Here is a 52320-nt window from a genome sequence, read left to right as displayed (position 1 = left end):
GCGGTGGTGGTGGTAACGCCATCAACAATATGTGTGGAGCGGGTTTGGAAGGGGTGGAATTCATCACCGCCAATACGGATGCCCAGGCTTTACGTCATTCACTGGCCAGCCGCACCATTCAGTTGGGTGCACAAATTACCCGTGGTCTGGGTGCCGGGGCTGATCCGGAAGTCGGCCGCAAGGCAGCAGAAGAAGGCCGCGATGATATTCGTGCGGCCCTCGAAAAAGCGGATATGGTATTCATCACTACCGGCATGGGCGGCGGAACAGGTACAGGTGCTGCTCCTGTTGTTGCTGCCATTGCCCGGGACATGGGTATTCTGACGGTTGGGGTGGTAACCAAGCCTTTCAATTTTGAAGGCAAAAAACGCCAACAGCATGCACTTTCCGGTATCGACGAACTTTCCCAGCATGTTGACTCCCTGGTCATTATTCCCAATGAGAAGCTGCTGGCCGTTCTGGGCACGGCCATCAGTCTCAAGGATGCCTATCAGGCAGCGGACAACATTTTGTTGGGTGCGGTACAGGGTATCTCCGAGTTGGTCACCCGTCCCGGCCTGATGAACCTGGATTTTGCCGATGTGCGTACGGTCATGTCGGGCATGGGTCTGGCAATGATGGGCGCCGCCAGTGGCAAGGGGGAAAACCGCGCCAGAGATGCAGCGACCCGTGCCGCATCCAGCCCGTTACTGGACGACATCAACCTCTCCGGGGCACGCGGCATTCTCGTCAACATCACGGCAGGTATGGACCTGACCCTGGGAGAATTCCAGGAAGTCGGCGAGCTGATTCGCGGTTATGCAGCAGATGACGCCAATGTGAAGGTCGGTACGGTGCTGGATCCTGACCTGGATGGGGAGTTGCGCGTCACTGTAGTGGCTACAGGTTTGCAGCGCGAACCCGTGCGCTTGGCCGTGGAGAACATCCGGGGTCGTGGGGCCGCCAGTGCCGGCAATCCGAGCACACCTTCTGACTGGCGCAATCTCGACATACCCGTGGGTATGCGTCATAACGAACGTCCGGCACCGGCTTCAGCCTCTAACCGCAGTAATGGCAGCTCTGGGGTTCAGGATTTTGCCAACCTGGATATACCGGCCTTTCTGCGCCGCCAGGCTGACTAAGATCGGCATCACCGGGTCAGCGCAATAATGGCGCCTGACCCGGCCGACAACGCTCCTGACTAGGCCGTGGCCCTTTGGCTGCGGCTGTTCTTACCAATTCATCTTCATCGGCAAGCAACTCGGCACGCTGAATGTCTGTCAGCAGGGGATTGCGGGCAATGGCATAGCGCACATTGGGATCCCGATCCGCACAAAAATCCGCCACCTGTTCCGCTGACAAATCCGGCCTTTTCGCAATGCACAAGCGGATCACATAGTCGTCATCCCGAGCCAATGCAGCCACTTCTTCAGGCAACAAATCCGCCCGTCTGGCAAAATAACAGCGCGTTTGCACCCACTGTTCCCTCAGCAAGAAGGGACGATAGTGACTGGGCAGTTCAGGACTCAGCGCCCATTTCAATCTTTCCTCCAGGCTCATACTCCGCCAAGACGCATCAGACATGCTTAAACGTACCTGAAGTCAGCCAGCGGCCATATGCCCGGATGCTTCGCGGTCTGCACTGGACATGGCCTTACGATAACGACTCAGATCCTTGGCACTCTGGATGGGAATTTCAAGCAGAGTAGAAAGATTGCGCAAAATGCCGTTGATGACCTTGCCTTCCCAGATGGCATCAAAATGAATCTGGGTATCCAGCCATTGCTCCAGCCAACCAGGATCCGGCAAGTGACTCTGGACACTATCTTCAGGGTACATCTCTTTATTCACATGCAAATTGGTCGGATGCAAAGCTTTTGCCGTCTTGGTATTGGCCATCAATACACCGATTTTGGCGAAAGCCAGGCGCGCCGAGTCTCCCAGTCGCTCAATAGCCCGGCGCATATATTTCAGATAAATGCCCGCGTGCCGCGCTTCATCTTTGGACAGCACTTCGTAAATGGAACGAATGACCGGCTCGCTATGCCACTGCGCCGCGCATTTGTACCAATGCGTCAAACGAATTTCCCCACAAAAATGGAGCATCAGGGTTTCCATGGCGGGCGCAGGATCAAATTCAAATCGCACTTTGTGCAGCTCTTCTTCTGTGGGGAGATACTCGGGTGCAAAGCGGCGCAGGTATTCCATCAAAACCAGCGCGTGCTTCTGTTCTTCATAAAACCAGATGGACATGAATGCTGAAAAATCCGAATCATCGCGATTATCACGCAAAAACATTTCCGTCGCCGGAAGCGCCGACCACTCGGTCACAGCATTCATCTTGATGGTGCGCAGCTGCTCATCACTCACCAGACTCCGATCAAACTGATCCCAGGGAATATCTGTCGCCATATTCCAACGCGCGGCCTCCAGGGATTTAAATAATTCAGGGTATAACATGGCAAAGCCACCTCTCTCCGGCGTCGTCAATCACAATAGGTCGCAGCGACCTGTCTGGGCTGCACCATCCTGCCAGCAACCCGTATGAACCATATATTGAGTGTATTCTACGTCAAATCAACGCGTGGGGCGATGCCTGCGAAAAATTATGGGGCTCTCCTGTAACGCTTCGACCTAGATTTATGCGCGCATTTGCGGCAGACTTCAGTTTATTCTTGATGTTACGCGGAAGCCATGGCTGTATCTATTCCTCACATATTGGTACTGCACGGACCGAACCTGAACCTTTTGGGTCAGCGCGAACCGGCGCACTACGGCCAAAGCACTCTGGCCGACATAGACGCCAAACTGGCAGCCATGGCCAAGGCTTGGGGTTGGGCCTTGAGCAGTTTGCAAAGTAATGCCGAGCATCAGCTGATAGATGCCGTGCAGCTTGCACCTCACCAGGGGATCACCAACATCATCATCAATCCCGCTGCGTTTACCCACACCAGCGTGGCGCTGCGGGATGCCCTGAGCGCCGTGGCGATTCCGTTCATTGAGGTACATTTATCCAACATTCATGCGCGGGAATCCTTCCGTCAGCATTCTTACTTTTCCGACATTGCCCAAGGGGTCATCGCCGGATTGGGTGCTGATGGCTACTTCCTCGCTCTGGAAGCCATTTACCGGCGTTTTTCACGCCCTGACTAAACGCATAATAAGGAAAAGCATGGATATCCAATTCATTCGTCGCCTTGCCGAATTACTTGAAAAAAGTGCCATTGACGAAATTGAAGTTGTGGAAGGTGAAAGTAAGGTTCGTATTACCCGACATGCGGCGCCCGTCGCCCCACAAAATGTGACCTATCACACGCAGCCAGCCCCGCTTCCAGCACCGGCAGCAGAGGTAATACGGCCTCCTGAACCCGCTGCAGCATCTGAAGCCGTCCCCCAGGGCTACATGATCAAGTCCCCCATGGTAGGCACCTTCTATCGGGCTTCTTCGCCGGAAGCTGCGCCTTTTGTTGAAGAAGGCAACACCGTCAAGGCCGGACAAACACTCTGCATTATTGAAGCCATGAAACTGCTGAATGAAATTGAGGCGGATGTCTCCGGCAAAATCATCAAGGTACTGGCCAGTAATGGGCAGCCTGTAGAATACGGCGAACCACTCTTTATTATTGCACCAGAGGATTGATATGTTCGAAAAAATCCTCATCGCCAACCGGGGCGAAATTGCCCTGCGCATTCAGCGTGCCTGCCGTGAGCTGGGAATCCGCACGGTGGCCGTACATTCCGAACCCGACCGTGATCTGATGCACGTCAAGCTGGCCGACGAGTCCGTCTGTATTGGCCCCGCTCCCAGTGATCAAAGCTATTTGAATGTCCCGGCGGTCATTGCTGCTGCAGAAGTCACCGACGCAGAAGCCATTCATCCCGGCTACGGATTTTTGTCGGAAAATGCCGATTTTGCCGAAAGGGTGGAAAACAGTGGTTTTGCTTTTATTGGTCCCCGTGCCGAAACCATTCGCCTGATGGGAGATAAAATCGCGGCCAAGGCGGCCATGATCAAAGCCGGGGTCCCCTGCGTTCCCGGGTCTGATGGCCCTTTACCGGATGACAGTGATGCCCTCAAAAAACTGGCGAAGGATATTGGTTATCCAGTCATTCTCAAGGCTGCCGGGGGCGGTGGCGGACGCGGCATGCGGGTTGTCCACACCGAAGCACATTTGATCAACGCCGCCAACCTGACCCGGGCAGAAGCAGGCAAGGCTTTTGGCAACCCGACCCTGTACATGGAAAAGTTTCTGGAAACACCCCGCCATATTGAATTCCAGGTGCTCTGCGATGCTCACGGCCATTGCGTACACCTCGGCGAACGGGACTGCTCCGTGCAACGTCGCCACCAAAAAGTCATCGAGGAAGCACCTGCTCCAGGCATTACCGATCAACAACGCGCCGAAATTGGTGCAGCCGTTGTCAAAGCCTGTTCAGACATGGGCTATCGCGGTGCCGGAACCATTGAGTTTCTTTACGATCCCGGCAGTAAAACCTTTTACTTTATCGAGATGAATACCCGCGTTCAGGTAGAGCACCCAGTGACTGAAATGATTACTGGTGTGGATATTGTTAAAGCGCAGATTTTGATTGCGGCAGGCAAGCCCCTAGCTATTCGCCAGGAAGATGTTCGCTTACAGGGGCACGCCATAGAATGCCGTATCAACGCTGAAGATTCTGAAAAATTCATGCCCTCACCCGGGCAAATCACGGCCTGGCACCCGCCGGGCGGTCCGGGGATTCGGGTAGACAGTCATATATATGCCGGTTATCGGGTACCCCCTTTCTATGACTCCATGATCGGCAAAATCATCGCCTATGGAAATGATCGGGAAGAAGCCCAGGTGCGCATGCGTAGCGCCCTGCGGGAAACCAGCATTGAAGGCATCCAGACCAATATTCTTTTACATCGCCGTATTCTTGAAGAAGCCCAATATGCAGCTGGTGAAGTGAATATCCATTATTTGGAAGCACTGCTCGCTCTATGAATATTGCATGGTGGCAACTGAGCCTTCAGGTTCCGGCCGACTCTGCCGCAAAGGTGGAGACACAATTGCTGGAGGCAGGTGCTGACGCCATCACTTTTATGGAGCTGGATACCAGCGAAGCGCTTTTTATTGAAGGAGAGCTCTGGCAGAAAAGTCAGTGTCAGGCGCTTTTTGCTGCCCAAAACCACAACGAAGCCAGCATTCATGCGTTAATAAACATGGCTGGTTGGCAAAACCATGGGGCCTCTGTCCAGGCTTTAGAAGATCAGGATTGGGTATCCAGTACCCAGGCACAATTTCCGGCCCGTCAGTTTGGAAAGCTCTGGGTGGTTCCCAGCTGGGATCACGCGCCACAAGATGCCCGCTATGAACTGCACCTCGACCCCGGTCAGGCCTTTGGTACCGGGGCGCATCCTACCACTTCGCGCTGCCTGCACTTTCTGGAAAGCCACATTCAAGGAAACGAGTACATTGTGGATTATGGCTGCGGCTCGGGTATTCTCGCTATTGCTGCTTTGCTTTTGGGTGCAAAAGAAGCTTATGGGATCGACACCGACCCTAATGCGCTGCAAGTGGCCATGGACAACGCCCAACGCAATGGTGTCGCGGAGCGACTGCGACTGTCCCTGCCTGAAGCAACACCAACGCCCCTGGCAGATATTCTGGTTGCGAATATTCTGGCCGGCCCCCTGCTCAGTCTTGCCCCCACATTGGCTGCATTGACCAGGCCGGGAGGATGGATTGCCCTCTCCGGCATTCTCCACAGCCAGGAAACCGACATTCAAAATGCCTACGCACCCTATTTTAATTTAGCCGCCCCGCAACATGAAGAAGACTGGTCCTTGCTGTATGGCCAGCGAAAATCCGGAGACTGAACCATGGAAATAACCTGCCCGCGTTGCGAGTCTACTTTTAGCGTTGATCATAACGCCCTGCAAAAACATCATTATCAGGTCAAGTGTGGCGTCTGCCAGCAGGTGTTCCAGGTGGACCTGGACAACGAAACCGGCACTGCAGGTGCTCATCTGGGGCAACGTCTGGGCCGCTATTTACTCCTGTTGATTATTTTCCTGTTGGTCTTGGCGCTGATTGGTCAAATCCTCTGGTCAACCGGCATTTATAGTTACGCAGCTAATAGTGCGCCCATCCGCCGTGCCATGATCCAGAGTGCCAACACATTAGGTACACAGATTGCCTGGCCCGGACCCAATAAGGCAATGCGTATTGTCGATAGCCATGTCACTGCGCTGGATAATCACTTGGCTGAAATTACCGGAAAAATAGAGAATCTGGCGGGGCACGTGCAGGCATACCCGGTCATCCAGGTCACGCTGAGTAATGTTTACGGCGCACCCATTGCCCATCTGCAATTCACGCCCAAAGAATATCTGGCAAAGCCAGAAGAGACCATCTCCGGATTTTTATCCCATACACCCGTTCAGTTCTCCATCAAGAGTCCCAAACTGATTGCCGCTGCAGGCTATCAGGTCACTCTTCTCAGTCAACCCTGAGGAGCAAAATCATGGCAACAGAATGGATGACTCTCAGTGACTGCGTGGTCATGATCGTCGATCGTTATCTGGACGACCTGCAAGGCGAAACGCCAAACAATCTGCATACTCAGGTGATTGAACAAGTGGAATGTGCCCTGCTCAAACACACGCTAAAGAAATGTGATGGTCAACGGGGTACGGCTGCCCAATGGCTGGGTATCAATCGCAACACCTTGCGAAAAAAACTCCAAAACTACGGACTGGACACCTGAATAAGCTGCGGAGAAGCTGAAACCGGAGTGGGAACATGACCTATGGCACCCAGGCTTGGGCCTGAACTGCTGCCATTGAGATAGCGCTGGTAATAAGCCAACACCCGAGGTACATAGGCCTGGGTTTCAGCAAAAGGTGGAATCTGATAACCCGCATGAATAACCGCACTGGAACCGGCATTATAGGCGGCTACCGCCAGTTTCAGATCGCCGCTGAACTTTCGCAGCAGGTGAGCCAGATAAGCCGTACCACCATTGATGTTTTCTGCCGGACTGAAGGAGTTGGAAACCCCAAAACGCGCCGCTGTAGCCGGAATTAATTGCATCAGACCAATGGCTCCCTTGGGCGAAACCGCACCGGCGTTATAACCGGATTCAGCAGAAATCACGGCATTTACCAAAGCAGGACTCACTCCGTAATGACTGGCTGCCGCTTGAATCAGCGACTGATATTGCTGTTTGGCTACCAGGTTAAAGTCGGCGCGAGCAGTAGCTACCGGCATTTTCGGTGTACGCATGACCATGTGATACGCGCTGTTTCCAGCCGGAACATTGGTCAGATGCACGACGCCATGGCTATCTGTATAGGCGTATATATTTGCCTCGGCAGCCCCTCCACACAGGAGCAACAGCAGGCCACAGAAACCCGCCTGAATTTTCATTTGATGACCCGCAATGAAGGCTTCTCCGGTTTTTCCTGAGCATCAGCAGCACGCGCTACACGATCTTCGGGCTCGGCTCCTGGCGGCGGAGCATCAGGAAGCTCTGGCTCCGCAAAACCCATACCCTCTTGGGTTTCTGCAGCATAAATAGCCGCCACGGCCGCCATAGGCACATCTACCGTCCGCGCCACACCACCAAAGCGGGCGTTGAAGCTGATCCAACCATCGGCCATATTGAGGTTGTGGCACGCATTCGGGGAAATATCCAGAATCATGCGCCCGTCCTTTTCATAACCGCTGGGAACCGCCACCCCCGGATAGGCAACCACCACCAGAATATAGGGCGTATAACCCTGGTCAACACACCATTGATAAACACTATTCAGCAGATAAGGCTTGGCACTTTCAGGCAACAAGTTGCATTCTCCATTCACTCCGGGTCTGGATGACCATCTTCCAGATGAGACTCTAGAGAATTTATAGCCGAATTTCTAGAATCTTCAAGCTATTTCAAGCATCAATTTTTTCGAGGCTAAATATTTTCCATCTATCAAAATTTTTTAATTCTAAATTTATATGCCTTCTTACCCGTAAAAAGACATCAGTTTAAAATATGAATGGTAAATACTTCTTGCCTCCTTTACAGTAATCTCTAAAATAGAAACCATAATATGCGCTTTACGATCATCCCCATGTTGGGGTTTATAACTCACGTTCGGAGGAACTCATGCAGTTAGCCGCGCGTCAACAACTTCGGCTTGTTACTTACACCATCGCCGCTGCCAGTGCCATCGCGCTTTCCGGTTGTGCCGCTACCCAGGTTGCGCTGGAACATAAAGATCTGAGTGTTCAGACCAAAATGTCTAACACCATTTTCCTGAACCCGGTTCCGCCTTCCGAACAGACCGTTTATGTACAATTTAAGAACACCTCAGATAAAACCCTGAACGTTGCTGCTTTGGAACAGGAAATTGATGCCAACCTGACTAACCAGGGATACCGCATCGTTCCTTACAATCAGGCACATTATATGCTGCAGATTAACGTGTTATCTGTTGGCAAAATGTCCGAAGCCGCCGCTCAAAAATCATTAACCAACGGTTTTGGTGGTGCTGCTTTTGGGGCCGCCGCCGGAGCAGTCATTGGCCAAAGCTGGACTGGCGCAGGTGCGGGAGCACTGGTTGGTGAAGGAATTGGGCTCATTGCCAACTCCCTCGTCAAGGATGTGACCTACGCGATGATCACTGACGTTCAGGTGGCAGAACGCAGCAAGCAGGCCGTCAACCAGCAGACCAATTCGAGCTTGCAGCAGGGTACCAGCAGCACGACCACCCAGCAGATCAGTGGTACCAACCATTGGATGTATTACCGGACCCGTGTTGTTTCCACAGCCAACAAGGTCAATCTGGATTTCAAAGACGCCGTTCCCGCATTGCAGGGTCAATTAGTGCACAGCCTGTCCGGCATTCTTTAAGCCGTCAGTTTAAGTCCGGAATTCTCCAGACTACTTGCAGAAAAGCTCCCGACCAAAATCGGGAGCTTTTTCAGTTCTACTGAAAAAATCAGTGCTGATGGTAACCGAGCACCCGTTCTACTTCATTTTTCGCGCCCAGGATGACGGGAACGCGCTGATGTAGCCCCTCCGGCTGTATTTCCAGAATCCGTGCAGTCCCGGTACTTGCTGCACCACCCGCCTGCTCCACCAGATAAGACATGGGATTGGCTTCATACAACAACCTGAGTTTGCCGGGCTTTTTGGGGTCTTTCTGATCAAAGGGATACAGAAAAATTCCGCCCCGGCAAAGAATGCGGTGAACATCCGCCACCATGGAACCCACCCAGCGCATATTGAAATTCCGCCCACGCGGACCTTCTGTACCCTGGTTCAGCTCATCAATATAGCGTTGTACCGGTTTCTGCCAGTGCCGATGATTACTCATGTTGATGGCATATTCACTGGTGTCTTCCGGAATGGTCATTTGCTTGTGGGTAAGCATGTATTCGCCGATGGACGGGTCCAGAGTGAAGCCATTGACACCATGCCCCGTACTGTAAACCAGCATGTTACTGGACCCATACAGGGCATAACCGGCACACACCTGCTCCACACCCGGCTGCAGGAAATCTTTCATACTGGCATCCCGTCCCGCAACGGGCGCTTTGAGAATGCTGAAAATCGTTCCGACGCTGATCCCAACGTCCGTGTTGCTGGAACCATCCAGAGGATCAAAAAGAAGCAGGTATTTACCTCTGGGAACACTATTGGGGATGGAATAAGGATCATCCATTTCCTCGGAAGCCATACCGGCGAGATGTCCGGTCCAGTCCATGGCGTGCAAAATGGCATCGTTGGAAATAATATCGAGCTTTTTCTGTACTTCGCCCTGGACATTGTCAGTCCCGGCACTTCCCAGGGCACCTACCAGGGCACCCCGATAAACCTGTGCACCGATAAACTTGCAGGAAACTGCCAGATCATTCAAAAGTGCAGCAAAGTCTCCTGAGGCCTGTGGATGCCGTCGTGTTTCTTCCGTAATGAATTGTGTCAGGGTAGTCCCAATATGCATGCGCCGATCCTTTAATTAAGCAATGAAAATTTGTCTACAGGGCACTCAGACCCAGCCTGAAGGTGATGGTGGATTCTATCGCGCGGCCCGCGCCCTGGTCCAACCATTGCAACCACTGAATGTGAAAACGATGAATACCTCCACTGATTTTGGGGTAACAATCCATATCATCAGCAATTTCCAGACGGATCAACGAGGGCGGTCGACGCGGATCAAGGGCAGAACCATAGCGCCCTTCCTGAGCATCCACGAGTGACCATGCGCAGGAATCCCGCAGCAAAGCCAGAATCAAATCCACACTATGCTGCAATAATTCCAACCCTTTCTCCCAGCCACCAAGCAGCATTTTCGCGCGTTCCGGGGCCTGCTGACTCCAAAAAGCCAACAAGGGTAAGTCGCAGTCTGCCAAACCACCAGCAACACCCATACGACCCCGCGCCAGCTGAATGATTTCCTGATGTCGTAATAACTCTCCAAAAGCTTCCCGATGTTCGCGCAGTAATTTGAGTTGCTGATTGATGCGAAACTGCCAGACCTGTAGGGGCCGCTCATCCACCTCGGGACTTTGGGACCAGATGCTGAGGCTTTGCCCAAGTCGCTCCAGTTCCAGAATCAAATCCAGGCGCAACTCAGGTCGACTGCAAAAATCCAGCAGTTCATTATATGGACGCAATGCCTGACGCAAATCTCCCTCATGAATGCGCTGCACCTGCGCAAAAACGCTCTCCATGCGCAACAACAATCGGGCGCGCTCATGGAGGGGATGCTCATAAACTGCCATGCCTGTCCTTTTTTATCCGTAAAAACTGTTCATAGTGACAGCAATTAATGCACCATTTTCGGGCATTGCCTGACAGGTTGCCACAGGCAATTTTTCTAGGCAAATCCAAGGGCTTTATGAACTGCTTCCCAGTAAACCAAAACGGCTTCATGCAAAGCCTGCACGTCTTTTTCATTGTTAATAACGTAATCTGCAGCGGCATTCCGCTCGGCACGCGGAAGTTGCGCCGCCAGAACAGCCTCAATTTGCGTATTAGACCAGCCGGGACGCAACTGTAATCGTTCAATTTGCAAAGAACTTGGGCAATCAATAACCAGAACCTGATCCAGCAGCGCCTGATAATGGTTTTCGACAAGAAGCGGCACTACCCAAACGATGGCCGCTTCGGGCTGGTCCTTTTGCAGACTTTGACTGCGGTCCAGAAAAAGTTGGCGAATCTGGGGGTGCAACAGGGACTCCAGCCATTTTTTGGCGGCCGGATCACTGAAAATCCGCTCCCGCAACAAAGACCGATCCAAACAACCATCCGCCAGCAAATATTGCGGCCCCCAGTGCCGGACAATCGCCGCGTGGGCCGGCTGGCCCGGCTCAACCAGCTCACGGGCCATGAGATCCGCATCCAGAATATGCGCACCCAAGGCCCGCAGCATCTCCGCCACGGTACTTTTACCGCTGGCAACTCCGCCGGTCAGTCCTAAGCGCATAATGGATCAGGCCCCCAGCAACTGCAGATACGCATGGATAATATCACCGGGCCAGAGGAGCATAAGCCAGCCCCCCAGAGCCAGATAGGGTCCGAAGGGGATGGCGTAATCCCGGCCTTTTCCGCGCAGCAAAAAGACCGTGGCAACCAGCCCCCCGCTTATGGCGGCTATAAACAGGGTGAGGAAAACTGCCTGCCAACCCAGCCACGCACCAATCAAGCCGAGCAGCTTGAGATCACCGCCACCCATGCCATGCCGCCCGGTCATTTTCAAGTACACGGTCGCCAGCAACCACAGACTGCCATATCCCAGAACAATGCCAAGCAGAGCATTCAATGGCGTGGTCAGGGCCAGTCCCGATCCCAAAAAAGCGGAAGCATTAATGAGCAGTCCGAGGAGCATACCCGGTTTGGTAATGCGATCCGGGAGTAATTGCGTTTCCAGATCAATCAGGGTAAGCGCCAATAAAGTCCAGGTGAAAAACAGTGCAGGAATTAATGACCAACGAAATCCCCATTGCCAGGCAACCACTACGCTGAATATTCCCGTCAACAACTCCAAAGCAGGATAGCGCCAGGAGATGGAACTACCACAAGAATGACAGCGACCGCGTAGCAATAGCCAGCTCAGCACCGGAATATTCTCCCAGGCACGGAGCACATGCCCACACTGAGGGCAATGGGAAGAAGGCCGAATGATCGATTCCCGGCGGGGAACGCGGTGCACGACCACATTGAGAAAACTGCCAATCAGCAATCCGAACAGCCCCACAAATACGTAACCGGCGAAGGGAAAGAGTGACGTCACCCCCCCCTCCCGGTCACGACACGGGTAAACCTGAGCGCAAAAGATTGTGGACAAATACCCAGTCGCGTCGCCGCTACCACCGGGTCTCCGGAAACCTCTGCAAGTACCGATCGAAGCAGATCGGCTTCGGCTCTATCCAGAGTACAGGCAACTCCAGATTCTGTTTTCGGGACAACCGTAGAAAAGCTTTGATTTGCATTCTGGTTCGGAGCAACGTGATTTCCATTTTCAAGAATATTCTTGTCTGGAAATACTAGACTACGCTCCAGCAAATTCTCCAGTTCGCGCACATTGCCCGGAAAATCATATTCCTGCAGCTTTTCCAGTACCTCTTCAACCAAAATGGTCGGGCTCTGGTCTACTTGCCTACTGATGCGCTGAAGAATCACCTCAACCAGTTGGGGGACATCTTCCAGTCGTTGCCGCAATGGCGGCATGTGCAACTGCACTACATTCAGCCGATAAAGAAGGTCTTGACGAAAGGTCCCAGCCTCCACCATTGCACCAAGATCGCGATGCGTCGCCGAAATAAACCGCAGATCCAAAGAAATTTCTCGCGCACCACCCAGCGGCCTAATCACTCGCTCCTGAATAGCGCGCAGCAACTTAACCTGCATCAGCATGGGTAACTCAGCAATTTCGTCCAGAAAAAGCGTACCCCCGTTAGCCGCCTGGAAAAGCCCCTGGCGGGACTGGGTTGCGCCAGAATAAGCGCCTTTTTCAGCACCAAATAATTCGCTTTCAATCAACCCTTCGGGAATCGCACCACAATTCACAGCCACAAAAGGCTTGTCCTGCCGCAGGCTGGAATCATGAATAGCCCGGGCAGCCAACTCCTTGCCGGTTCCTGACTCACCCGTAATATGAACAGGCGCATTACTACGAGCCAGTTTGCGAATATCTGCTCTTAATTGTTGCATTACGAGAGACTGACCAATCAGCCGGTTCGTCGCATCCTGCTCCACGTCCAGGGGATGATTTAGCTTGAGCGCCTGGGCCACCAACTGGCGCAGACGCGCCAACTCAATGGGCTTGGACATATAGTCAAAAGCCCCTGCCTGCATGGCTTCTACAGCACCATCTGCCGATGAATAAGCCGTAATGACGGCCACTGGAATATGTGGATAGGCATTGTGCAAATGTCGCACGAGATCAATGCCTGAACCATCTGGCAAACGTAAATCACTCAACACCAGCGAGGGGAGACCATGAGAAAGATGGGCGTGCGCTTCTGCCAGAGAACCTGCACCTGACACCTGCAGACCCATACCTTGCAAAGTAATCTGTAACAATTCAACAATACTCGGCTCGTCATCTACTACCAATGCCGAGGGGCCAGGTCGATTTGTCATCATGCCGCCTCCTCATGCGGGTCCCAGCAAGGCAGGAATATTCTGAATACGGCACCCCGATCAGGGTGATTCTCACACAGCACATTTCCACCATTCATTTGGATTAACTCGCGCACCATCGGTAAACCCAGTCCGGTACCCCGAGAGTTGGTCGTAAAAAAAGGCTCAAAAATGCGTTCCATGACTTCCGGTCGGATACCGGAGCCGAAATCTCTTAACGTCAGCATAATTTGTTCTTTTCCATAGCGTTCAGCACTGATTTCTACCCGCACCAGTCCGTCTTCGTCAACTGCATACTGGGCTGTGTTATGCAGCAAATTCCAGAAAACCTGACGCACTTGTGCAGGATCCGCGTAAATCAACAAGCTCGCCGAGATATCCTGAACCAGCACATGCATGTCCGCCAACTGCGGATCGGTCTGCAGTTGGGCAAGCAATTTCGGCAACCAGCTGGATAAGGCGATAGGCTCCAGATGGGCGGGTCCTGGTCGTGCCATTTCCAGCACCGACTCGACAATAGCATTGATACGAACCGTTTCTCTCTCCAGTATTTCGAACAAATGGCGAGAACTGGCATTTTCCATGCTTTCATCCAGAAGATTGGCTGCGTGACGGATGACACTGAGCGGATTACGGATTTCGTGGGCAATATTCGCGGCCAGACGCCCCAATGCGGCGAGTTGCGCTTCGCGCTCCATTGCCCGCAAAACAGAAGCATCTCTTAACAGCAGCAGACGGAAGGGACTTCCCGGAAGCGCAATTTTTCGCACCATCAGCGACTGCGTCTGGTCCCTTGCAGCCGGATCACCTGAACCCAAAGGAACCAGGACTTCATTATCGTCACCCTGATTTTTAATCAACATCGCCGCCAGGCGCGCCTGTACCAGATCTATGGCAACAGGTACATTTCCCCAAAACCGATAACCAGACAGTTTGCGTGCAATCGGATTACTCAGGATAACCCGGTTATACTGGTCCAGGACCAACACGCCTACATCCATCTGCTGAACGATTTCCTGATTAAGCACATTCAGGTTGAACAGCTCCTGGTCACATTGTATGGCTAAACGATTACCGCGATCCAGACTCCGCACCAGGCTGTCCGCCAGAACGGCTACCGCAATCAGTGCCAGAATATAAATAAATAATTGACCAAAAAGTGGGTGAACGCTCGCCATTCCACCCTGCAAAGATTCAATCACCAGAAGCAGCAATAATATCCAGACAAATAAAAATGCGCCCTTCCCCCGCAACAAACTGGCCACTGACACCAACAGCAGAAAAGGGAGAATACTGAAGGGTCCATTTATTCCACCGCCATAATGCAGCAGCAGCAACACCAGGACTGTATCCACTAACACTTGCGACCAAAGATGCCAGCGCGCTTGGCCGGGGAATCTCATCAGCAGGAGCAAGAGATAAAGCATGCTCATCCCGGCAGCGACGAGAGTTACCACACTCAGCGGATGATTGCGCGCACCTATATCCAGGAAATTTTTACTGACTGGTAACTGCACCAATATGGCAATTGCAGCGGCAATCAACAGGCGATAAGCCGAAACGCCCCACAGACGCCGCCAGGATCCGTCCTGCTGGATAGACTCAGATACCATAAACTTGAATCTTGTGGCGCTGCATCAGTTATTCATTGCAGATTGGTGACCCTCAATACTTCTTCCAGACTGGTTATGCCTTCCTTGATTCTTCTTAGACCATTCTGGCGCATGGTGAGCACCCCCTCACTGGCTGCCTGCCGCGCCAGATCTATAGCGGTGCCACCCCGCATGATGATTTCGCGCATGGCTTCACTGACTGGCATGACCTGATAGAGCCCCATACGCCCTTTATAGCCTGTTTTATTACATTCGTCACAACCCGTCGGACCCATAGGACGCCAGCCTTGCAGATCTTCCGCCGCAAACCCGGCTTCCACAAGCGCCTGATCAGGAATACGCACCGGCTTTTTGCAATGCGTACACAGCTTGCGGGCCAGTCGCTGAGCCATGACCAGATGCACCCCACCGGCAATATTGTAGGTAGGAATACCCATGTTCTCGAGGCGGGTCAGGCTCTGAGGTGCATCATTGGTATGCAGCGTGGCCAGCACCAAATGTCCGGTCTGGGCTGCCTTGATCGCAGTTTCTGCGGTTTCCAGATCACGCACCTCACCGACCATGATAATATCGGGATCCTGACGTAAAAATGAACGCAGGGCAGCGGCAAAATTCAAGCCGATCCGCTCATTGATATTCACCTGATTGATACCATACACCGGAATTTCTACGGGATCTTCCGCCGTACTGATATTGCAGTCACCCGTATTGAGAATGTTCAATGCGGTGTATAACGTCGTGGTTTTACCAGAGCCAGTAGGTCCTGTTACCAGAATCATGCCATAGGGGCGGTGAATAGCCTCCTCAAAAGCTTTGCGTTGTTCAGGTAAAAAACCCAGTTGTTCGATGGGTACCCTGGAACTGGCAGGATCCAGAAGACGCAAGACAATGGTTTCCCCGAAACTGGTCGGCAAAAAAGACACACGAAAATCAATGACCCGAGCCGGAGGCACGCGTACCCGTAAGCGTCCATCCTGAGGCAAACGCCGCTCCGAAATATCCAGACGACAAAGAATTTTCAGTCGCGACGTAACCCCATCCCGCAAAGCCAATGGTGGATGCAGAGCGTCCTGCAACACCCCATCCAGGCGGTAACGCACCCGGAAATCTTTTTCATAGGGTTCCAGATGAATATCCGATACGCTACGCTGAATCGCGTCCAAAAGCAGTTGCTGCACAAAACGCACCACCGGTGCATCCTCCACAGTGCCATCGCTATCCCTGGATAAATCAAATTCCTCCTGGGCACCATCCGCATCTACATCTGGTGCTTTTTCAAGAAATACATCATCAATTCCGGTTCCGGCATTATTGGCCAGGTGTACCGCACGCATCAGCTTATTGGCTTCCACGAGTATCGGCACAACCTGCAAACCGGTATTGAACTTAATGTCTTCAACAGCTTTGAAGTCGGTAGGATCAGCCATCGCCAGATAAAGTGTCTCGCCGCGTTTGGATAAGGGCAAGACGAGATAACGGCTCATCAGGTTTTTATCAATCCGGCGTACCAACAGGTCATCAATCATGACCGCATCCAGATCAAGCATCGGCATATTGTAGCGCTGGGACAGATGCGCCATCAGCGCAGGCGCAGAAACAGCACCTTTTTCTACCGCATAAAACAGCAATGGTTTTTTCCCCCGCCCAGGATCACTGGCAAGAGAGACCAATTGCGCTTCATTACCCAGCCCATTACTGACCAGTGCCCGCAATACGGGCGTTAAAGCGATTTGTTCCGGGTTTGCAGCCATCGACGTAATGTATCCTCCACAGCCTGGGTTTGCGGCAAAACACCCGTCCAGATCCGGAAGCTTTCAGCTCCCTGTTCCACCAGCATACCCAGTCCGTCAATTGCACATCGCCCATATTGTCGAGCTACGCGTAACAATGGGGTTTCCAAGGGGTTATAGACGACATCGTACACATTGCCATGATTTGGCAACAATTCCAGATTCAGTTCCGGATGACCTTCCCCACGCAAACCCAAGGCGCTGGTATTCACCAGCAACAGTGTCTGCGGCAAAATCCGGGCAATGCGTTGCCGTTCCAGTGGAAGAGGATGCAAGGGGAATTGGGGAAATTCAGCCGCCAGTTTTTCGGCGCGTTCGACATGGCGGTTGGCCACATAAATAGCGGGGCAGCCAGCCGTTCCCAAGGCATAAATAATGGCCCGGGCTGCCCCACCCGCACCAATTACCATAACGGGGGCAGAGCGCCAACTGCCCCCCGCATGACGCTCCAAAGCCCGCAGAAAACCAACGGCATCGGTGTTGTCCCCCTTAAAACGGCCCGCTGTATAATGTACAGTATTGACTGCACCAATCTGCTCTGCGGCTGGACTGAGTTCGTCCATCAGGATCTTTGTGGATTCTTTATGCGGCACCGTGACATTGAATCCCAATACACCGGCTGCCGCCAATCCTTTGAGCGCTTTTGGCAAGTCAGCAGCCATCACCGGAAACGGCACATACACCATGTCGATCCCCAGTTGTTGCGCAAACAGCCGATGCATCCAGGGCGATAGACTGTGTTTCACCGGATCGCCGATGATTCCGTAGACGGCAGTTTCTCCACCGGGATGCCATGTTTCCACTGTTGTTACCAAAACCTGCTCCTCATGAACCCAATATCGCAGCACTTTATTGATCATAAAACTAAAAACGGCAGAGGGTCGGGAGGCTTTTTGCGCCAACGTCCCTTGCCTGTTGTTCTAAGGCTCATCCTGCTGTCAGGAGAGAACTCGCCCTGCGGGCTCAGACAGCTCTCCTGACGGGCGCCGGATTTCACCAAGAACAACAACGGCGCGGGTCAAAGTCGCGGCAAAGCCTTCCGACCCTCTGCCGTTTTTAAAATTACAGAACCAGATACTTAGGCGTCGGTCAGTCGAGATAATAATTCCGGCCAGTTCCTGCCTGGCAGAATATTGCCCAAGATTACCGGCTCACGAACTCCCGTCACCTGTTGATACGGGAGAGTTTTCCCTCGCAAGCATTGTTCACCCAACCAGGCAAAGGCCAAAGCCTCAAGTGCCTGGCTGGGAATACCGCTGAGCTCCGCCCCCGAATGTACCTGCAGCTCCGGCAAAGCCGCCTGGATGGCCCGCATCAGCGTTGGATTTTCAGCGCCGCCGCCAAACACCAGCAACTCTTTGGCACTAGGTGTCCATTTTCGCAGGGCATCTGCCACCGTTATGGCCGTCAATGCCGTTAACGTAGCCACAAAATCCGCCCCCGAATATTTCCAGACATGCCACCATTGACCGACCAACCGGTCATCAAAACTTTCACGACCGGTACTTTTTGGTGGAGATTGCAGGAAATAGGGGTGTTTCAACCACTGAGCGAGGGGCAACGCCTGAACCTTACCGGCCGCTCCCAATTTGCCGTCCAGATCGCAACAGGCTTCGCCTTTAGTCAAAATCCGGACCGCTGCATCAACCAACACATTCCCAGGCCCGGTATCGAAGGCCTGCAAAGTTTGGGAGTCATCAGCGCCGGGAATCCAGGTCAAATTTGCCATACCGCCCAGATTCAGAACCAGACGCGGCTGATCTGCCTGAAACAGGCGCTGATGAAACGGAGGAACCAATGGTGCACCCTCACCACCGGCAGCCACATCGGCTCGCCGAAAATCGTGGACCACCGTCAGACCCGTAGCTATAGCTACATCGGCGGCTGAGCCAATCTGCAGGGTAAAACCGGGAACAGCGCGCGGCTGATGCCGAATGGTCTGGCCATGCAGGGCAATAAAATCCACCGGACCCAATTTACGAATGGCAGCCTCTGCCACCTCCGCATAACAGGCCCCCAGTTGACGATCCAGTACGGCCATTTGCTCAACATTCAGGGGGCCATTGGCGGCAAGCACCATTTCCCGCAAGGGTGCAGCAAAAGCCTGGCTGAACAAACCGGCATATCCCTGTGCGGGAGCAACACCGAAATCCAGCACTGCTGCATCAACACCATCCGCACTGGTTCCGGACATCAAACCTAAACCGCGCAAGCCGTTACCGCTTCGCAACAAGATTCAGAAATTGTTGCTGCTGCAAACAGCCTCGCTCAATGTTCGTGACCGTGCTCACCATGGACGTGGCCGTGAGCCAATTCTTCTGCGGTCGCATCACGCACATCCAGTACCGTGACATCAAAATTCAGCGTCATTCCGGCCAGTGGATGATTCAAATCCACGGTCACATCTTCGCCTTCAATATCAATCACTGTGGCCAGACGGGCACCTTCATCCGTTTCGGTTTCAAACTGCGTCCCGATTTCGAGATCCTCAGGATCATCAAAATCTTCCTTGGCAACCACTTCCACCAAATCTTCATCCCAGTCGCCATAACCTTCTTCGGGTGGAATGGATACTTCCACCTTATCGCCCGTGCGATGCCCGGCCAGAGCCTGCTCCAATCCGGGAATGATTCCGTGGTGTCCATGCAGATAAATAAGCGGTTCTTCACCTACAGAGCTGTCAATCAGCTCTCCCTCTTCATCGGTGAGGGAATAGTCGATGGTGACTACTTTGTCGTTGCTGATGATCATATTGAGCGTCCTATAGATGAGGGCTGGAGGATAACGGCTGATTTCAGTGGGAATTCTAGCTTGACTGGGCAGAAACGGCAAAATTTTCCGGGGTCTCCCAAAACTGCCAGGAAGGCGCCAGAATCTCGCTGAATGCCTTGATCCACAAAGGACTATCATTAAGTGCCGGAATATATCGCAAAGTTTTTCCGCCGGCATTCAAAAAAGTTTCTTTGCCCTCCAGCGCAATTTCCTGGAGGGTCTCCACACAATCCGCCGAAAATCCGGGGCAGAGGACATCTATTTCCCGAATCCCCTGCCGGGCCAGACTCATCAGGGTTTTATCCGTATAAGGCTCAAGCCATTTAGCCGCGCCAAAACGACTCTGGAAGGTCTGAATCCATTCGCCCTGATTCATGCCCAACTCCTGCACCAAAAGTGCCGTGGTGGTTTCGCACTGTTGACGATAAGGATCACCCAACTGAATAGACCGCTGGGGCAGGCCATGAAAGGAAATGAGTAACTTTTCAGCGCGACCGTTTTCCTGCCACCAGTGACGGACACTTTCTGCCAGCGCATGAACATAGGCAGGATGGGCATGCCAGTCCCGGAGCATGCGTAATTCGGGAATATCCCGCATACCTCGCAACACATCGGCGACCTTGTCGAATATGGAGGCCGTAGTAGCAGCGGCATATTGGGGATACAGCGGCACCACCAGTATTTTTTCGCAACCCGATTGGCGCAGTTCTGCTATTTTTTCCTGTAATGACGGCTTTCCGTAGCGCATGGCTAACACCACGCGCAACTGCCCGGAAAAATGGGCATCACCATACTGCTGTAAGCCATCCGCAAGGCGCTGACTATAGACCATTAATGGTGATCCTTCGGGCATCCAGATACTGGCATAATTGCGCGCCGAACGCGCCGGGCGGAAAGTCAGAATCGGACCATTTAATATGGGCCACCAGATAATCCGGGGCAATTCCACCACCCGCCGATCACTGAGGAACTCGCGCAGATAACGGCGTACGGCTGCAGCTGTAGGAGCCTCGGGCGTACCCAAATTGACTAGTAGAACACCAATCATCATTCCTCCTGCAGTTGAATCAAAACAGGTGCGTGATCTGAAGGTCGTTCAGCAGCCCGTGCATTACGATCGATGACTACATCCTGAACCTCCGCCATCAAGGCATTGGAAGCCAGAATCAAATCAATGCGCAAGCCGCGATTACGGCGAAATCCTGCCGCCCGATAATCCCACCAACTCCATTCCTGAAGATCACCATGCTGGTGACGCCAGCTATCTTGCAGCCCGAGATTCAGCAGGGCCGACAGGGCTGCCCGTTCTGGAGGAGAGCACAGGACATCTTCACCCCAGGCCACCGGGTCATAAACATCCCGGTCATCGGGAGCAATATTAAAATCTCCGACGAGCAGCAGCCGGGGCCATTGCTGCAATTCCTTTGCGATCAAGGCCCGCAGGCGCTCCAGCCACTGCAGCTTGTAGGGATATTTGTCACTCTCCAACGACTGGCCGTTGGGCACATACACATTCACCACCCGGGTGCCCGCGAAAGTGCCAGCGCAAAGCCGCGCCTGACCGTCGCTACCCTCGGGCCAATCGCAGCGCCCATCTTCCGGCACACTGCGACTGAGTATCGCCACGCCGTTATAGGTAGGCTGCCCATGATAAAGTGCGTGATAACCCGCTTCAGCCAGTTCGGCAACAGGAAATTTTTCATCGGTGAGTTTGGTTTCCTGCAAACACAGCACATCCGGAGATTTTTCCTGCAACCACTCCAGCACTTGCGGAAGCCGCACCTTCAGTGAATTGACATTCCAACTGGCCACTCTCATGGACATTACTGCGGTAATGTCGCACTAACACTGGGCCGCAAACGCATACTGTGCATCCAGGCCAACAAATCGGGAAACTGGACCAGGAAGTCCGGAGCCCGCAGATCCACATAACCCACCGCACATACCGTCGCAATTTGTGACAGATTCAATACCGGCACCGACGCCACGTCTTTCCACACCCTGGTTTCTTCCTGAAGCATGGCCAGTGCCGTAGTCACCTTGCCGCGCGCGCGCTGCAACATGTTCAGATCCTGACAGTCAGCCGCATGACGTTGCTCCAGAACCCAGGCAATAGTTGTATCCATAATGCCGCTAGCCAGTGCTTCCACTCGCAGGGTTTCAATACGCGCTTCCGGATCTTTGGGAAAAATCGCCGGATCCGGACGCAAGATCTCCAGATACTGAACAATCACCGCAGAATCATAAACCGACGAACCATCATTGCGCAGCAGTACCGGGATTTTGCCCAGCGGATTATGGGTGAGGGCAGCATGGTCCTGAGTCCGCAAATTGACCCATTCCACTTCGCAGGGGATGTTTTTTTCCAATAGCGCCATACGGACCTTGCGGGCGTAGGGGCTGGTTTCGGTAGCGAACAGGCGCATCTTTTTCTCCTTATGGGTAGGCCAGCGTTGACTCTGTTATCATGACTTAAATTATCATCCCTAGCCAAGCCCAGGAATCATGAACTACCAACATCATTTTCATGCCGGCAATGCGGCAGATTGCATCAAACATCTGGCGCTTTATCTTGTTTTGGAAGCCTTGACCCGCAAGGACACCCCCCTGGCCTACATCGACACACATGCCGGGGCGGGTAGTTACCCGTTGGGCAACAGCGGAGAACATCTCGGCGGTATTACACGCCTATGGGCGGATCGACGCAGTTTGCCCCAATCCGGCGAATGGCTCAAACGTATTCAGCAGATCAATCACGACAAACAACTGCTGCATTACCCCGGATCGGCCCGACTCGCCGCCGAAATGCTCAGACCGGAAGATCGGATGATTTTATGTGAAACAGAGGCGGAAATTGCCGTACAATTACGCGCGAACCTGGGCAAAAGACCACATACCAGCATTTTGAACGATGACGGATATCGCGCTCTTTTTGCCCATATCCCCCCGCAGGAAAAGCGCGGTCTGGTGTTGATTGATCCGCCCTTTGAGCGCCGGGACGAGTGGGAAATTCTCGCCAATGCCGTACTGCGCACCTATCAACGCTGGCCTCAGGGAACCTATCTCATCTGGTATCCCATAAAAATACGGGGTACGATCACGCGATTCTGGCAAGCCATACGCGGCAAAATTGCGGCGCAGGTGTTTGAACTGACACAACGGCCGGAAGAAGGTCGCGAAGCCCTGGCTGGTAGCGGGTTGTTGTTGATCAATGCGCCTTGGGGCGTCAAGGAAGCCCTCAGCGCTGGTCTTGCCGAACTTGGCCCTCTATTGGCCGATCCGCAATCCGGAGGATTCTGGTCTCTGCGTTGCAGCGGCTGGGCCGCCCCTGAAAAAGCAGCGCATAAAAATTAATTCATCTCAATCACGCAGAAGAAGGTTAAGCGGATGGACAAAGAAACACTTCCCAATATCGATCATATTCAAAAACTGCTGCTGTATGGAGGTCCTTCCGCACAGCTACAGCAGGAACTGGTCAAAACGACCGACACCGAATTCAGTGTCGCAATCCTCTATCAACTGGCCCTGCGTCATGGCGTCATCAGCCCAACTGCAGCGCGTGAAGGGCTGGCCCTGCTGGCTACGGCCGGAACAGCGGGCGACAGTGGTCGTAAAATTCTGGAACAAGTGATTGCCGACAGCGATTTTCTGGCTGTACGGGCCATGCGCTAAAGGAAACGGACATTGCGTCTTTATAGCTGGAATGTAAACGGCTGGCGGGCAGCCTGCCGCAAAGGTTTGCGGGACTGGGTGAAAGAGACCGGCCCCGATCTGCTCTGCACTCAGGAAACCAAGGCGGATCCGGCAAAACTGACAACTGAAGAAAGCCACCTGGAAGGATATGACAGTTGCTGGGCCGTGGCCGAACGGGCCGGTTACAGTGGCGTTAGCACTTTCAGCAAAATTCCCGGGTCAACTTCTCATGCAGGCATGGGTGTAAAACATTTTGACCGCGAAGGCCGGGTGGTAGTCACTGATTGCGGTGATTTTGATTTGTACAACGTCTATTTTCCCAACGGCAAAAAAGATGACGAACGACTGGCCTTTAAGCTGGATTTTTATGCCGCCTTTCTGGCGCATATTAACCAGAAAGTGGCGGCAGGTCGCCCGGTGATTTTTTGCGGGGACGTGAACACGGCGCATCAGCCCATCGACCTTGCCCGGCCCAAGGAAAATCAGCGCATTTCCGGCTTTCTTCCCGAGGAGAGAGCCTGCATGGACCAATGGCAACAGGCCGGTTGGGTGGATAGTTTTCGTCATCTTCATCCCGATGAGGCCCGTTATTCCTGGTGGAGCCAGCGCACTGATGCCCGTAGTCGCGACATCGGCTGGCGCCTCGATTATTTCTGGGTACACCAGAGTCTGCTGCCGCGCCTGCGCGCTGCGGGTATCGCTACGGAAGTCATAGGTTCTGATCATTGTCCCGTCTGGCTGGAGATTATTTGATGCGCCTCGAACAATATGTGCAACTCGCCGCAAATGACCTATTCACCGTGGCAGACTTGCGGCGTTGGGGCAGCAGCCGCTTTGCTGCCGCTGATCTGGATTTCAGTCAGGGACAACAAAATCCCCGCGCCGAAGCCGATCTGATCCTGGCGCGCGCCCTGTACCTGGAACCCGAAGATCTTGCGGACTTTTCGGCTGCCCTGCTGCTGCCCGATGAAAAGCGCCGGATATTGCAACACTTTTATGCGCGTGAAATTCTCCGCAGACCTGCGGCCTATATTACTGGAGAAGCCTGGTTCGCCGGGCTGCGCTTTATGGTGGATGAGCGGGTATTGATCCCCCGCAGCCTCATTGAACCCTTTATTGAAGAGGGTTTTGCGCCCTGGGTAGAAGAATCCCGAATCCTGCGTATTCTCGAAATTGGTACCGGTTCCGGATGCATGGCCATTACCCTGGCCCTGCGTTTTCCCCATGCTGAAATAGATGCCGTAGATATCTCTCCAGAGGCCCTGAACGTGGCGCGCAGCAATGTCCAAAAACACGGACTGGAAGATCAGGTGCATTTATATCAGTCAGATTTGTTCTCGGCTTTGCAGGGACAACGTTACGATCTGATTATCAGCAACCCCCCCTACGTGGATGCCGCAGCCATGGCCGAGTTACCCCCGGAATACACCCATGAGCCACGCCTGGCCCTTGCCGCCGGCACGGATGGACTGGACTGTCTCCTGCCCCTGCTGGAACAAGCTCCCCAACATCTGGAAGCTGGCGGGGTATTGATTGTGGAAACCGGCGATGCAGAAGTGGCGCTCAGCGAACAAAGACCCGATTTGCCGCTGATCTGGTTGGAGCACCCTGCGGGAGGCTCCGGTGTTTTCCTGATGACTTCTAATGGCTGAACAACAATTCCAGAAACACCCGCACCGCCCGCGACTGAAAATCCGTCTGCGGGCGAATCAGAAACAGCGTCCAGAATAAACCACGCGGTGGTTCCAGACGCAGGGAAGCCAAAGGCCAGCGGACCTTGTCCAGAGCCTCCACCGAGGCAAAACCAATACCCAATCCTGCCGCGACCGCGTCGCGCAGAGCTTCGACTCCCGTCACCTCCACGCTATAACGGGCACACAATCCGGCATGGGCAATGGCGGCCTCGACGCGGCGCCGAATTCCTGAATGAGCTTCTCTCCAGACAATGGGTTGTTGCAGAATTTCCTCCCAGCGCGCCGATTGTCGCCCTTCCTGTACCCAGGGATGATCCCGGGGCAAAATGGCCACCAGTTCATCTTCCCGCCAGGCTTCCTGCTCCATGTGTTGTGGCAAATGATCTGCGATAATTTGCTCTTCGGTAAACAGCAAGTCCCAACTACCCAAAGAAAGGGCATCCGGCAAAGGACCCGTTTTCAATTGCAACTGGATACTCGGATAGGCACTACGGAAACGGGCCAGATGTTCCATCAAAAAATAGTTGGCGACCGTATTGGTGGCCGCAATGCGTAAACTGCCTTCCTGCAGGTTCTGGCGTCGCGCCGACCAGCTTTCCACCTCTGCCAGGCTTTCGCGCAGGCGGCGCGCATAGGGCAACAGCGACTCACCCGCTGCTGTCAGCTTGATACCACGACCACTGCGTTGATACAGCGGTTCTCCCAAACTCAGCTGCAGTGCCCGCAGCCGCTCGGAAACAGCGGGCTGGCTGCGCTGCAGCATCCGGGCCCCACGTCCTACCCCTTCGGCCTCGGCAACGGCCAAAAAGGCCAACAATTCTTCAGCATGTATTTTCAATAGGATTTTCCGATGAATACGTGCAACTCAATCTATTAGTTCTATATTAGTGACAGCGCTACAGTAGAGCAAATTTGATGGGAGACACCTGATGGAGCGCATCCAGCCATTGTCCAGAACCTGGCCACTTTTTGCAGGCGTAGCACTGGCTTTGGGTATGGGCTCTTTTGATGGTGCCTCGGTGCAAGGTATTTTCCCCTATGTGGCGGGTGGCCTTTCCACCAGTAACGATCATGCCCTGTGGACGCTGACTTACTTTATCGTGCACTGGTCCCTGGGCATCACTCTCATGCCCTGGACCACCCAGCGTTTTGGCATGCGGCGCGTATTCCAGATGGCGGTTATGGTTGCCGGCATCGGCACCATCATCAGCGCCACCACCAGCAATCTCTGGATCATGCTGCTTTCCCGTGCCCTCGAAGGGATTGCCGCAGGGCTGCTGGTCCCTCTGAGCCAAAGCCTGTTTCTGCGCCATAGTCCAGAACGACATCATGGCCTGGTCACCATTTTCTGGAGTAATGCCATGCTGGTTCCCTTTTTTTTCGGGCCAGCCTTGGGCGGTTTTTTGGCTACAGACCTCGGTTATCGCAGTATTTTTCTGCTTTCTCTGCCTTTCTGGATACTGGCATTACTGCTCGGTAGCAGTGGTATCCCCAAAGATCAGGGTCGAAAAAACATGCCGCCCTTTGACGGCTGGGGATTCGGTCTACTCTACGCCGGACTGATGAGCCTGCAAGTCGTACTTGATCAGGGCGAAGAATATGGCTGGTGGCACTCTGCGTTTATTCTGAAAATGACCCTCATAGCTCTGGCTTGTTTTTTGCTGTTTGCCTGGCGCGAAAGCGAAACAGCCCATCCCTTGCTGGAAATCCACTTTCTGAAGCGGCGTAATTACTGGTTGGGGCTTTTGCTACTCTGCCTAGGATGGGCCATGTTCATGGGCTGGGCTTCCATTTTACCGCTGTGGGCGGAAGAAGATTTGGGATTTAACGGATTCTGGGCCAGCCTCGTTCTTTTCCCCATCGGGCTGGGGGCGATTCCTCTATCCACCCAGATGGATCGTCTTCGGGGACTGCTCGGCTTGCGTCGTCTGGCTGCCTTGTGTTTCAGCATTTTTGCCTTTGCTTATGGCAATGCTTATCTCAGCCCCATCAGCAGTCTGTCTGACCTTTTTATTCCCATCCTCCTGATAGGCATTGGCGTCGGCATGCTCTTTGTGCCCCTGACCCTCATCATTCTTTCGGGACTGGATAGCGAAGAAATCCCTTCAGCGGCAACGACCAGCAACTTCATCCGGGTATTCAGTGCAAATATCGGCGTGAGCCTGCTGAGTGTCTATTGGACCCGTTACAGCGCCATGGCCGCCGATCACTTTCGCGGCCAGATCAGTCGCTTCCATAACCATCAGAATTTATCAGCGGCCATGTTGCACAACATGATCATGGTCAAAGCCGATACCCTCAGTATCGACAACCTGCTGCGCCTGTCCATGTGGATTTGTCTGGCCGCCGCATTGATAGCGTACTTTTTCATCATTCCTCCGAGCCGCATGAAAAATGCGGACAGCCCGCAAAACTACGTCGAAGAGGAGGAAGCGGAAACCGGTTTTGCCGCTTCGGCAAAAGCCGAAGCCACCGACGGGGCCAGAACCACTTCCTGACGTGGGCGGGGAATTTCTATACCCGCGTTTTCGAGGGCTTCCGCCAACGCCCAGTTAAAAGCAGCATGGGTGCCGCCAGGACGCATCAATCCGTCACGCTCTACCCAAACAATCATCTCGCAATCATATCCCGCTTCTCCAAAAGCATTGAGCCAGAGTGAAGGTGAATACTCTGTTTTTCGGCTACATAAGGGATGGGCCAAGGCGGTATTCACCACCAGCTCACGGAGTTTTTCCCGGTCAGTCCCGTAAGGAACCCGAAAAGGAACGTGAATACGCATGACTGGATCATCCAGACTCCAATTAATCACTTCCCCATTCACAAACTGGGAATTAGGGACCAAAACATCCACATGATCGTTCGTCATAATCTGGGTATAACGCACACTAAGTTTTTTGACTTCGCCGTGCAGGCCATTTTCCTTGATCTGAATATAATCTCCGACCTTGATACTGTGTTCAAAAAGTAGAATCAAACCAGAGGCAAAATTGCTGAAAATATTTTGCAGGCCAAACCCCAAACCGACACCGACTACGCCACCGAGAATACTCAGACTGCTGAGATTGACGCCAACCGTTTGCAGGGCAATCAAAATACCCAGAGCTATGACGATATAGTAGGTCAACCTGGAGATTGCATAAGCAGTAGCCGCCCCCAGACTCCGGGTCAGGGTTTTCCGCGTCAGCCTTCTCAGCCAGATAGCGCCCCACCAGAGGAAAACCAGGATCAGCACAAATTCGATAATCCCCAGGGGTTCAATAAGAATGTTGCCCGGCAAATGCCATGGTGTGGTAAACCATCGCCAGAAAGCCCCCCAATAGTCATGCATATTCAGTTTCTCCATCCATTTTCCGCCAAGGGTAGGGTTTGTCCTGAAAACGGCAGTGGGGCTGGGGGCTTTTTGCTCCAACGTCCCTTGCCTGTTGTTCTAAGGCTCATCCTGCTGTCAGGAGAGAACTCGCCCTTTGGGCTCAAACAGCTCTCCTGACGGGCGCAGGATTTCACCAAGAACAACAACGGCGCGGGCCAAAGTCGCGGCAAAGCCCCCAGCCCCACTGCCGTTTTCAGGATTATACGTATTCTATCAGAACGAACGCCGTGACAAACATACAACAACCCCTGCCGCAAAGCGTCCACATCAGTTACACTAAAGCAAAAATTGACTGGATAAGGTAGCCCCGTGAAAGCATTTGTTCTCCAGCCCCTGCAAGAGGCCCTCAACGACCTGCTGCAGCAAGGCGTCATTCCGGAAGTTCCGGCTCAGCTCGAACTGGATCGCCCCAAGCAGGTGGAGCACGGCCATCTGGCCAGCAATATCGCCCTGCTTCTCGCCAAAAAGGCCGGACGTAAACCCCGTGACCTGGCCGACGCCATTATCGCGGCCTTGCCCGCCAGCTCGTGGATAGTTCGTACGGAAATTGCCGGACCGGGGTTTATCAATTTTTTCCTGAGCCCTGCCGCTTTTCATGCGGTCATCCATAAAATCCAGATCGAACAAAATCAGTTTGGGTCCAACCAACGGGGCGGGCAACAAAAGCTGCAACTGGAATTTGTTTCGGCCAATCCAACCGGTCCTCTTCATGTCGGGCACGGTCGTGGCGCTGCCTACGGCGCAAGCCTGGCCAATATTTTGCGCTTCAATGGGTATGATATTTTCTGTGAATATTACGTGAATGATGCCGGTCGACAGATGGATATTCTGGCCGCCAGTGTATACATGCGCTATCTCGAAGCAGCCGGGCTGCTCCCCTGGCCCTTCCCGGACAATAGCTATCGCGGCGCTTATGTGCGCGAAATTGCGGCACAGTTACGCGTGCAATGTGGCGACCGTATGGAGCATGCCGCTGCCAGCATCCCCAACCTGCCCGCCATGAAAGACGCTGATGCGGCTGTGGACGCACTGATCGCCCACCTCAAGCAAAGCCTGGGGAATGATTACCGCGTGTTGCACAGTGCCGGGCTCGATGAAATCCTGAACGACATCCGCAATGATCTGGAACAATTCGGCGTGCATTACGAACGCTGGTACTCAGAACGGCAACTGGTCGATTCCGGGGCCGTAGATCGGGCGACAGCCGAACTGGAAGCTGCTGGACATTGCTACATTCAGGATGGCGCGCTCTGGTTCCGGTCAACCACATTTGGCGATGACAAGGACCGGGTTTTGCGTCGTGAAAACGGTGCGTACACCTACTTTGCCTCAGATGTGGCTTACCATGCCGAAAAATTTGCCCGTGGTTTCACGCATGTTGTGGATATGTGGGGAGCCGATCATCACGGCTACGTTCCTCGCGTCAAGGCAGCACTTCAGGCACTGGCACTGGATGACGAAAAGCTGGAAGTCGTACTGGTCCAGTTTGCCATTCTTTATCGCGGTGCGGAAAAAGTATCCATGTCCACCCGTGCCGGAGAATTTGTCACCCTGCGCGAACTGCGCGAAGAAGTGGGTAATGATGCCGCCCGCTTTTTTTATGTGCTGCGCCGTGCTGATCAGCACCTCGACTTTGATCTGGATCTGGCCAAAAAGCACTCGGAAGAAAATCCGGTATTTTATATCCAGTATGCCCATGCCCGGGTTTACTCCATGCTCCGCCAGGCTACAGAAAAAGGCTTGAGTCTTCCTGCAGAGAATGAGCGCGCACTGGATTGTCTGCAAGATTCCCGCGAGCTGGCTCTGGCCGATGCACTATGGCGCTTTCCGGAAGTCGTGCACAGCGCCGCCCGGGATCGGGAACCGCATCAGATTGCTTTTTATCTGCGCGATCTGGCCGCCGCTTTTCACACTTATTACAACTCCACCAAGATTCTGGTGGAAGAAGCATCCCTGCGCCACGCCCGCCTAACGCTTTGCAAAGGGGTCGCCCAGACCATTGCCAATGGCTTGAAACTGCTTGGGGTCTCGGCACCGGAGCAGATGTAAACCGTCATGCGTGATTATAAAAACCAGACCAGCCGCCCACCTTCCGGAGAGCAGCGCCCGGCGCCTCCACCCCGGAGGCCGAGGGAGCCCGAACCCGAACTGGAGGAAGAGCAGGAAGCACTGCATTCTGCCGAAGGTCGAGGCCCCAGACGCTGGCCCTGGATATTGCTCATTATCATTCTGCTGCTCAGTGCCCTGGTGTGGTGGTGGATCGCGCAATTACCCATCAACACCGGCAAACTGGGGCTGCTGTCGAAAAATTCAGGCAGCACTGCCGCATCAGCCAGCAGTAGTGCCAAGTCTGCAACAGGGGACAACGCATCGAGCACCAGTTCCATGGCGCTGGCTACGGCCATCGCGTCCTCCGCTGCCCCCGTCTCCAGCACCAGCAACAGCAAAAACGGGACAGTAGCCAGCACCACCAGCACCCAGTCAACGGCCGCTGCTGCTTCCACACGCAGCGGCGTGGATTTCAACTTTTATCAGATCCTGCCGAAAATGCATGTCGATATACCCGCTGACATTCTCGGCAGTGGTCCGGGCATTCCTTCTGCAAGCACCAACAGTGCTGCTGCCATAGCTGTACATCAGCCGGTAACTATTCAGGTGGGTGCATTTACGAATCGGGCCGCCGCCGTCGTGCTCCGTGACCGCCTGGCACTATTGGGCGTCAGCACCAGAATGACCAAAGTGGATGGTAATGGCAGTAACACGCTGTATCGCCTGCAAACCCAAACCTTTGATTCTTTGGCCGGGGCCCAACCCACCCTCGCCAAAATTCGCGGCATGGGCATCACCCCTTTGCTGATTGGCAACGGCATCATCGGTGCTGCAACTAATGCACCGCTGTCCCAGTCTCCAGCGCCTTGATGGCTGCGGCGGGAGTTTCCTGATCGGCCAGTACCTTGCCTAGTCCGGGCAGATAATGATTTATGGTTTCCACACCCAACAACAAGTAGGGACGCAACAAGGCCGTAGATAATACTGCTGCCGGGGCCTGCAAAATCGTCTTGAAATTAAGTTCACCATCTTCCATATCCAGCTCGAAATTACCCAGAGACAAGCCATAGTTGGCACGGGTCACAAATTCGGCCACCGCCAATCGTTTGCCCGCAGTAATATCCAGATTTTGTGGACGCAAATAAAACAGGATGCGCTCACGATCTGCATGAACATGACAGAAAATATCCAGAGTGCCATTGGGTACCTGCAGCGCACAGGTCATAACCGGGTAATCTGGAAGCATTTTGGCTTCCCACTCCAGTTCCATAAACAGTTTTTCAACCACTTCTACATGATTCATCTTGGGTTCCTTGTTCAGCAAAAGCCTCGGCGAGGCGAAAAAAGGCAGCCTGATCCAGTGTTTCCGCACGACAGGACGGATCAATGTCCAGCGCCCGTAACTGCTCCGCATTGAAAATACCGCGTAAATTATTGGCGATGGTCTTGCGGCGCTGCGCAAAACTGCTGGTAACAATCCGGGCAAAAACCGGGCGCAGACAATCGGTCAGCAAAACTGGCTTATAGGGTAGCAAACGCATGAAGGCTGAATCCACCTTGGGTGCCGGAAAAAAATTCCCCGGGCCTACTGTAAACAGGGACTCTACTTCACACCAAGCCTGAATCATCACCGATAATCTACCATAAGTTTTGCTCCCGGGGGCCGCCACCATGCGTTCGACGACCTCCTTTTGCAACATGAAGTGCATATCCTGAATCTGCCCTACCGACTCCAGAATATGAAAAATAATAGGGGTTGCCACGTTGTAGGGAAGATTACCCACCACCCGCAGCTGCTTGTCGCTATCACTCAAACGGGCAAAATCCACCTTCAGGGCATCGGCCTGCATGATCGTCATTTGCCCGGAGGACGCCAGAGCCTCAAGGCCGGGGATCATGTCCCGATCCAGTTCAATCACCGTCAAATGATCCAGTACCTGGAGCAACTTTTGGGTCAGCGCTCCCGGACCCGGCCCGATTTCCAGCAGAACATCCTGCCGATCCGGGCGAAGAGCATCCATGATGCGTTCCACAATATAGGGTTGCACCAGAAAATTCTGTCCAAAACGTTTTTTAGCTACCGGCAAGGTTCCCTCTTGCATCATTCACCTCGCTTCATGCTATATTTGGGTGACGCCTCTAGCAGGCGATGCGAAACGGAAAGCCCATGCACCTCGTGCTTCGTCTTGACGTCGGTGGTCGTCCCATGGCCTGGGAAACCTGGGAAGAAGCCGCCGCCCATTATGTCCGGGGTAATGTGGCCTGGACCCTCGGGAATCCTTTTTTCACTGCCCACGGTGGCGTATGCCGGCGCAGTGGCATTCATTCCCAGCTCGACATTCATCCGGTCATTGCCGTACGCGGTCGGCATCTTGGCAAAATCAGGCCTCCCGCCCTCTCCAATCAAACCCTGTTTCACCGCGATCATCATCTCTGCATGTACTGTGGCAAACATTATCCGGTGCGCGAACTGACCCGTGACCATATTATTCCCATTTCTCGCAAGGGCCGGGATATCTGGACCAATGTGGTGACGGCCTGCCGCAGCTGTAACAGTCGCAAGGACGACCGCACTCCGGACGAGGCGCACATGCCCTTGCTGGCGGTGCCTTTTACGCCGACCTGGGCGGAATATCTGTTGCTCAGCAATCGCCGTATTCTCGCCGACCAGATGGAGTTCCTGCTGGCTCAAGTGCCCGAAGGACGCAGCCGGATAGGCTAAGCGCTTGTTGTTTTCGACCTGAACCAGCTTCTCCATCAGGGCAGGTTCATATGCCGGTTCCGGACAATTTCTGCGGCAGCATCAAGTGCATGGAGGAGACTTTCTCCTTGCGCTCGCCCCGTGCCCGCCACATCCAGGGCCGTACCATGGTCTACACTGGTGCGCACAATAGGTAAACCCAGGGTAATATTCACGGCCTCACCAAACGCATGATATTTCAGCACCGGCAACCCCTGATCATGATACATGGCCAAAACCGCGTCGGCGTCCTCCAGCAAGCGGGGAGTAAATAAAGTATCTGCCGGCCAGGGGCCCGAAACCCGCATACCTTCCTGTTGCAGGGCATGAATAACCGGGATAATGATGTCAGTTTCTTCGTGTCCCAGATGTCCACCCTCACCGGCGTGAGGATTTAAACCCGCGACCATGATACGGGGCGCAGCCAGGGCAAAATCCTGGATCAGGGAAGCCTGCAGAATCCGCAGGGTCCGTTCCAGACCACTCCGGGTAATGGCGGTTGGCACTGCGGCCAAAGGTAGATGGGTGGTAGCCAGAGCAACCCGCAACCCGCGCCCGGCCAGGAGCATCACTACCTCACTTTGCCCACAGGATCCAGCGAGGTATTCGGTATGCCCCGTAAAGGGAATACCCGCGTCATTGATGACTCCCTTGTGCACAGGCGCAGTAACCAGAGCGTCCGCCAGCCCCACGCGCAGCAAATCCAGAGCCTTGTCCAGACTGCGCAACACTGCCGGAGCATTGGCAGGATCCAGATGCCCCGGCCGGCAACTGTGCAGCAGGGGTATATCCAGCACCCGCAGAATACCGGGCTCAAGCTCAGGCCATGGATCCCCTTCCTGCCAGGGTTCAAGACGCACAGGCAACCCTAATATCGTCGCCCGGCTGCGCAGGCAATGTATATCTCCCAGCAGAAGTACCGCTGCAGGCAGCGGATGAGTAGCCAACTGCAAACAAATATCCGGACCAATTCCGGCAGGCTCCCCAACGGTCACCAACAAACGCGACAATGTATTCATAACCCGGATTCCTCTGACAGCATTTCAACGATGCGCTCTGGTCCTTCCACACGCTGAGGTAAGCGCAATATCCGCGCCCGCAGCAAACGATCACGAATATCCACGGTCAGTACATCCCCCGGCTTTACTTCTGCCCCGGCCTTGGCAATCCGCCCATTGATTTGCACACAACCCGCATCACAGATTTCCTTGGCCAGACTGCGGCGCTTGATAAGTCGCGACATTTTCAGAAATAAATCCAGGCGCACTGAAGTAGAGCCTTTTAGCGCATCTGTCCAAGGATGTCGGTAAAAGCATCCTCCAGACGTGGTTCTTGCAAATGCAGATCGAGAATTTGTGCAGGCAACTGCTGCAACTGGGCGAGGATTGCACCCAGAGGATTGCACTGAGCATCAATGCGAAATACCCGGATATTTTCACTAGCCCCAGTTAGCAAATCCTCCAGCGCCGGGCCCAGTTCTCCGGGATCATGATCAAAAGTCACTTTCAGGATTCGCCAACTTGCCGCACTCAACAAATTCTCTTTTCTGTCGAGGGCGACAATTTTTCCCTGTTGCAGGATGGCAATACGTTCGCACAACTCCTCGGCTTCTTCCAGATAATGAGTGGTTAGAATGACCGTTCGGCCTTCGGCATTGTAGCGTCGAATGAACTGCCAGAGTCCCTGGCGCAACTCCACATCCACGCCTGCAGTCGGCTCGTCCAGCACCACTACCGGTGGCCGATGTACCAGTGCCTGGGCAATCAGCACCCGCCGTTTCATGCCCCCGGATAAATTCCGCAGATTGGCATTGGCCTTGTCTGCCAGATCCAGTTCTGCCATGAGCTCATCAATCCAGTCATCATTGTGGCGCAGGCCAAAATAACCGGATTGCATACGCAAAAATTCACGTACGGTAAAAAAGGGATCATAAGCCAGTTCCTGAGGAACCACCCCCAGCAATTGCCGGGTTCGACGAAAATCTCTTTCGACATCGAACCCGAAAATTTCCGCTACACCACTGGAGCGGCGGACCACACCGGCAAGAATATTGATGAGCGATGACTTACCCGCCCCATTGGGGCCCAGCAGACCAAAAAACTCACCGGCATGAATATCCAGATCCACACCGGCCAGGGCCAGATGCCCGCTTTGGTAGGCTTTACGTAAGCCCTGAATGTGAATAGCGGGACAATCACTCATGGCAGATGCGTAGCATATCCTGCAAACGATAAAGGGCCACCAGCTCCTGCAACGGTTGCGACATTCCGCAAATTTGCAAAGCCACCCCTTTGGTAGCCTGGGCCTGAGTCCATTCCATCAGCAAGGCCAGCGTGGCACTGTCTCCGGCCTCAAGCTCATTCAAAGCAACTACCGCACAGGCTTGACCTTCCCGGCTCCAGTCAAAGCCTTTGAGCAGTCCGTCCAAACGCGCGACTCGCCAGTCTCCCAGCAGGAATAGTCGGGTCTGCCCATCGACTTCTCGGCGCTGCCAGTTAGCTCCCGGACTCAAGCGGGCTGCTTCCCGGAACTTTTTTCAGTCGCATCCTTCTCGGTCATTTGCTGGAGCAAGGCGGGGATTCCGCGACTGGAAGCTATCTGCCCGAAACTCTGTCGATAATTCAACACCATACTTACACCATCAATGTAGGTGTTATATATCCGCCAGGTATGATCGGTGTAGAGCAGGGCATAAATGACTGGAATATCCGGACCACCATCGGCTTGGCGAATAACCATATTGACCTGGGCCACGGGCGGGTCCTGGGAAACCTGCTGGCTACCCGTGATTTTTACCGTCTGACCATGATAATGATTCAGCGCATTACTGTAGGTACGCACCAGCAGATCCTTGAAAAGGACTACAAATTCTTTCTGCTGCGCGGGATTCATCTGCCGCCAGTACTGCGCCATGACATATTGGGACATGGTGGTGAAGTCCATATGCGGCAGCACAATATCAGCCACCTGCTTTTTGACAGCCGGAGTTATGGGTTTACCCTTGTTGGTACGCAGCACCTTCAACACATTATTGGTGAGCTCATGGACCACGGTGACGGCACCCTGAGCGTTGGGGGCATCCGTGGCACTGGCCGGCACAGTCCAGGCGAAAATCAAACATAACAGCGCAATCCAGCTGATCTGACGCATCAAAATTTCTCCTTATTGACTTCCTGACGACTTGCTACTTCCTGCAGCCTTGTTGAACACCATCTGACCAATCATCTGATCAATATTAACTGCCCCCTGAGTCAGGGTGATGGTCGCGCCGGACTTGAAATTCTGCGGCATGCCACCCGGCTGAATGGCAATATACTGCTCACCCAACAGTCCCTGGGTATAAATTGAGGCGCCCGTATCAATCGGCAGCTTGATGGACGGTTCGATGCGCATGGTCACATTGGCCATGTAGGTTTTCGGATTCATACCAATATGGGTGACTTCGCCAATAGTGACGCCACCGATTTTAACCGGGCTGCGGGTCTTCAAACTGCCTACATTGGTAAAATCGGCATGCAGTACATAACCACTATCATAGGCAAAGCCGGAAAGATTCCCTACCCGTAATGCCAGCACCACCAACGCTGCAATGCCCAGCAGTACGAATATGCCGACCCACCAATCTATTGCCCGAGTTTCCATGCGCTTCCTGCCCTCAGCTGAATAGCAAAGCTGTAAGAATAAAATCAAGACCCAATACGGTCAGCGAGGCTGTCACCACACTCAGCGTCGTGGCATTACCTACCCCTTCCGCCGTCGGCCGCGCCGTATATCCTTTCCAGGCGGCAATCCAGGTCACCACCACACCAAAACACAGAGCCTTGAACAAGCCCGTCAGTATATCCCCTGAAAAGGTCACGTTAGACTGCATCTGTGCCCAGAAAGTCCCACCATCCACACCCAATACCGGCACGGAAATCAGATACCCGCCAAAAATCCCGACCAGATCAAAAATCGCACAGAGTATGGGCACCGAAATGATCCCCGCCCAAAGGCGGGGAGCGACTACCCAGGCAAGAGGATTAACCGCCATCATTTCCATGGCGTTTAATTGCTCGGTGGCTTTCATGGAACTGATTTCTGCGGTCAATGCAGAACCCGCACGCCCGGCAAATAACAAAGCAGTGAGCACTGGCCCCAGTTCGCGCAGCAACGACAAGGCAACCAGCGTTCCCAAAGCCGAAGTCGCGCCAAAACGCACCAGCGCGTAATACCCCTGAAATCCCAGAACCATTCCCGTAAAAAAAGCCGCGACCACCATAAGAACCAGCGAACGCACACCAAAACCATAAATCTGCCGGAATAACTGCTGAAAACTGAAATGACGATTAAACACGCTCAGCAGGCTTGATAACAGAAAACGGCTGGCGGCACCCAGGCCAGGAACGATTTGCAAGGTGCGTCGGCCCAATTGCGGAATAAATTCGAGCATAGCCATGCGCTATAGCACCTCACCAGCGGCATGACTGTCCCGCAACGCGGCGGCATAATCCTGCCGGGCTGGATAATGGAAAGGCACCGGCCCATCGGGTTGCCCCCCCAAAAATTGTCGAGCCAGGGCGGAATCACTGGCACGCAAGTCCGCCGGGCTACCCTCAGCAATGATTTTGCCGCCTGCCAGAATAAAACCGTAATCGGCAATGGAAAAAGTTTCTTCCACATCATGACTCACCAACACGCTGGTCGCCCCCAGAGCCGTATTCAGTCGTTTGATGAGTGAGGCGATAATTCCCACGCTGATGGGATCCAGTCCGGTAAAAGGTTCATCATAAAATATCAGCATCGGATCCATGACGACCGCTCGCGCCAGGGCAATTCTGCGGCCCATTCCTCCCGAAAGCTCTGCCGGAAACAGCCCCGCAGCGCCGCGCAACCCCACCGCCTCCAGCTTCATCATGACCAGCTTGCGCAGTACATTTTCCGGAAGGCGAAAATGCCGGCGCAGCGGAAAAGCCACGTTTTCAAAGGCACTCAAATCGGTAAACAACGCACTGTGCTGAAACAGCATACCCATCTGCCGACGCAGACCATACATGGCATCCTCATTGAGCATTTGCAGATCCTGCCCGGCAATACGAATCTGGCCGGATTGTGGACGCAAAGTACCGGCCATGAGATTGAGCATGGTCGTCTTGCCTCCGCCACTGGCACCCATCAGCGCAACAATGGCACCCCGGGGAATATGCATGTCTACCCCCGCCAGCACCGGGTGCAAGCCACGGGCAAAGCGCACATTTTCCAGCTCTACAAGAGCCTCAGCAGCCATGAGCATCCTTGTTCCATCATCAGTCAGGGGTCAGAGTATAAACCGAACGGTCAACAGGGTACCACAACACTGAAATAAGAGCCTGCGAGCAGATCTAAAAAAATCTGAAAATCCCCTTGCATCCCATGCGGATAAGTGTATAGTTCGCATCCTGTTTCCACGGCACCGAAAGCAGTTACTAAGGGGGTCAGTCCTTAAGAGACTTGGAGCACGGCATGGCCACGTTCCAGCAAGGTAGGGCATAAAACCAAGTACTGTCTGGGGGTGCACGGGAGCTACTTCTTAACCTTTTTAACTTTGGTAAGGGGGGCACCTATGCGCTCGTTAGGACATCAAATCGTTGCAGACTTTTATCACTGTGACGGCAGTACCTTGTCTGATGTAGATTTTGTCACGGATGCCATGCTGGAGGCCGCTCGGCGCGCCAACTGCACCATTGTGACGCAAACCTTTCACCACTTTTCTCCTTACGGAGTCAGTGGTGCCGTTATCGTTGCGGAATCCCATCTAGCCATTCATACCTGGCCCGAATATGGTTATGCAGCGGTAGATGTATTCACCTGTGGCGATATCATTCAGCCGGAAGATGCCTTGAATTACCTCAAGGAAGCTTTTGGTGCCGGCCAGGTCTCCACCATGGAGATGAAACGCGGGCAAGTAGACATGATGGGCATTCCTGCCCATGAACTGCGCGTCAAGCCGGTTCTCTGCGCCTGAAAGTATCCGTCACCACAGCGGGCGGGCTCTGAATACCGGAGCCCGCCTTTTCTTTTATCTCATTCTTCCGCAAAATCCACGCGGGGACATACCATTCCGGTCACAATGAGAGGCAATCATGAGCACAGAACTTTGGTATACCGAACGCTATGAAGAACATGGCGCGAGCTTGAGCCTGAAAATCCGCGAAGTACTGCATCGCGAACAAAGCCCGTACCAGACCATAGAAATTTTTGAAACGGAACATTTTGGCACCCTTATGACTCTGGATGGTCTGGTGATGGTCACCGATCGTGACAATTATCTGTACCACGAAATGATGAGCCATCCCGCCCTGTTCACCCACCCCGCACCCAAACGGGTGCTGATTATTGGCGGCGGCGATTGTGGCACCCTCCGGGAAGTGCTGCGCCACTCGGAAGTGGAAGAAGCCACCCAGGTCGAACTGGATGAAAGAGTCACCCGGGTTGCCGAACGTTTTTTCCCCGAGCTCTGCGAAAAAAATCATGACCCCCGCGCCCACTTTCACTTTACCGATGGCATAGCCTGGATCAAGGAAGCCCCTGCCGGACGTTATGACGTCATCATTGTGGATTCCACGGACCCGGTAGGACCGGCTGCCGGTCTGTTTGCCACCGATTTTTATGCCGCCTGTCACCACGCTCTGGCCGAGCAGGGCGTTCTGGTTGCCCAATCTGAATCCCCGCTACTGCATGCTGATCTCATTCGTCAGTGCCAAAGCCGCATGACAGAAGCAGGCTTTGAAGCGGTGAACAGCGTGTATTTTCCCCAGTTTTGCTATCCCTCCGGCTGGTGGAGCGGCACCTTGGGGCGCAAGGGTCTGAGCATGGACGCGTTTCGTGCCGAAGATGCCAAAGCCTTTACCGGCACCCACTATTACCACGCAGGTATGCAGCAGGCCGCCCAGGTAGCTCCAGCTTTTCTGCTTGGTTAAACCTGCCCGAAACTGAACTGCTTCATCCCAAAAACGGTAGTTGCCGTGGGTGCTTTTTGCTCCATTGTTCCTTGCCTGTTGTTCTAAGGCTCATCCTGCTGTCAGGAGAGAACTCGCCCTACGGGCTCAAACAGCTCTCCTGACGGGCGCTGGATTTCGCCAAGAACAACAACGGCTCGAAACAAAAGTCGCTGCAAAGCACCCACGACAACTGCCGTTTTTGGGTTCATTGAGCAGACTGCCCCGGTCCGATATGCGGGTACCGGGGACAGTAATTCCAGAGATGCAAGGCTGGCGTATCATGTTCCCAGGCCAGACGGGAAATACTTCCGGGGTCCAGATGCAAATGATCTCCAAAGCGGAGATCCAAACCCAGCCAGCGCGTCGCCAGGGCGCGCAAAATATGCCCGTGAGCAAAGCAAAGAACATGTTTGTGCCCTTTTATATCCCAGTCGTGAAGCAGCCGATCGCAGCGTTTTGTTACCTCTGCGGGGCTTTCTCCCTCCGGCCCGCCACAGCGGAATATACTCCACTCTGGATTGTCCTGGTGAATTTCCTGGGTAGTCTTGCCCTCATAACGGCCATAGCGCCATTCCATCAAATCATCATGCAATTGCGGATGTGCAAAACCGGCAAGGATGGCAGTGTGATGGGCACGAATCAGCGGGCTGGAATAAATCCCGTCAAAATGCCCCTGATTTTCAAACACGGCCCAGAGCGCCTCCGCATCTGCACGTCCTGCGGATGTCAGACCAATATCCGTGTCTGAAGTATGCTTACCCTGATCCGCCCATTCGGTCATCCCATGCCGCACCAGGGTAATGGATTCAATTTGCATGATGGCTCTCCTGTTTTTTGCCAGATACTCTTCAAACTATAGTCGCTCCGACAAGGGGCTTGCGCGAATGGTCGCAGGTGGTTATGGTTTAATCAGTTTATCTAATTTATCTGATCAAGGGGCGCATGATGAACAAGACAGCAATGGAACTGGTCAAGGAAGCCAAGGCAGAAATCCGGGAAATGGATTTACAGCAAGCTCATGGCAAACACCAGTCGGAAGAAGTGGTTATTATAGATGTTCGTGAAACCCATGAATTTTCCGGTGGCCATATTCCTGGTGCGCACCATATATCCCGGGGCATGCTCGAATTTAAGGCAGACTCCCATCCGGCCCTCAAGGACAAAGATCGGGAAATCCTGGTTTACTGCAAAACCGGGGGCCGTGCCGCACTGGCCGCCCATCAATTAAAGAAAATGGGTTACACCAATGTTCATTCCATTCAGGGTGGCATGGACGCCTGGGATGACGCCGATCATCCGATTAATAAACCCTGAAAACATCAGAGCGAGGCTCGCCTCAAACCCAATTCAGCAGCAAATGGGTTGGGCGAGCCTCAATCGCTGCGGTCATGGGTGCCATAGCAATAATGCTAAGCGGCTGCCTGCCGCTCATGGCTGCCAGCGCGGCAGGAACGGTAGTTTACTACAATCTTCCCCACCATCACTCTTCGCCTTCTTCTTCATCTGCCGTTCCGTTTTCCTTGAAGGCTGATGGATCCAGGTGATAGCGTCTTAACAAGCGATAAAATTCGGTGCGGTTGCGCTGTGCCAACTGCGCCGCCTGACTCACATTTCCCCGCGTCATACGCATAATCTGAATCAGGTAGTTCATTTCGAAACGCCCTTTGGCGTCGGCCAGGGGCACGACTTCGCCTTCCTTGTCCCGCAGGGCGTGGCGAATCAGGGGCGCGCCAATACGTGGTGTGGTGGATAAAACCACCGCCTGCTCAATAACATTGGCTAACTGCCGGACGTTTCCTGGCCAGGGTGCCGCCACCAGGAGCTCCATCGCCTCCGGAGCAATACCGCGCACATCCTTGCGGTTTTTAGCGGCGGTATCGCGCAGAAAAAACTCTGCCAGCAAGGGAATATCTTCAGGGCGTTCGGCCAGGGCGGGCAATTCCAGCGTCACCACGCAAAGACGATAATACAAGTCGTCCCGAAAACGCCGCTCAGCCATTTCTTTTTCCAGATCTCGATGACTGGCGGAGATGATGCGGACATCGACGGCGATGCTTTCTGTCGACCCCACCGGGCGAATCATACGTTCCTGTAGAGCCCGTAATAATTTGACCTGCAGGGAAAGCGGCATATCGCCAATTTCGTCCAAAAACAGGGTGCCCTTTTCCGCCGCCTGGAATAATCCCTGATGATTATTGGCCGCCCCGGTAAAAGCGCCTTTCTTGTGGCCAAAAAGTTCTGACTCCAACAACTGCTCCGGGAATGCCGCACAATTCAGGGCAATAAAAGGCTGCGCACGCCGTGGACTGGCCTGATGAATGGCCTGCGCCAGCAACTCTTTGCCCGTACCGCTGGCACCGTGCACAAAAACACTAGCATCCGAAGCTGCTACCAGGCGCGCCTGATCCAGCACCACCTGCATTTTAGGGCTACGGGTCAAAATTCTATCCCAACTGGTATCCTTGCCCTTTTTCCCAGCAGAAGGCGCTACTGCCGCAGTCAAACTGAAAGCCCGTTCAACCTGGGCCATCAGATCCTTACCATCAAAGGGCTTGGTCAAAAAAGCAAAAACCCCCTGGTCGGCGGCCAGCAAGGCATCGGGTATAGAACCGTGAGCGGTCAAAATGATGACGGGCAAAGTGGGATACTCCCGACGAATGGCATCCAACAAGGCCATGCCATCCATCTGGTCCATTTTAAGGTCGGTAATCACCAGACCCGGATGCTCCATAGCCAGTAGCGCCAGGGCTTCATTGCCATTAGCCGCCGTACTGATGTTATATCCTGCCGTTTTCATGCGGAGCGACAACAGGCGCAGCAAATCTGCATCGTCGTCTACCAGCAGGATTTTACCTTTATCTGTCATGGTTCAGTGTCCCTGCGGGAAGCGGGCGTTTTTCTCTATTTGTACCAATTCGTTCAGTTTACGCCGTAATTCGGCTTCATGCTGCTGCGACTGGAGGAGACGATTTTGTAAATCGTTCACCTTGTTTTCCAGTTTTTGATATCCGGGGTCTCCCGCTCTTGCATCAGCCAACTGTTTACCGAGGACAGCCGCTTCGGCTTTTTCGGAAATGCAGGGTGCAGTCACCGGAGTCACTTTTTCCAGTTCGGCGATTTGTGCCTTGAGGGTTGCCAGCTCACTGGTTTTAATAATTTGTTCTCCGGGCTTGAGCAGCACGGCATTAGACGGAAGTGCCGGGACCGGGGTGCTGGCGCATCCCGTCAGCATCAGCGGAATGATGAGCATGGGAAGCATCCTGCCCAGCAAGGGGTAAGCGTAACCTAAACCAGGCACCTGGTGTTTTTTTATCCTGCAATTCAAGACTTCCCCCATAACTCAACACATATTCCCTGGCAATGGCCAATCCGAGACCACTACCTTCTATTTTTCCGGAGTCAGAAGCTTCGCCACGATACAAAATGTCAAAAATCTTTTCCCGCTCATCAGGATCCACTCCAGGACCCTCGTCCTGAACGTCCAAAACCGCATCTTCGTCCTGTACTTGCAAATCCACCCGTATGGTAGCGTTTTGAGGAGAGAATTTCACGGCATTTGACAACAAATTATCACAAATAGTGCGGAGTCGATCTGCATGCCCCCGAATGCGCACCTCCTCAAGCCGGGTTTCCAGATGCAATGCATTACTTCTTAGACTGGGCTTATAGCTCAGCAGCAGATCCTCTACCACATGCGTCAAAGATAATTCCTGCACCATCCCTGCACCCACAGGCCCTTCCGCCAGACTAAAGCGCAACAGATCTTCTATGAGGCGCTGCAGGCGTAAGCTGTTATCCCTCACAATTTGTACAATTTCCTGCTGCTCAGCACCAAGATTCTGGCCGAGATCATCCTGCAACAACTCAGATCCTTCGCGAATGGCCGTAAGAGGGGTTTTCAGCTCGTGGGAAAGCTGACGCAGAAAATGCAGCTTGGCCGCTTCCAGAGCATTCAGGCGATTCCGCAACCATTCCAGGCGATCTCCCAAACTGGCTATGTCGCGCGGCCCTTTGACCGTTATGGGGGTTTCCAGATCACCTGCACCCAGCCCGGATACCGCTTGATCCAGACGCCGCACCGGTCGGGTAATGAGAATAATAAACACAATAGCCACCGCGACTGACAGAGGTAAAACCAGAAGCACCTCAACAATGGTCAGCCGTTTTATAGCCAGCGCGCGCGTGCCCAGTTTACCGACCTCTGTACTGATTCCCTCATTCACATCACTTTGCAGACTTTGGGCCTCCCCGCTGGCCCGGCTGAAATCACCGGCCAGAGCACTCCGGTTGCCCTCCAGGGAAACCAGGGGTAATAGCTGACGGGCGCGGGAAAGATTTTCGGCCAGATGATGCAGCCGTTCCCGGTCCACCGGCGAGGGACCTGCCGCCGCAAACTGGATACTGGCTTTTTTGTACTCGCTAAAGCTCTGATCATACAAAACGAGTAATGCCTGATCCTGCAGTACCGTGTACTGCAGGCCATAACGCTCCATGGAACGCACGGCGTTATTCATGCGATTGGCCGCATCACTCATGGCCACAGCCCGGAGAATACTGACCTGCCCCTGTTCGGCAAAATGCGCGATGGAAAGCGTCACACTGACAATAACCAACACCAGCGGCACAATTGCCAGGCCGAAACCAAACACGACCAGTTTGGAAATGGAACTTGGACGAAGAACCATGAAGGTTTGCACTCCCAAAAATACCCAGACTCCAGCGTAAATTCGCCAGAAATAAATCGCAAGAATATCAGATAAATTTAATATACTTTAATAATACCCCTCTATTGCCCAGCAAAACATTAGAATTACAAACTACTGTGGAGATCGACTATGATTTTATCATTATAAAAGTGGGGAAGCGTACACACGCGTCATCCTCAAACGCCGCAAAATTCCAAAAATAACTTTAATTATCAGGAGAATTTCATGCGACGAGCACCCATCCATCCGCTTATCGGCGCGGCCTTGCTGGCACTGGCCAACAGCTCCGGGGCAACAACCCCGATGACCATTAACATTCATCTACCAGGATATGGATTCATGACGGACTCCGCAGATGGCGCTCTGAATGCCTCGGCCAATGCGCGTGATAATGCCCATCTGGCAAGTAATACCGCGAAGATTTTACAGAGTATCCCCGGAGGTTCTATTTCCGCCGCTGGCGGGGTATCCGGATTGCCGGTTTTAAACGGCTTGAGTGACAATCAGCTGCTCTTGCAGGTTAACGGATTCAGCACCCCCAATGCCTGTGCCAATCATATGAACCCACCACTTTCGTATCTCCCGCCAGCCGCCATTGGTCAGATAACCATCTATCCCACGGTGGTCCCGGTAAGTGTGGGTGGCAACGCTATTGGTGGAGCCGTCATCGTCAAATCGCCGCAACCAATTTTCGCAAAGCCCGGCAGCCATTTTGTGAGTGGTGGCAGCGTCGGCGGATTTTATCAAAGTAATGGCAATATTTACGGGACGCATTTGAATGCCGCTGCGGCTACCAGGCACTTCAGCATTAACTATAGCGGCTCCTATGTACATGGAGGCAACTACACGGCAGCAAAAGCTTTCAAGCCTGAAACCTACGGCATTCCCGGCGACGTGGTAGCTTCATCCCTGTATGAGGCAATATACCAGAATCTCAATGCTGCCTACCGCTGGAAACAACAGGTATTGGAGCTGGGCGTGCAATATCAGAGCATCCCCTACCAAGGATTTCCCAGTGCCCGCATGGATATGACCGGAAATCACAGTACCCGCTTTAACCTCCATTATCAGGGACAATTTCAATGGGGTGAATTAGAATTACAGGCTTATAATCAGGTAGTTCAACACAGCATGAACTTCCTTGCAGACAAAAACCTGGGCGCCATGATGGGCATGCCAATGAACACCCAGGGCGTGAATAACGGCGTAAAGGGCAACATTGCGGTGCCTCTGGACACCCGCAATCGCCTGGAACTCGGTGCCAGTTACAATCATGAACATCTGAATGACTGGTGGCCCCCAGCAACCAGTAAAATGAGCATGATGGGCCCCAATACTTATCTAAATATCGACAATGGCAGAAGGGATCGCTATGCCGCTTTCGCCGACTTGAAAACGCAATGGAATCCACAATGGAACAGTGATCTTGGCCTGCGGCTGGAAGATGTGCGTATGAACGCCGGCCCGGTCCAAGGTTACAATGCCATGATGTATGGAAACCCGGACAACCCGCAAAGCTTGCCGGGTACATTCAACCGGAGTGATCGCCAACGCCAGTACACCAACTGGAATTTTTCGGCCATCGTGCACTACCAGCCCGATAAACACAGCAGCTATACGCTGGGACTGGCGCGTAAAACCCAAGCCCCCAACCTTTACGAACTCTACCCCTGGTCCAGTAATGCCATGGCCATGAACATGATCGGCTGGTTCAACGATGGTAATGGTTATATTGGTAATCTCAACCTGAAACCCGAAACTGCCAATACGGTCAGTCTGGCCGCCGATTTTCATGGCTCAGACCCACAAATCTGGCACGTGCAAGTTCAGCCTTACTTTACCTACATTCATAATTATATTAGTGCTGTCCGATGTCCGACCAGCCTTGGTGGAGCTTGTACGGCGGCGAATCTGCACGCGGAAAACGGTTTTGTCTATTTGCAATTTGCCAATCAAAACGCCGAAATATGGGGTATCAATATGAATAGCTCTGCCCGTCTGGCACAAACCCGGCGTTATGGAACATTTACACTATCGGCAAAAGCCGCCTATGTGCGCGGGGATAACTTGAGCAGCCATACGCCCCTCTACCACATGATGCCCTTAAACTTGCGACTTGCCTTGCATCAAAACTGGGGAGCATGGCGCAACACCATCGAAGAACAGTTGGTTGCCGCAAAAAACCAGGTTGACACTCTGCGTAATGAACCGCAAACAGCCGGCTATGGCTTATTGAATCTGCGCGCCGCATATCGGCGGGGCCACTGGCAGGCCAGTCTGGAACTCGCGAACCTATTAAATCAGTTTTATGAACAACCACTAGGGGGGCTTTATCTGGGGCAGCGCCCCATGACTTATGGCACAGCACTGCCAGGTCCAGGACGTTCGGTGAACATGAGCCTGCAATATCAATTTTGATATTTTATCCTAAAAACGGCAGTTGCCGTGGATGCTTTTTGCTCCATTGTCCCTTGCCTGTTGTTCTAAGGCTCATCCTGCTGTCAGGAGAGAACTCGCCCTACGGGCTCAAACAGCTCTCCTGACGGGCGCAGGATTTCGCCAAGAACAACAACGGCTCGAAACAAAAGTCGCTGCAAAGCATCCACGGCAACTGCCGTTTTTAGATTTATCGGACGTAAAAAACCCGGAGAAGATTCCCCGGGTTTATCAGCACAACTGAAATCCGCGCCATCAAGTCGCGGATTGAGGCTCCTTACGCAGCCGGTTCAGCTTTCTTCTCTTCCATTTTCTTAGCCATTTCAGGCTTCTTCATTTCCGCCTTCTTTTCTTCCACTTTCTTGGCCATTTCAGGCTTCTTCATTTCTGCCTTCTTCATTTCTGCCTTCTTCATTTCTTTCTTGTGCTCAATTTTCTTGTGTTCGGCTTTCTTTACCATTTTGTGCTCAGGCGCTTTGTGCTCAACCATCTTTTCAGGAGCCTTAGCAGGCACTTCGGTGGTCGCAAAAGCAGCAGTAGCAGTCAAGAAAGACAATGCAGCAGTCAGGGCAACAATTTTCTTCATAAATAAGCTCTCCTCAAAAGGTGGTTCCAGATTTCCGCTGGTAGCGGCGCTGTTTCAGCAGCAGTTATGCTTAGCATAATACGTGCCAATATTTCAACACAATGATTATTTTGATGAAATTTAATCAAGAACATTCAAAAAACTATAGCAGGTCGGATTGAGCCCAAGGCTTCACCTCCAGCAAATAAAAATCAGGGGTATAAAAACTCCCAGCGCAAAATTATTTAGGATTAAATATCAAGCAGATAAAATGGGAAACCTTGGTTTGTCGGATATTTTTCATGAAGGCCATAGATAAAACAGTCCACGGTTAGCGACCGTCGCCACTCCGAAATGCACGGCAATACGTCACTTGTTAGCGACAGGTGGAAAGGATTTTGTAATAAATAGGTGATCTGACGCAGCACGCGCCTGTCGTCATTCAACGACGACGCCGGAGAAACAGCTTATTGAGATGATGGGACATATGGGAGGTTGCCGAAACGACTTCCTCCGAGTTCATTTTGAACTGCTCAGGCAGAAGGCGGAACAAAGCCTTCGGGTTGCTGCGCGCCGTCACCAAAAAAGTAGGCTTCCATCTGTTTTTCCAGAAAAGTTCTGGACTTGGGATCTATCGGCGAAAGCCGATATTCATTAATCAACATCGTCTGATGCTTCAGCCAACCCTGCCAGGCTTCCTTGGAAACTTCCTGATAAATACGCGCGCCCAGTGGGCCAGGATAAGGGGGACGATCCAGACCTTCAGCTTCGTGACCCAGTTTTACGCATTGCACCATTCGAGACATAAGAAACTTCCTCACTAGAACATCAGGATATTAAGGAGACGCCGCCCATCTTACCTGAACCTGTCTCTCGGGCAAGTTACGAAGTCTGACTTAGAATCTTGCGAACAGGGGTTGGCAATCCTTCTGCCAGGGCATTTTCCCGAGTAAACCAACGTCCTGTCAAAATTTGATCTGCGACACCCGGCACAATTTGATCGTCTTGCACCGTCGCGAGAATACAGCGGAAGTGTAATTGAAAATGAGTAAAAACATGCTTCTGGAGCATTGTCAGCGCCTTTACTTCTACAGTAAGGCCATGGCGGAGGGCACAGAACTGTCGTACCCGCTCGCGCAACGATATCCCATCGGCAAGGACCTGTTGCTGATTATCGCAAAGAACGGGCAACGACGAACCTTCCTGATTCAATTGGGGCAGACACCAGAGCCCACCCCATATGCCAGAATCCGGTCTTTTTTCGAGAAAAATTCGTCCGCGATGATCTTCTAACTGCAGAAAAAAAACGCAACGCTCGGGTTTTTCCGGCTTGCGGGTGGGCAGCGGCAGTTGTTCACTCAAACCACCCGCATAAGCCAGGCAACGCCGTTGTAAGGGGCATGCGTCACAGTGCGGATGCCGTGGAAGGCAAATGATTGCGCCGAAGTCCTGAATGGCCTGATTGTAGGTGTGCGCATCAGCGGGTGTCAGCGCCTCAGCCAACTTCCACAAATGCTGCAAGGTTTTACTGGCCTTGGGATCGCTACGAATAGCCTGGGTCCGGATCAGAACACGACGTGCATTGGCATCAAGAATAGCGCGCTGCTGGGCAAAAGCACTGGCCAGTACAGCAGCAGCCGTACTACGCCCCACTCCCGGGAGACTTTCTGCACTTTCCGGCGTATCGGGAAATTCACCTGCAAAATCTGTCATGATTTTTTGTGCAGCACGCTGGGCATTGCGGGCCCGGGCGTAATAGCCCAAACCGCTCCACAAGGCCAAAACTTGATCCTGGGGAGCAACGGCCAAAGCCTCCCAATTGGGCAAAGCGTCCAGAAACCGCTGGTAATAGGGCTTGGCACTTTCCACCTGGGTTTGCTGCAACATGATTTCCGCAAGCCACAAGCGATAACTGTCCCGGGTGTGTCGCCAGGGCAGGTCATGACGACCATTTTCTCCGTACCAGGCCAGCAATAGGTCGGCAATCTGCATCATGGTTTCCGACTACGGATAAGCACGTCCTCCGCCCGGATTTTTCCCCAGATCAGCTGTCCGATCTGTAGCGAGCCGGTGATCGGCCAGGTTGCGGGAAGCCTGGGTAGTACGGCCCCCGGACCCGGTTTTGGCGCGGGGAGATAGGCACCAAGGTTCAGGCGCTGCATCTGCAAATCCAGATGAATTTTAAGGGGTTGCCAGGTTCCCGTAATGCTTCCAGACCAAGGACTGCTATCCAGCAGTCCTTGGCGGATGGTCCAGTCAAAACGGGGGTTTTTCCAGACCAGTTTACCGCTCATGTTGAAATATCGCGGGGCCTTGGGGTTCGTCAATTTCGGCCAGGATAATCCCCATTTTTTAGCCAGCTCAGGCAGATGCTCTGCACTTACGACATAGCTTGTCTGACCGGTCCATTGCGCCCAGGAAAACCGGGCATTATCAACCTGAATGTGGAAATCTGATCCGGCTTGCAGCGTTGCGCTGCGCAGCGCAATTTTTTGCAGCCCTGGCTGGGCCTGTAAATCCCGCAGGGAAACTTCCATCCGCTGCTCATGGTTATCTCGCCAATGGACTTGCAGCGCGGGAATCTGCAGAATTTCATCCTGAATTTCCAGGCGCGGCATCTGGAGCCTCAGGGCATCGGGAACCTGACGAGTGCCAACCAGCAATTGCAAATGGCGCAGAGAAAGTCGGCTTGTGGAGTGAATACCCATTTGCAAACGGCCTTGGCCCGCATGTTGATTCCAGAACCAGCGTCCTGTAGCGGTCCCGGCACCAGAACGAGAGAAACTGGCCTGCACATCGGACAGTTGCAATGCATGTCCCGCCAGACCAACCCAGCGCAAACTGCCATCGCGGATCCGGATGTCTCCCGGCAGACTGATATTCATATTGGCGGAAGAAGCTGCCGAGCCCGGGCTGGCTGGCCAGGGACCATACACAGAAGGCTGATCCAGAAAAATCTGCTGGATTTTTACATGCCCGGTAAGCAGGGGTCGCCAGAGCAAGCTCAACATCAGTCGCCGTAACTGCAAGCGGGGCTGCGCTGGTGTTCCGATCCGCAAGCCTTGCAGGGTCACCTGCAACTGCTGTTTACCCCAATAAAAGCGGGGATTAGCCTGCAGATGTACGGGGACCTGCAAGCGGGTAGCGAGAATTTCTTCCAGAACAATGCGGGGGCCACCGATGAACCAGAAAACAACCATTCCGATGAGCAGCAGCAACAGGAGCAGAATCAAGCCTACCCCTATACGGCGCATTGATGATCTAGCTATGTCCGGTCTCCAGGGGCACAGAAAATTCTCCCGCCAGAGCACCCATTGCCAACTGTTCGGCTTCGGCAATGGATGTCTGGCGGATAATTTCCTTCACCTCGGGAATTGCGCCCGGATACATACTGAATTCACGCAAACCCAAGCCCAGCAGTAATGGTGTAAAGGCCGGATTGGCCGCCATTTCGCCACACATGGCTACCGGAATACCCTTGGCGCGCCCGGCCGCAATGGTGTGCTGAATCAAAGCCAGGACGCCAACGTGCAACGGATCAAAAAGATCATTGACATCATCATCACCACGATCAACTGCCAGGGCATATTGAATGAGATCGTTGGTCCCGATTGAAAAAAAATCGGCACGACCGGCAAAATAGTGCGCAGCCATGGCCACGGCGGGCACTTCTACCATAATTCCGAGAGGCATTTCCGGATCACAGGGCAGTCCCTCGCCACGCAATTCTGCCTGCAATTCACTTACCAGCGCCCGGCTTTGCAACAATTGGCTCATACTGCTGAGCATCGGCAGCATCAAACGCACCGGCCCCAAGGCTGAAGCCCGCAATATGGCCCGCAAATGTGGACGAAACCACTCAGGACGGCGCAAACAAAGGCGTAGTCCGCGCAACCCCAAAGCCGGATTCAGGGCATTATGTACGGTTGTTTCGTCGTCACTTAACCCCTTGTCGGCACCAATATCCAACGAGCGGATAGTCACAGGGGCACCCGCCATTTCGGTCACAACCCGAGAAAAAGCCTGATACTGCTCTTCTTCATCAGGAATGTCGGGACGATTCATAAACAGAAACTCACTGCGATACAAACCCACACCATCGGCATTCATGCGCCGCACCAGACTGGAGTCGTCCGGTAATTCGATGTTGGCCCGCAAATGAATTTCTACACCATCGGCCGTAATGGCGGGCAGATCCCGTTGTTCTTCCAGAAGACGGCGGCGGCGCTGCCGTTGTTCTTGTAACCCTTGATACTGCCGCAGTACCAGCGCGTCGGGTGCCACCAGAATAATGCCCTGATCACCATCGACAATGACCATGTCGCCGC

58 protein-coding genes are annotated in these 52320 nt (G+C 53.4%); 20 read left to right on the top strand and 38 right to left on the bottom strand.

Annotation, left to right across the window (positions count from 1 at the left end):
• Nucleotides 1-1121, top strand: a 1121-nt coding sequence (gene ftsZ / locus HJG40_RS10485; protein WP_215864136.1) for a cell division protein FtsZ, incomplete at its 5' end; no start/stop codon positions are given.
• Nucleotides 1122-1137: 16 nt separating this feature from the next.
• On the opposite strand, the gene HJG40_RS10480 is transcribed toward ftsZ, so the two are convergent.
• Nucleotides 1138-1563: a hypothetical protein gene (locus HJG40_RS10480; RefSeq protein WP_226857379.1), complete on the bottom strand. Its 426-nt coding sequence runs from the start codon at nucleotides 1561-1563 to the stop codon at nucleotides 1138-1140.
• Nucleotides 1564-1581: 18 nt separating this feature from the next.
• On the bottom strand, nucleotides 1582-2439 hold the full coding sequence (locus HJG40_RS10475) for a diiron oxygenase (RefSeq protein WP_215864135.1): 858 nt from the start codon (nucleotides 2437-2439) through the stop codon (nucleotides 1582-1584).
• Nucleotides 2440-2673: 234 nt separating this feature from the next.
• On the opposite strand from HJG40_RS10475, the gene aroQ reads away from it, so the two are divergent.
• Genes aroQ through HJG40_RS10445 form a run of 6 tightly spaced genes read left to right on the top strand, consistent with a single transcriptional unit; the run spans nucleotide 2674 to nucleotide 6732 of the window.
• Nucleotides 2674-3132, top strand: coding sequence for a type II 3-dehydroquinate dehydratase (gene aroQ, locus HJG40_RS10470; RefSeq protein ID WP_215864134.1), 459 nt, complete (start codon nucleotides 2674-2676; stop codon nucleotides 3130-3132).
• 19 nt (nucleotides 3133-3151) lie between these two features.
• Nucleotides 3152-3619 carry an acetyl-CoA carboxylase biotin carboxyl carrier protein gene (gene accB / locus HJG40_RS10465; RefSeq protein WP_215864133.1) on the top strand — a complete coding sequence of 156 codons (468 nt, stop codon included), beginning with the start codon at nucleotides 3152-3154 and terminating at the stop codon, nucleotides 3617-3619.
• Nucleotide 3620: 1 nt separating this feature from the next.
• Entirely contained in the window at nucleotides 3621-4967 is a 1347-nt protein-coding gene (gene accC, locus HJG40_RS10460) for an acetyl-CoA carboxylase biotin carboxylase subunit (RefSeq protein ID WP_215864132.1), read from the top strand.
• Nucleotides 4964-5842, top strand: coding sequence for a 50S ribosomal protein L11 methyltransferase (gene prmA, locus HJG40_RS10455; protein WP_215864131.1), 879 nt, complete (start codon nucleotides 4964-4966; stop codon nucleotides 5840-5842). The genes accC and prmA overlap by 4 nt, the downstream gene beginning before the upstream one ends.
• Before the next feature lie 3 nt (nucleotides 5843-5845).
• On the top strand, nucleotides 5846-6478 hold the full coding sequence (locus HJG40_RS10450) for a zinc-ribbon and DUF3426 domain-containing protein (RefSeq protein ID WP_215864130.1): 633 nt from the start codon (nucleotides 5846-5848) through the stop codon (nucleotides 6476-6478).
• A gap of 11 nt (nucleotides 6479-6489) precedes the next feature.
• Entirely contained in the window at nucleotides 6490-6732 is a 243-nt protein-coding gene (locus HJG40_RS10445) for a helix-turn-helix domain-containing protein (protein ID WP_215864129.1), read from the top strand.
• Here the strand turns inward: HJG40_RS10445 and HJG40_RS10440 are convergent.
• Together HJG40_RS10440 and HJG40_RS10435 are read right to left on the bottom strand one after the other, a co-directional pair.
• The gene (locus HJG40_RS10440; RefSeq protein WP_215864128.1) at nucleotides 6714-7394 is read right to left on the bottom strand and encodes a lytic transglycosylase domain-containing protein; all 681 of its coding nucleotides are present in this window, start codon (nucleotides 7392-7394) and stop codon (nucleotides 6714-6716) included. The two genes, HJG40_RS10445 and HJG40_RS10440, sit on opposite strands and share 19 nt — an antisense overlap.
• Complete coding sequence (locus tag HJG40_RS10435; protein WP_215864127.1) at nucleotides 7391-7810, bottom strand: ClpXP protease specificity-enhancing factor; 420 nt, start codon at nucleotides 7808-7810, stop codon at nucleotides 7391-7393. The genes HJG40_RS10440 and HJG40_RS10435 overlap by 4 nt, the downstream gene beginning before the upstream one ends.
• A 311-nt stretch (nucleotides 7811-8121) precedes the next feature.
• On the opposite strand from HJG40_RS10435, the gene HJG40_RS10430 reads away from it, so the two are divergent.
• Nucleotides 8122-8868, top strand: coding sequence for a complement resistance protein TraT (locus HJG40_RS10430; protein WP_215864126.1), 747 nt, complete (start codon nucleotides 8122-8124; stop codon nucleotides 8866-8868).
• 88 nt (nucleotides 8869-8956) lie between these two features.
• Here HJG40_RS10430 and HJG40_RS10425 read toward each other — a convergent pair whose 3' ends face one another.
• From HJG40_RS10425 to HJG40_RS10365, 13 genes are all read right to left on the bottom strand, one after another.
• The gene (locus HJG40_RS10425) at nucleotides 8957-9961 is read right to left on the bottom strand and encodes a class 1 fructose-bisphosphatase (protein ID WP_215864125.1); all 1005 of its coding nucleotides are present in this window, start codon (nucleotides 9959-9961) and stop codon (nucleotides 8957-8959) included.
• A 34-nt stretch (nucleotides 9962-9995) separates the two neighbouring features.
• A complete protein-coding gene (gene zapD / locus HJG40_RS10420) occupies nucleotides 9996-10742 on the bottom strand; it encodes a cell division protein ZapD (RefSeq protein ID WP_215864124.1) in 747 nt (248 codons plus the stop codon).
• Nucleotides 10743-10837: 95 nt separating this feature from the next.
• A complete protein-coding gene (coaE, locus tag HJG40_RS10415) occupies nucleotides 10838-11446 on the bottom strand; it encodes a dephospho-CoA kinase (protein WP_215864123.1) in 609 nt (202 codons plus the stop codon).
• Between the two features lie 6 nt (nucleotides 11447-11452).
• Nucleotides 11453-12253 (bottom strand): prepilin peptidase, encoded by an 801-nt coding sequence (locus HJG40_RS10410; RefSeq protein ID WP_215864122.1) that lies wholly within the window; start codon nucleotides 12251-12253, stop codon nucleotides 11453-11455.
• Nucleotides 12250-13608 carry a sigma-54-dependent transcriptional regulator gene (locus HJG40_RS10405; protein ID WP_226857378.1) on the bottom strand — a complete coding sequence of 453 codons (1359 nt, stop codon included), beginning with the start codon at nucleotides 13606-13608 and terminating at the stop codon, nucleotides 12250-12252. The genes HJG40_RS10410 and HJG40_RS10405 overlap by 4 nt, the downstream gene beginning before the upstream one ends.
• Nucleotides 13605-15218, bottom strand: coding sequence for a two-component system sensor histidine kinase NtrB (locus HJG40_RS10400; protein ID WP_215864121.1), 1614 nt, complete (start codon nucleotides 15216-15218; stop codon nucleotides 13605-13607). The genes HJG40_RS10405 and HJG40_RS10400 overlap by 4 nt, the downstream gene beginning before the upstream one ends.
• Nucleotides 15219-15250: 32 nt before the next feature.
• Nucleotides 15251-16969 carry a type IV-A pilus assembly ATPase PilB gene (pilB, locus tag HJG40_RS10395; protein ID WP_215864120.1) on the bottom strand — a complete coding sequence of 573 codons (1719 nt, stop codon included), beginning with the start codon at nucleotides 16967-16969 and terminating at the stop codon, nucleotides 15251-15253.
• A complete protein-coding gene (locus HJG40_RS10390; RefSeq protein WP_215864119.1) occupies nucleotides 16939-17823 on the bottom strand; it encodes a shikimate dehydrogenase in 885 nt (294 codons plus the stop codon). The genes pilB and HJG40_RS10390 overlap by 31 nt, the downstream gene beginning before the upstream one ends.
• Before the next feature lie 263 nt (nucleotides 17824-18086).
• Nucleotides 18087-19202, bottom strand: a complete 1116-nt coding sequence (locus HJG40_RS10385) for an anhydro-N-acetylmuramic acid kinase (RefSeq protein WP_226857377.1) — start codon at nucleotides 19200-19202, stop codon at nucleotides 18087-18089.
• 74 nt (nucleotides 19203-19276) lie between these two features.
• The gene (locus HJG40_RS10380) at nucleotides 19277-19759 is read right to left on the bottom strand and encodes an FKBP-type peptidyl-prolyl cis-trans isomerase (protein WP_142089277.1); all 483 of its coding nucleotides are present in this window, start codon (nucleotides 19757-19759) and stop codon (nucleotides 19277-19279) included.
• 55 nt (nucleotides 19760-19814) lie between these two features.
• Entirely contained in the window at nucleotides 19815-20831 is a 1017-nt protein-coding gene (gene hemH, locus HJG40_RS10375; protein ID WP_226857376.1) for a ferrochelatase, read from the bottom strand.
• Nucleotides 20828-21598 carry an exodeoxyribonuclease III gene (gene xth / locus HJG40_RS10370; protein WP_215864117.1) on the bottom strand — a complete coding sequence of 257 codons (771 nt, stop codon included), beginning with the start codon at nucleotides 21596-21598 and terminating at the stop codon, nucleotides 20828-20830. The genes hemH and xth overlap by 4 nt, the downstream gene beginning before the upstream one ends.
• Nucleotides 21599-21603: 5 nt before the next feature.
• Entirely contained in the window at nucleotides 21604-22206 is a 603-nt protein-coding gene (locus HJG40_RS10365) for a glutathione S-transferase N-terminal domain-containing protein (RefSeq protein WP_215864116.1), read from the bottom strand.
• Nucleotides 22207-22285: 79 nt separating this feature from the next.
• On the opposite strand from HJG40_RS10365, the gene HJG40_RS10360 reads away from it, so the two are divergent.
• Genes HJG40_RS10360 through prmB form a run of 4 tightly spaced genes read left to right on the top strand, consistent with a single transcriptional unit; the run spans nucleotide 22286 to nucleotide 25125 of the window.
• The gene (locus HJG40_RS10360) at nucleotides 22286-23134 is read left to right on the top strand and encodes a 23S rRNA (adenine(2030)-N(6))-methyltransferase RlmJ (RefSeq protein ID WP_215864115.1); all 849 of its coding nucleotides are present in this window, start codon (nucleotides 22286-22288) and stop codon (nucleotides 23132-23134) included.
• A gap of 33 nt (nucleotides 23135-23167) precedes the next feature.
• Nucleotides 23168-23452, top strand: coding sequence for a DUF2322 family protein (locus HJG40_RS10355; protein WP_215864114.1), 285 nt, complete (start codon nucleotides 23168-23170; stop codon nucleotides 23450-23452).
• A gap of 12 nt (nucleotides 23453-23464) precedes the next feature.
• Entirely contained in the window at nucleotides 23465-24226 is a 762-nt protein-coding gene (locus tag HJG40_RS10350; RefSeq protein WP_215864113.1) for an exodeoxyribonuclease III, read from the top strand.
• A complete protein-coding gene (gene prmB / locus HJG40_RS10345) occupies nucleotides 24226-25125 on the top strand; it encodes a 50S ribosomal protein L3 N(5)-glutamine methyltransferase (RefSeq protein ID WP_215864112.1) in 900 nt (299 codons plus the stop codon). The genes HJG40_RS10350 and prmB overlap by 1 nt, the downstream gene beginning before the upstream one ends.
• Here the strand turns inward: prmB and HJG40_RS10340 are convergent.
• Nucleotides 25115-26005 carry a LysR family transcriptional regulator gene (locus tag HJG40_RS10340; protein WP_215864111.1) on the bottom strand — a complete coding sequence of 297 codons (891 nt, stop codon included), beginning with the start codon at nucleotides 26003-26005 and terminating at the stop codon, nucleotides 25115-25117. The genes prmB and HJG40_RS10340 overlap by 11 nt on opposite strands.
• A gap of 91 nt (nucleotides 26006-26096) precedes the next feature.
• Here HJG40_RS10340 and HJG40_RS10335 point away from each other — a divergent pair, with 91 nt between their 5' ends.
• Nucleotides 26097-27665 carry an MFS transporter gene (locus HJG40_RS10335; protein WP_215864110.1) on the top strand — a complete coding sequence of 523 codons (1569 nt, stop codon included), beginning with the start codon at nucleotides 26097-26099 and terminating at the stop codon, nucleotides 27663-27665.
• On the opposite strand, the gene HJG40_RS10330 is transcribed toward HJG40_RS10335, so the two are convergent.
• On the bottom strand, nucleotides 27581-28495 hold the full coding sequence (locus tag HJG40_RS10330) for a mechanosensitive ion channel family protein (protein WP_215864109.1): 915 nt from the start codon (nucleotides 28493-28495) through the stop codon (nucleotides 27581-27583). The two genes, HJG40_RS10335 and HJG40_RS10330, sit on opposite strands and share 85 nt — an antisense overlap.
• A gap of 351 nt (nucleotides 28496-28846) precedes the next feature.
• Between HJG40_RS10330 and argS the strand changes: the two genes are divergently transcribed.
• Entirely contained in the window at nucleotides 28847-30586 is a 1740-nt protein-coding gene (gene argS, locus HJG40_RS10325) for an arginine--tRNA ligase (RefSeq protein ID WP_215864108.1), read from the top strand.
• Between the two features lie 6 nt (nucleotides 30587-30592).
• Nucleotides 30593-31456 carry an SPOR domain-containing protein gene (locus HJG40_RS10320; RefSeq protein WP_215864107.1) on the top strand — a complete coding sequence of 288 codons (864 nt, stop codon included), beginning with the start codon at nucleotides 30593-30595 and terminating at the stop codon, nucleotides 31454-31456.
• Here the strand turns inward: HJG40_RS10320 and HJG40_RS10315 are convergent.
• Both HJG40_RS10315 and rsmA read right to left on the bottom strand, forming a co-directional pair.
• Nucleotides 31422-31889 (bottom strand): YbjN domain-containing protein, encoded by a 468-nt coding sequence (locus HJG40_RS10315; protein WP_215864106.1) that lies wholly within the window; start codon nucleotides 31887-31889, stop codon nucleotides 31422-31424. The two genes, HJG40_RS10320 and HJG40_RS10315, sit on opposite strands and share 35 nt — an antisense overlap.
• Nucleotides 31867-32691, bottom strand: a complete 825-nt coding sequence (gene rsmA, locus HJG40_RS10310) for a 16S rRNA (adenine(1518)-N(6)/adenine(1519)-N(6))-dimethyltransferase RsmA (RefSeq protein ID WP_215864105.1) — start codon at nucleotides 32689-32691, stop codon at nucleotides 31867-31869. Before rsmA ends, HJG40_RS10315 begins: the two co-directional genes overlap by 23 nt.
• A 62-nt stretch (nucleotides 32692-32753) precedes the next feature.
• Here rsmA and HJG40_RS10305 point away from each other — a divergent pair, with 62 nt between their 5' ends.
• Nucleotides 32754-33308, top strand: coding sequence for an HNH endonuclease (locus HJG40_RS10305; protein WP_193639669.1), 555 nt, complete (start codon nucleotides 32754-32756; stop codon nucleotides 33306-33308).
• 35 nt (nucleotides 33309-33343) lie between these two features.
• On the opposite strand, the gene pdxA is transcribed toward HJG40_RS10305, so the two are convergent.
• From pdxA to HJG40_RS10265, 8 genes are read right to left on the bottom strand one after another with little or no spacing between them, the layout of a single operon-like run.
• Nucleotides 33344-34345: a 4-hydroxythreonine-4-phosphate dehydrogenase PdxA gene (gene pdxA / locus HJG40_RS10300; protein WP_215864104.1), complete on the bottom strand. Its 1002-nt coding sequence runs from the start codon at nucleotides 34343-34345 to the stop codon at nucleotides 33344-33346.
• A complete protein-coding gene (locus HJG40_RS10295; RefSeq protein ID WP_215864103.1) occupies nucleotides 34342-34593 on the bottom strand; it encodes a S4 domain-containing protein in 252 nt (83 codons plus the stop codon). The genes pdxA and HJG40_RS10295 overlap by 4 nt, the downstream gene beginning before the upstream one ends.
• A 14-nt stretch (nucleotides 34594-34607) precedes the next feature.
• Nucleotides 34608-35528 (bottom strand): ABC transporter ATP-binding protein, encoded by a 921-nt coding sequence (locus HJG40_RS10290; protein WP_215864102.1) that lies wholly within the window; start codon nucleotides 35526-35528, stop codon nucleotides 34608-34610.
• Nucleotides 35521-35838 (bottom strand): STAS domain-containing protein, encoded by a 318-nt coding sequence (locus HJG40_RS10285; RefSeq protein ID WP_215864101.1) that lies wholly within the window; start codon nucleotides 35836-35838, stop codon nucleotides 35521-35523. The genes HJG40_RS10290 and HJG40_RS10285 overlap by 8 nt, the downstream gene beginning before the upstream one ends.
• Entirely contained in the window at nucleotides 35835-36476 is a 642-nt protein-coding gene (locus HJG40_RS10280) for an MlaC/ttg2D family ABC transporter substrate-binding protein (protein WP_215864100.1), read from the bottom strand. Before HJG40_RS10280 ends, HJG40_RS10285 begins: the two co-directional genes overlap by 4 nt.
• A 12-nt stretch (nucleotides 36477-36488) precedes the next feature.
• A complete protein-coding gene (gene mlaD / locus HJG40_RS10275; RefSeq protein WP_215864099.1) occupies nucleotides 36489-36968 on the bottom strand; it encodes an outer membrane lipid asymmetry maintenance protein MlaD in 480 nt (159 codons plus the stop codon).
• 13 nt (nucleotides 36969-36981) lie between these two features.
• Nucleotides 36982-37764, bottom strand: coding sequence for a lipid asymmetry maintenance ABC transporter permease subunit MlaE (gene mlaE / locus HJG40_RS10270; RefSeq protein ID WP_215864098.1), 783 nt, complete (start codon nucleotides 37762-37764; stop codon nucleotides 36982-36984).
• A gap of 3 nt (nucleotides 37765-37767) precedes the next feature.
• Entirely contained in the window at nucleotides 37768-38592 is an 825-nt protein-coding gene (locus tag HJG40_RS10265; RefSeq protein ID WP_215864097.1) for an ABC transporter ATP-binding protein, read from the bottom strand.
• A gap of 315 nt (nucleotides 38593-38907) precedes the next feature.
• On the opposite strand from HJG40_RS10265, the gene speD reads away from it, so the two are divergent.
• Together speD and speE are read left to right on the top strand one after the other, a co-directional pair.
• Nucleotides 38908-39309: an adenosylmethionine decarboxylase gene (gene speD / locus HJG40_RS10260; RefSeq protein WP_010640598.1), complete on the top strand. Its 402-nt coding sequence runs from the start codon at nucleotides 38908-38910 to the stop codon at nucleotides 39307-39309.
• Between the two features lie 118 nt (nucleotides 39310-39427).
• Complete coding sequence (speE, locus tag HJG40_RS10255; RefSeq protein ID WP_215864096.1) at nucleotides 39428-40264, top strand: polyamine aminopropyltransferase; 837 nt, start codon at nucleotides 39428-39430, stop codon at nucleotides 40262-40264.
• A 226-nt stretch (nucleotides 40265-40490) separates the two neighbouring features.
• Here speE and HJG40_RS10250 read toward each other — a convergent pair whose 3' ends face one another.
• A complete protein-coding gene (locus HJG40_RS10250) occupies nucleotides 40491-41102 on the bottom strand; it encodes a histidine phosphatase family protein (RefSeq protein ID WP_215864095.1) in 612 nt (203 codons plus the stop codon).
• A gap of 125 nt (nucleotides 41103-41227) precedes the next feature.
• Between HJG40_RS10250 and HJG40_RS10245 the strand changes: the two genes are divergently transcribed.
• A complete protein-coding gene (locus tag HJG40_RS10245) occupies nucleotides 41228-41599 on the top strand; it encodes a rhodanese-like domain-containing protein (protein ID WP_226857375.1) in 372 nt (123 codons plus the stop codon).
• A 166-nt stretch (nucleotides 41600-41765) separates the two neighbouring features.
• On the opposite strand, the gene HJG40_RS10240 is transcribed toward HJG40_RS10245, so the two are convergent.
• The 3 genes from HJG40_RS10240 to HJG40_RS10230 are packed head-to-tail and all read right to left on the bottom strand — an operon-like array spanning nucleotide 41766 to nucleotide 44970.
• Nucleotides 41766-43151, bottom strand: a complete 1386-nt coding sequence (locus HJG40_RS10240) for a sigma 54-interacting transcriptional regulator (RefSeq protein ID WP_215864094.1) — start codon at nucleotides 43149-43151, stop codon at nucleotides 41766-41768.
• 3 nt (nucleotides 43152-43154) lie between these two features.
• Nucleotides 43155-43535, bottom strand: a complete 381-nt coding sequence (locus HJG40_RS10235; RefSeq protein WP_226857374.1) for a hypothetical protein — start codon at nucleotides 43533-43535, stop codon at nucleotides 43155-43157.
• Nucleotides 43471-44970: a HAMP domain-containing sensor histidine kinase gene (locus HJG40_RS10230; RefSeq protein ID WP_215864093.1), complete on the bottom strand. Its 1500-nt coding sequence runs from the start codon at nucleotides 44968-44970 to the stop codon at nucleotides 43471-43473. The genes HJG40_RS10235 and HJG40_RS10230 overlap by 65 nt, the downstream gene beginning before the upstream one ends.
• Before the next feature lie 246 nt (nucleotides 44971-45216).
• On the opposite strand from HJG40_RS10230, the gene HJG40_RS10225 reads away from it, so the two are divergent.
• Nucleotides 45217-47409: a TonB-dependent receptor gene (locus tag HJG40_RS10225; protein ID WP_215864092.1), complete on the top strand. Its 2193-nt coding sequence runs from the start codon at nucleotides 45217-45219 to the stop codon at nucleotides 47407-47409.
• Between the two features lie 295 nt (nucleotides 47410-47704).
• Here the strand turns inward: HJG40_RS10225 and HJG40_RS10220 are convergent, their stop codons facing one another.
• The 5 genes from HJG40_RS10220 to HJG40_RS10200 all read right to left on the bottom strand — a co-directional run.
• Nucleotides 47705-48013, bottom strand: a complete 309-nt coding sequence (locus HJG40_RS10220) for a hypothetical protein (RefSeq protein WP_215864091.1) — start codon at nucleotides 48011-48013, stop codon at nucleotides 47705-47707.
• Nucleotides 48014-48525: 512 nt separating this feature from the next.
• Nucleotides 48526-48798: an oxidative damage protection protein gene (locus HJG40_RS10215; protein WP_010640613.1), complete on the bottom strand. Its 273-nt coding sequence runs from the start codon at nucleotides 48796-48798 to the stop codon at nucleotides 48526-48528.
• 76 nt (nucleotides 48799-48874) lie between these two features.
• Nucleotides 48875-49987 carry an A/G-specific adenine glycosylase gene (mutY, locus tag HJG40_RS10210; protein WP_215864090.1) on the bottom strand — a complete coding sequence of 371 codons (1113 nt, stop codon included), beginning with the start codon at nucleotides 49985-49987 and terminating at the stop codon, nucleotides 48875-48877.
• Nucleotides 49984-51246 (bottom strand): AsmA family protein, encoded by a 1263-nt coding sequence (locus tag HJG40_RS10205; protein ID WP_215864089.1) that lies wholly within the window; start codon nucleotides 51244-51246, stop codon nucleotides 49984-49986. The genes mutY and HJG40_RS10205 overlap by 4 nt, the downstream gene beginning before the upstream one ends.
• Before the next feature lie 7 nt (nucleotides 51247-51253).
• Nucleotides 51254-52320 (bottom strand): phosphoenolpyruvate--protein phosphotransferase (locus HJG40_RS10200; RefSeq protein ID WP_303646304.1); only part of this gene is annotated, 1067 nt, incomplete at its 5' end.

Origin of the sequence: Acidithiobacillus concretivorus (genome assembly GCF_018853445.1) — a bacterium.
In the GTDB taxonomy this organism is placed as follows: Bacteria; Pseudomonadota; Gammaproteobacteria; order Acidithiobacillales; family Acidithiobacillaceae; genus Acidithiobacillus; species Acidithiobacillus concretivorus.
This window is presented reverse-complemented; position numbering and strand designations above follow the sequence as displayed.

Excerpts from the sequence above, each read along its gene's own strand:
- HJG40_RS10480 (WP_226857379.1), bottom strand. The coding sequence starts at position 1,563 with ATGTCTGATGCGTCTTGGCGGAGTATGAGCCTGGAGGAAAGATTGAAA.
- HJG40_RS10475 (WP_215864135.1), bottom strand. The coding sequence starts at position 2,439 with ATGTTATACCCTGAATTATTTAAATCCCTGGAGGCCGCGCGTTGGAAT.
- aroQ (WP_215864134.1), top strand. The coding sequence starts at position 2,674 with ATGGCTGTATCTATTCCTCACATATTGGTACTGCACGGACCGAACCTG.
- accB (WP_215864133.1), top strand. The coding sequence starts at position 3,152 with ATGGATATCCAATTCATTCGTCGCCTTGCCGAATTACTTGAAAAAAGT.
- accC (WP_215864132.1), top strand. The coding sequence starts at position 3,621 with ATGTTCGAAAAAATCCTCATCGCCAACCGGGGCGAAATTGCCCTGCGC.
- prmA (WP_215864131.1), top strand. The coding sequence starts at position 4,964 with ATGAATATTGCATGGTGGCAACTGAGCCTTCAGGTTCCGGCCGACTCT.
- HJG40_RS10450 (WP_215864130.1), top strand. The coding sequence starts at position 5,846 with ATGGAAATAACCTGCCCGCGTTGCGAGTCTACTTTTAGCGTTGATCAT.
- HJG40_RS10445 (WP_215864129.1), top strand. The coding sequence starts at position 6,490 with ATGGCAACAGAATGGATGACTCTCAGTGACTGCGTGGTCATGATCGTC.
- HJG40_RS10440 (WP_215864128.1), bottom strand. The coding sequence starts at position 7,394 with ATGAAAATTCAGGCGGGTTTCTGTGGCCTGCTGTTGCTCCTGTGTGGA.
- HJG40_RS10430 (WP_215864126.1), top strand. The coding sequence starts at position 8,122 with ATGCAGTTAGCCGCGCGTCAACAACTTCGGCTTGTTACTTACACCATC.
- HJG40_RS10425 (WP_215864125.1), bottom strand. The coding sequence starts at position 9,961 with ATGCATATTGGGACTACCCTGACACAATTCATTACGGAAGAAACACGA.
- zapD (WP_215864124.1), bottom strand. The coding sequence starts at position 10,742 with ATGGCAGTTTATGAGCATCCCCTCCATGAGCGCGCCCGATTGTTGTTG.
- coaE (WP_215864123.1), bottom strand. The coding sequence starts at position 11,446 with ATGCGCTTAGGACTGACCGGCGGAGTTGCCAGCGGTAAAAGTACCGTG.
- HJG40_RS10405 (WP_226857378.1), bottom strand. The coding sequence starts at position 13,608 with ATGATGACAAATCGACCTGGCCCCTCGGCATTGGTAGTAGATGACGAG.
- HJG40_RS10400 (WP_215864121.1), bottom strand. The coding sequence starts at position 15,218 with ATGGTATCTGAGTCTATCCAGCAGGACGGATCCTGGCGGCGTCTGTGG.
- pilB (WP_215864120.1), bottom strand. The coding sequence starts at position 16,969 with ATGGCTGCAAACCCGGAACAAATCGCTTTAACGCCCGTATTGCGGGCA.
- HJG40_RS10385 (WP_226857377.1), bottom strand. The coding sequence starts at position 19,202 with ATGTCCGGAACCAGTGCGGATGGTGTTGATGCAGCAGTGCTGGATTTC.
- HJG40_RS10380 (WP_142089277.1), bottom strand. The coding sequence starts at position 19,759 with ATGATCATCAGCAACGACAAAGTAGTCACCATCGACTATTCCCTCACC.
- hemH (WP_226857376.1), bottom strand. The coding sequence starts at position 20,831 with ATGATGATTGGTGTTCTACTAGTCAATTTGGGTACGCCCGAGGCTCCT.
- xth (WP_215864117.1), bottom strand. The coding sequence starts at position 21,598 with ATGAGAGTGGCCAGTTGGAATGTCAATTCACTGAAGGTGCGGCTTCCG.
- HJG40_RS10365 (WP_215864116.1), bottom strand. The coding sequence starts at position 22,206 with ATGCGCCTGTTCGCTACCGAAACCAGCCCCTACGCCCGCAAGGTCCGT.
- HJG40_RS10360 (WP_215864115.1), top strand. The coding sequence starts at position 22,286 with ATGAACTACCAACATCATTTTCATGCCGGCAATGCGGCAGATTGCATC.
- HJG40_RS10355 (WP_215864114.1), top strand. The coding sequence starts at position 23,168 with ATGGACAAAGAAACACTTCCCAATATCGATCATATTCAAAAACTGCTG.
- prmB (WP_215864112.1), top strand. The coding sequence starts at position 24,226 with ATGCGCCTCGAACAATATGTGCAACTCGCCGCAAATGACCTATTCACC.
- HJG40_RS10335 (WP_215864110.1), top strand. The coding sequence starts at position 26,097 with ATGGAGCGCATCCAGCCATTGTCCAGAACCTGGCCACTTTTTGCAGGC.
- HJG40_RS10330 (WP_215864109.1), bottom strand. The coding sequence starts at position 28,495 with ATGCATGACTATTGGGGGGCTTTCTGGCGATGGTTTACCACACCATGG.
- HJG40_RS10320 (WP_215864107.1), top strand. The coding sequence starts at position 30,593 with ATGCGTGATTATAAAAACCAGACCAGCCGCCCACCTTCCGGAGAGCAG.
- HJG40_RS10315 (WP_215864106.1), bottom strand. The coding sequence starts at position 31,889 with ATGAATCATGTAGAAGTGGTTGAAAAACTGTTTATGGAACTGGAGTGG.
- rsmA (WP_215864105.1), bottom strand. The coding sequence starts at position 32,691 with ATGATGCAAGAGGGAACCTTGCCGGTAGCTAAAAAACGTTTTGGACAG.
- HJG40_RS10305 (WP_193639669.1), top strand. The coding sequence starts at position 32,754 with ATGCACCTCGTGCTTCGTCTTGACGTCGGTGGTCGTCCCATGGCCTGG.
- pdxA (WP_215864104.1), bottom strand. The coding sequence starts at position 34,345 with ATGAATACATTGTCGCGTTTGTTGGTGACCGTTGGGGAGCCTGCCGGA.
- HJG40_RS10290 (WP_215864102.1), bottom strand. The coding sequence starts at position 35,528 with ATGAGTGATTGTCCCGCTATTCACATTCAGGGCTTACGTAAAGCCTAC.
- HJG40_RS10280 (WP_215864100.1), bottom strand. The coding sequence starts at position 36,476 with ATGCGTCAGATCAGCTGGATTGCGCTGTTATGTTTGATTTTCGCCTGG.
- mlaD (WP_215864099.1), bottom strand. The coding sequence starts at position 36,968 with ATGGAAACTCGGGCAATAGATTGGTGGGTCGGCATATTCGTACTGCTG.
- mlaE (WP_215864098.1), bottom strand. The coding sequence starts at position 37,764 with ATGGCTATGCTCGAATTTATTCCGCAATTGGGCCGACGCACCTTGCAA.
- HJG40_RS10265 (WP_215864097.1), bottom strand. The coding sequence starts at position 38,592 with ATGGCTGCTGAGGCTCTTGTAGAGCTGGAAAATGTGCGCTTTGCCCGT.
- speD (WP_010640598.1), top strand. The coding sequence starts at position 38,908 with ATGCGCTCGTTAGGACATCAAATCGTTGCAGACTTTTATCACTGTGAC.
- speE (WP_215864096.1), top strand. The coding sequence starts at position 39,428 with ATGAGCACAGAACTTTGGTATACCGAACGCTATGAAGAACATGGCGCG.
- HJG40_RS10250 (WP_215864095.1), bottom strand. The coding sequence starts at position 41,102 with ATGCAAATTGAATCCATTACCCTGGTGCGGCATGGGATGACCGAATGG.
- HJG40_RS10245 (WP_226857375.1), top strand. The coding sequence starts at position 41,228 with ATGATGAACAAGACAGCAATGGAACTGGTCAAGGAAGCCAAGGCAGAA.
- HJG40_RS10240 (WP_215864094.1), bottom strand. The coding sequence starts at position 43,151 with ATGACAGATAAAGGTAAAATCCTGCTGGTAGACGACGATGCAGATTTG.
- HJG40_RS10235 (WP_226857374.1), bottom strand. The coding sequence starts at position 43,535 with ATGCTCATCATTCCGCTGATGCTGACGGGATGCGCCAGCACCCCGGTC.
- HJG40_RS10230 (WP_215864093.1), bottom strand. The coding sequence starts at position 44,970 with ATGGTTCTTCGTCCAAGTTCCATTTCCAAACTGGTCGTGTTTGGTTTC.
- HJG40_RS10225 (WP_215864092.1), top strand. The coding sequence starts at position 45,217 with ATGCGACGAGCACCCATCCATCCGCTTATCGGCGCGGCCTTGCTGGCA.
- HJG40_RS10220 (WP_215864091.1), bottom strand. The coding sequence starts at position 48,013 with ATGAAGAAAATTGTTGCCCTGACTGCTGCATTGTCTTTCTTGACTGCT.
- HJG40_RS10215 (WP_010640613.1), bottom strand. The coding sequence starts at position 48,798 with ATGTCTCGAATGGTGCAATGCGTAAAACTGGGTCACGAAGCTGAAGGT.
- mutY (WP_215864090.1), bottom strand. The coding sequence starts at position 49,987 with ATGATGCAGATTGCCGACCTATTGCTGGCCTGGTACGGAGAAAATGGT.
- HJG40_RS10205 (WP_215864089.1), bottom strand. The coding sequence starts at position 51,246 with ATGCGCCGTATAGGGGTAGGCTTGATTCTGCTCCTGTTGCTGCTGCTC.